The sequence below is a fragment of the Streptomyces sp. NPDC001393 genome (assembly GCF_053597455.1).
Map to the genome: position 1 here is coordinate 56,696 of NZ_JBSFIH010000020.1, position 56,709 is coordinate 113,404.

The window sequence follows — 56,709 nt, forward strand, 5'->3', positions numbered from 1 at the left end:
CGGCAACCACGGCATCACGCTGAGCGGGAACGCATGCCTGGACAAGTACCTGGCCGCGTATCTGACGGACGGCAGGGTGCCGCGCGGCGCGGGTCCGGGTGGCGCCGACGCGGTCTGCGCGAAGTCGCCCGACCCGAAACCGCTGGCGGCGAAGGCGGCGTCGACGTCGTCGCGCGGCTCGGCCCTGCACGGCCTGCTGGGCTTCCGCCGGTAGCCCCGGCGGGCGCCGACGGCTCCTGCGGGCGCCGGGGGCTCGTCACGCCGTCGCCGTCCGGGGCGTTGTCAGTGGGACGGTCCACCGTGACTCCTCCCCCTCGTGAACGAGGGGGCTTCTCGCTATGCCGGTGCGGCGTCGCGACGGACCAGCCCGGCCCGTAGAACGTTCAGGGCGCCCACCGTGTCCGCGTGCGCGTGGTGGCCGCACGCCTGACAGTGGAACTTGTCCTGTGTGGGCCGGTTCTCCTTGGCGGTGTGCCCGCATGCAGGGCACCGCCGGGAGGTGTTGCGGGGGTCCACGGCCATCACTTCCCGTCCGGCGCTTTCAGCCTTGGCGGTGAGGATCGCGAGGAACACCCCCCATCCGGCATCAGCGATCGAGCGATTGAGCCCGGCCTTCGCGCCGGCGCCGTTGGGCAGGAAGCTGCCTGGCTGGTCGGGGTCGGGCTTGGGGGCGGGGGACTTGCTCATGTTGCGGATCTTGAGGTCTTCGTGGGCGATGAAGTCGTGTTCGCGCACGAGGTCGAGCGCGGTCTTGTGAGCGTGGTCCAGGCGCTGACGGCGGACCTTACGGTGCAGCCGGGCCACGGTCTCCACGGCCTTGTGGCGGCGTTTGCTGCCGCGCTTGCACCGGCTGAGGGCCTGCTGTGCTTGTTCGAGCTTCGCGGCGGCCTTCTGGCCGTGGCGCGGATTGGGTACGAATTCGCCATCGGAGTCGGCGAGGAAGTTGGCTATGCCCATGTCGATGCCGATCACAGAGCCGGTCGACTCCAGCGGCACCGGCTTGGCCTGCTCGGCGGTCAGGACGACATACCAGCGCTTGCCCTCACGCTTGACCGAGATCGTCTTGACCTTGCCGACGACGACCCGGTGCTGGTGGACCCTGACGTGACCGACGCCTTGCAGGCGCACGCGGGTGACGGGGTCGTGCGGGGTGGAGTCCCAGCGGCAGCCGTCGCCGTCCTTGGGGAAGTCGACGGTGTCGAACCGGCCCACTCCACGAAAGCGTGGGTAGCCCGGCTTCTCCCCGGACTTGACACGGCGGAAGAACGCGGCGAATGCCTTGTCCAGTCGGCGCAACGTTGCCTGCTGACTGGAGAACGACCAGCGGCCCTGCCGCTCCGGGTCGAAGGCCCGGATGTCCTTGAGCTGTGCGGACTGCTGCCCGTACCGGACTGTCGTCTTGGAGATGTGCCGGTAGGCATCCCGGCGTTCCTGCAACGCCCCGTTGTACAGGGAGCAGTGATCCCGCAGCATCTCGGCGAGTGCGCCTTGCTGGCCCATGGTGGGTCGCATGAGGAATTTGTACGCACGGATCATCCAGCCCACCCCCCGTCCCGGTCCGCTTGCAAGATCCTACTACAGTTGGTGTATGTCACCACGCTGGGAACCAAAGCCCGATATTCGCACCGGACGGCACGTCGCCTACAACCTGCATGCCCACTTGGTGTTCATCACGAAGTACCGGCGCGGCGTCTTCGATGACGCCATGCTGACGCGGTGCGAGGAGATCATGCGGGAGGTGTGCGACAAGTTCGAAGTGGAACTGAGGGAGTTCAACGGCGAGGCCGACCATGTGCACCTGCTGGTGCACTACCCACCCAAGGTCGCCCTGTCCAAGCTGATCAACAGCCTCAAAGGCGTCAGCTCCCGCTACCTGCGCGCCGAATACACCGGACGGGTCAACCGGATCGGCATGGGGTCCGTGTTCTGGTCCCGCTCCTACTTCGCAGGTTCCTGCGGCGGTGCACCGCTGACCGTAATACGGCAGTACATCGAGGAACAGAAGCGGCCTGTCTGACCGCCAGAGCGCAGGCGTAGAGAACTCCGGCGCTTCGCGCCGCCGCGTCAAGGATGCGTTTCCCTCCCCGGCTGAAGCCGGGGATACCCACGCAAGATCAACGGATGGAGCCATGACCGAACCGACGCGCATCCCCGCCCCCGACGGTGTGGCCCCCGCGGCCCAGTACAGCCACGTCGTCTCGGCGACCGGCCGCTTCGTCGCCGTCTCCGGCCAGCTCCCCTTGGACGGGAACGGCAAGCTGGTCGGCGAGGGCGACCCCGCGGCCCAGGCCCGCCAGGTCTTCGAGAACCTGGAGCGCTGCCTGGCCGCGGCCGGCGCCGGCTTCGAACACGTGGTGAAACTGACGTACTTCGTCACCGACACGGCCCACCTCCCGGCCATCCGCGCGGCCCGCGCGACCCACATACCCGACGACCGCCTCCCGGCGTCCTCCGCGGTCCAGGTGGCCGCCCTGGTGGCCCCGGAGTTCCTGATGGAGATCGAGGCACTCGCGGTGGTGAGCGACTAGGCGGGCAGGGGTTTCACCGTCAGGTGGCGGTCCTCCGGGATCCGGCCGGACGACCGCCCTCGTGCCCTGCGACGTCCCGGTCCGGCGGGCGCCGCACTAGGGTGCGCCCATGGACGAACCGCCGACGTATGTCCGCCCGATGGACCTCGCCGACTGCGACCGGGTCTCCGAGATCCGCATCCGTGGCTGGCAGCACGCCTATCGGGGACTGATGCCGCAGGCGTACCTCGACGGACTCGGCGTCGCCGCGGACGCCGAGCGGCGCCGGGCCCGGTTCGCCCAGGGGGACGGCTCCGTCGTCCACCTGGTCGCCGAGCGGGCGGGAGAGGTCCTCGGGTGGGCGGCGTTCGGGCCGTACCGGGACGGTGAAGTGCGCACGGCGGACGCGGAGTTGTACGCGATCTACGTGGATCCGGCGCACCTCGGCCGTGGGTGCGGAGGGGCGTTGCTGTCGGCGTCGGTCGAGCAGTGCTCCTCGTACCCCCGCGTCCTCCTGTGGGTCCTGAAGGAGAACGCCGCCGCCCGTCGCTTCTACGAGCGCGCCGGATTCCGGCCCGACGGCGCGGAGGAGCCCTTCGACGTGGACGGGGTGCCCGTGCCGGAGGTGCGCTATGTGAAGGAACTGACCGGCTGACCCCGGTCAGGTCACCTCCCTGGGCTCCGGGATCCGCGCCAGCGCCCGCACCGCCGCCTCCGCCAGAGCGGGGTGGGCCAGGGCCTCCTTCAGGACGCGGCGGGCGCGGGGGTCGCCGAGGGTGCCGAGGCCCTCGACGCAGGCCAGGGCGACGCGGCGGTAGGGGTCGTGCGGGCGCAGCCGGCGTTCGAGGGTGATGATCAGGGCGGGCACGGACTCGGGAGCGCGCAGGTCGGTCAGGAGCCGTACCGGGTGCAGGGCGTAGGCGACGCGGAGTTCGTTGGTGGCCAGGGCCGCGGCCGCGCGGGCGGTGCGGGGGTCGCCCAGGCGGGCGAGGGCATGGGCGGCGGAGGCGCAGCGCGGGGGGTCGCGGTGGTTGAGCAGGAGCACCAGGGACTCGAACGCGCGCCGGTCGCCGGCGAGGCCGAGCCGGAACGCGGCCAGTTCCCTGGCCCACAGCGGCTGTCCGGGCGCGGTGAGCACCTCCGCGAGTTCGTCGTGGTCCTCGGTTGCCCGCAGCCGGTCGAACGCCACCGAGCCGCGCGACTCCTGCCGTAAGCGCTCCGTGAGCGATCGCAACTCTTCGTCCACGAAGTCCAGCGTAGGCGGGTGGCCGGGCCTGAGGGAGCTACATCACAAACTCCGGCCGGACTCAGGTCTGGCGCGCTCGTTACCCGCGGGTTAAGCTCAGACGAGCGAGTTACCCACTCGCGCTTTCCGCTGGCGACGGTTTGGTGACGCAGCCGTAGCAAGCGAAGTCGGTTCGGTACGTACGTGTACCGCAGTACGACCCGGCTCCGGGACAGGGCCGGTCGGATTCCCTGCCGATTGCCGACCGCGGGCGTGTGCAACGCCCGTGGCACCCGGCAGCACCGGGCGTGTGCGCTCGCAGCCCGGCAACACCCGCATCCCTTTCCGCTCCGCGGTGCGCCCCTCGGCGCACCCGGCGCGTTCCTCGTCGTCACCCTCATTCCTGGAGTCCCGCGATGGCCACTCCCCTTTCCGACTCAAGCCTGTCCCCGCTCAAGACGATCGCCGTCGTCGGCCTCGGCACCATGGGCACCGGCATCACCGAGGTCCTCGCCAAGGCGGGCCGCGAGGTGATCGGCATCGACATCAGCGAGGCCCAGGCGGCGAAGTGCGTCGCCGCCCTGGAGGCCCGCACCGCCGGCTGCGTGGAGCGCGGCCGGCTCACCGAGCAGGAGCGCGCCGACGCCCTGGCCCGGGTCCGCACCACCACCGACATCGCGGCGGCCGCCGACGCCGACCTCGTCATCGAGGTGGCCCCGGAGTCGTACGAGGTCAAGCACCAGATCTTCCGCGAGCTGGACGGCGTCGTCCGCCCGGAGACGATCCTCGCGACCGGCACCAACGCCCTGTCCGTCACCCGCCTCGCCGCCGACTCGGCCCGCCCCGAGCGCGTGCTCGGCCTGCACTTCTTCAACCCGGCGCCCGCCATGAAGCTGGTCGAGATCGTCTCCTCGGTGCTGACCGCGCCGGGCGCCGTCGCCGCGGTCACGGATCTCGCGATCGAGCTGGGCAAGGAGCCGGTCGCGGTCGGCGACCGCCCCGGTTTCGTCGCGGACGGCCTGCTCTTCGGCTACCTCAACCAGGCCGCCGCGATGTACGAGGCCCGCTACGCCTCCCGCGAGGACATCGACGCGGCGATGCGGCTCGGGTGCGGCCTGCCGATGGGCCCGCTCGCGCTGCTGGACCTGATCGGCATCGACACCGCACGCACGGTCCTGGAGGCCATGTACGCCGAGTCCCACGACCGGCTGCACGCCCCGGCCCCGATCCTGAAGCAGCTCAGCGAGGCGGGCCTGACCGGCCGCAAGTCCGGGCGCGGCTTCTACACCTACGAGGCGCCGGGCAGCGCCACGGTCGTGCCGGACGCCCTGACCCCGGCGGCGGACGCTGCGACCGCTCAGGGGCGGGAGGTCCGGTCCGTCGGCGTCGCGGGCTCCGGCACCATGGCCTCCGGTATCGCCGAGGTCTTCGCCAAGGCGGGCTACGACGTCGTGCTGGCCGCCCGCAGCGAGGAGAAGGCCCAGGCCGCCAAGGCCCGGATCGGCAAGTCGCTTTCGCGCTCTGTCGACAAGGGCCGGCTGACCGCCGAGGCCGCCGCGCAGATCCTGGACCGGATCACCCCGGCCGGGTCCTACGACTTCTTCGCCGAGGTCGACCTGGCCGTCGAGGCGATCGCCGAGGACCTGCAGATCAAGCAGCAGCTGTTCGCCACGCTGGACAAGGTCTGCAAGCCCGGCGCGGTCCTCGCCACCACCACCTCCTCGCTGCCCGTCGTGGCCTGTGCCCGCGCCACCTCGCGCCCGCAGGACGTCATCGGCATGCACTTCTTCAATCCGGCCCCGGCGATGAAGCTGGTCGAGGTCGTGCGGACCGTGCTGACGGCCGACGACGTCCACGCGACCGTCCGCGAGGTCTGCGCGAAGATCAAGAAGCATGCGGTGGACTGCGGCGACCGGGCCGGCTTCATCGTGAACGCGCTGCTGTTCCCGTACCTGAACAACGCGATCAAGATGGTCGAGGAGCACTACGCGTCCCTGGACGACATCGACGCGGCGATGAAGCTCGGCGGCGGCTACCCGATGGGCCCCTTCGAGCTGCTGGACGTGGTCGGCCTGGACGTCTCGCTGGCCATCGAGAAGGTCCTGCACCGCGAGTTCCGCGACCCCGGCCTGGCCCCGGCCCCGCTGCTGGAGCACCTGGTGGCCGCGGGCTGCCTCGGCCGCAAGACCGGCCGTGGCTTCCGCGAGTATGCCCGCCGCTGACGGCGCCGGCGGCTGGTCGCACGCGGAGACGGACTGGGGCGGACTGCTCGGCCCCGCGGACGTGCCCCCGCCCTCCTGGGGCGGGGGTGGCTCCCGGGACGGGACAACCCCCTCACCCGCGCACCGAACTGCGCACATGCAGTACGTTCGGGTCATGTCCCAGCCCGCCAAGTCCTCACGTACACCAGCTACGCCCGACGCGCCGGAAAGTGCCGCAGGCAGTCGCGCCGCCGCCCAGCGGCTCAAGATGCGCCGGGAACTGGCGGCCGCAGCCATGGAGCTCTTCGCGACCAAGGGGTACGAGGCGACCACCGTCGACGAGATCGCAGCAGCCGCCGGGGTCGCCCGCCGCACCTTCTTCCGCCACTTCCGCTCCAAGGAAGAGGCGATCTTCCCGGACCACGACGACACGCTGATCCGTGCCGAGGCGGTGCTCAACGCCGCCCCCGCGCACGAGCACCCGCTCGACACCGTGTGCCGCGGCATCAAGGAAGTCATGAGGATGTACGCGGCCGCGCCGGAGATCTCGGTCGCCCGGTACAAGCTGACCCGCGAGGTGCCGACCCTCAGGGAGGCCGAGATCGCCTCTGTGGCCCGCTACGAGCGGCTCTTCACCCGCTACCTCCTCGGCCACTTCGACGAGCACGCGCACGCGGACGACGCCAACGACGACCCGCTGCTGGCCGAGGTGGCGGCCTCCGCCGTCGTCACCGCCCACAACCACGTCCTCAGGCGCTGGCTGCGGGCGGGCGGCCAGGGGGACGTCGAGGCCCAGCTGGACCACGCCTTCGCGATCGTGCGGAAGACGTTCGGCACCGGGATCGGGGCGGGGCGCGGCACGGCCCCGCGGCCGGCGGCCGCCACGGCCTCCGTGCAGGGCGAGGTGCTCGTGACGGTCGCCCACACCGACGCGCCGCTGCACGAGGTCATGCGTACCATCGAGCAGGCCCTCAAGGAGCGCTGAACCCGCGTTTCCGAGTGTTTCCGACTGTGACAACGGCCACCCCCCGGGTGGCCGTTTTTGCACGTCAGCGCACCTTTTCACCCTCTCTCGGGGCCGCATTCGATCGATCATCGCTCATCTGTCAAGTAAAGATTTCATCTGAGGGCAACATCTGGCACTCAGTGCCTTGCCACCTGACACGCGGTGTCATACGTTGAAGGTGTCCGGGCGGCCGGCGAGCAGAGACCATTCGCTCGCCGGCTGTCCCCAAGGGCTCATGGCCCGAGCGCCCGGACGCCTGCGTCACAGGCAACCTCCCGCGCCACAAAGCGCTGCCGAAGCACCACCCAGCCGAACCGACGGCACCTTCCAAAACCCTCAGCAGCACTCCCAGCAGCACCGACGAACCCTCAGCGCCCCTCCCTCAGGGCGCTCACCGCCGGAGGCAACACCGTGACCGTGAAGGACATCCTGGACGCGATCCAGTCGAAGGACGCCACGTCCGCCGACTTCGCCGCCCTGCCGCTCCCCGAGTCGTACCGTGCGATCACCGTCCACAAGGACGAGACGGAGATGTTCGCGGGCCTCACGACCCGCGACAAGGACCCGCGCAAGTCGATCCACCTCGACGAGGTCCCCGTGCCCGAGCTCGGCCCGGGCGAAGCCCTGGTGGCCGTCATGGCCTCCTCGGTCAACTACAACTCGGTGTGGACCTCGATCTTCGAGCCGCTGCCGACCTTCGGCTTCCTGGAGCGCTACGGCAAGCTCAGCGAGCTGACCAAGCGGCACGACCTGCCGTACCACATCATCGGCTCCGACCTCGCGGGCGTGGTGCTGCGCACCGGGCCGGGCGTCAACGCCTGGAAGCCCGGTGACGAAGTCGTCGCGCACTGTCTCTCCGTCGAGCTGGAGTCCTCCGACGGCCACAACGACACGATGCTCGACCCGGAGCAGCGCATCTGGGGCTTCGAGACCAACTTCGGCGGTCTCGCCGAGATCGCGCTCGTCAAGTCCAACCAGCTGATGCCGAAGCCGGCCCACCTCAGCTGGGAGGAGGCCGCGGCCCCGGGTCTGGTGAACTCCACCGCCTACCGCCAGCTGGTCTCCCGCAACGGCGCCGGTATGAAGCAGGGCGACAACGTGCTCATCTGGGGCGCGAGCGGCGGCCTCGGCAGTTACGCCACCCAGTTCGCCCTCGCCGGCGGCGCCACCCCGATCTGCGTGGTCTCCTCGCCGCAGAAGGCCGAGATCTGCCGCAAGATGGGCGCCGAGCTGATCATCGACCGCAGCGCCGAGGGCTACAAGTTCTGGAAGGACGAGCACACCCAGGACCCGAAGGAGTGGAAGCGCTTCGGCAAGCGCATCCGTGAACTCACCGGCGGCGAGGACGTCGACATCGTCTTCGAGCACCCCGGCCGCGAGACCTTCGGCGCCTCGGTCTACGTCACCCGCAAGGGCGGCACCATCGTCACCTGCGCCTCGACCTCCGGGTACAACCACGAGTACGACAACCGCTACCTGTGGATGTCCCTGAAGCGGATCATCGGCTCCCACTTCGCCAACTACCGCGAGGCCTGGGAGGCCAACCGCCTGATCGCCAAGGGCAAGATCCACCCGACCCTGTCGAAGGTGTACTCCCTGGAGGAGACCGGCCAGGCAGCGTACGACGTCCACCGCAACCTGCACCAGGGCAAGGTCGGCGTGCTCTGCCTCGCGCCCGAGGAAGGCCTCGGTGTGCGCGACGAGGCGATGCGGGCCCAGCACATCGACGCCATCAACCGCTTCCGGAACGTCTGAGGGCCATAGATGACAGAGCGTCATCCTTCGGACACCCGGAGGGAAAAGGACCGTCCGTGGCTCATGCGGACGTACGCCGGCCACTCCACGGCCGAGGCGTCCAACGAGCTGTACCGGCGCAACCTCGCCAAGGGCCAGACCGGTCTGTCGGTGGCGTTCGACCTGCCGACGCAGACCGGCTACGACCCCGACCACATCCTCGCCCGCGGCGAGGTCGGCCGGGTCGGCGTGCCCGTCGCGCACCTCGGTGACATGCGCCGGCTGTTCCAGGACATCCCGCTGGAGCAGATGAACACCTCGATGACGATCAACGCCACCGCCATGTGGCTGCTGGCGCTCTACCAGGTCGTCGCCGAGGAGCAGGGCGCGGACATCACCAAGCTCCAGGGCACGACCCAGAACGACATCGTCAAGGAGTACCTGTCCCGCGGGACCCACGTCTTCCCGCCGGGGCCGAGCCTCCGCCTGACGACGGACATGATCGCGTACACGGTCTCCCACATCCCGAAGTGGAACCCGATCAACATCTGCAGCTACCACCTGCAGGAGGCCGGGGCCACGCCGGTGCAGGAGATCGCGTACGCGATGTCCACCGCCATCGCCGTCCTCGACGCCGTCCGCGACTCCGGCCAGGTGCCGCAGGAGCGCATGGGTGACGTGGTCGCCCGCATCTCCTTCTTCGTGAACGCGGGCGTCCGCTTCATCGAGGAGATGTGCAAGATGCGGGCCTTCGGCCGCATCTGGGACAAGGTCACCCGCGAGCGGTACGGCATCGAGGACCCCAAGCAGCGCCGCTTCCGGTACGGCGTCCAGGTCAACTCCCTCGGCCTGACCGAGGCGCAGCCGGAGAACAACGTCCAGCGGATCGTGCTGGAGATGCTGGCGGTCACCCTCTCCAAGGACGCACGCGCGCGTGCCGTGCAGCTGCCGGCCTGGAACGAGGCCCTCGGCCTGCCCAGGCCCTGGGACCAGCAGTGGAGCCTGCGCATCCAGCAGGTGCTGGCGTACGAGAGCGACCTGCTGGAGTACGACGACATCTTCGAGGGCTCGAAGGTGATCGAGGCGAAGGTGGACCAGCTGGTCGCCGACTCCCTCGCGGAGATCGACCGCATCCAGGAGATGGGCGGCGCCATGGCCGCCGTGGAGTCCGGCTACCTGAAGTCGCAGCTGGTCGCCTCGCACGCCGAGCGCCGGGCCCGGATCGAGTCCGGCGAGGAGAAGATCATCGGTGTCAACGCCTTCGAGGGCACCGAGCCGAACCCGCTGACGGCCGACCTGGACACCGCGATCATGACGGTCGACCCGGCGGTCGAGGCCCGGGTCATCGCCTCGCTGCAGAACTGGCGCGACACGCGCTACCAGCCGCCCTTCAACCACCCGCGCCCCTGCAAGGCGCTGGAGCGGCTGAAGGAGGCCGCCAAGGGCACGGACAACCTGATGGAGGCCACGCTGGAGTGCGCCCGCGCCGGGGTCACGACCGGCGAGTGGGCCGGGGCCCTGCGCGAGGTGTTCGGCGAGTTCCGGGCGCCCACCGGGGTCTCCTCCGCACCGGTGGCCGTCGCCGCCGAGCCGGGCTCGGCGCTCGCCGAGGTGCGGGCCAAGGTGGACGCCACCGCCCGCGAGCTGGGCGTCGGCAAACTGCGCTTCCTGGTCGGCAAGCCGGGCCTGGACGGGCACTCCAACGGCGCCGAGCAGATCGCCGTACGCGCGCGTGACGCCGGCTTCGAGGTGGTCTACCAGGGCATCCGGCTGACGCCCGAACAGATCGTGGACGCCGCCCTCGCCGAGGACGTGCACGCCGTCGGCCTGTCGATCCTGTCCGGCTCGCACGCCCAGCTGGTGCCGGACGTACTCCAGCGGCTGCGTGTGGCCGGTGCCACAGATATACCCGTGATCGCTGGTGGCATCATCCCGAATGGTGACGCCGAGCAGCTCAGGGCCGCCGGAGTGGCCGCCGTCTTCACCCCGAAGGACTTCGACATCACCGGAATCATCGGCCGCATCGTCGACGAGATCCGGAAAGCGAACAAGCTCGACCCCCTGGAGGTCCCCGCATGACGACCGTCAACCGCCTTCGCCCGCGGCGCTCCTGCCTGGCCGTGCCGGGCAGCAACCCGCGCTTCCTGGAGAAGGCGCAGGGCCTCCCGGCGGACCAGGTCTTCCTGGACCTGGAGGACGCCTGCGCGCCCCTCGCCAAGCCCGAGGCGCGGCACACCATCGTCAAGTTCCTCAACGAGGGCGACTGGACGGGCAAGACGCGCGTCGTGCGCGTCAACGACTGGACGACCGAGTGGACGTACCGCGACGTCGTCACGGTCGTCGAGGGCGCCGGCCAGAACCTCGACTGCATCATGCTGCCGAAGGTCCAGAACGCCGAGCAGATCGTCGCGCTCGACCTGCTGCTGACCCAGATCGAGAAGACCATGGGCTTCGAGGTCGGCAAGATCGGCATCGAGGCGCAGATCGAGAACGCCCAGGGCCTGAACAACGTCAACGCGATCGCGCAGGCCTCCCCGCGCGTCGAGACCATCATCTTCGGCCCGGCCGACTTCATGGCCTCCATCAACATGAAGTCTCTCGTCGTGGGCGAGCAGCCGCCCGGCTACCCGGCGGACGCCTACCACTACATCCTGATGAAGATCCTGATGGCCGCTCGCGCGAACAACCTCCAGGCGATCGACGGCCCCTACCTGCAGATCCGCAACGTCGAGGGCTACCGCGAGGTCGCCCAGCGCGCCGCCGCCCTCGGCTTCGACGGCAAGTGGGTGCTGCACCCGGGCCAGGTCGAGGCGTCCAACGAGATCTTCTCGCCCTCCCAGGAGGACTACGACCACGCCGAGCTGATCCTGGACGCGTACGACTACTACACGTCCGAGGCGGGCGGCAAGAAGGGCTCCGCGATGCTCGGCGACGAGATGATCGACGAGGCCAGCCGCAAGATGGCCCTGGTCATCGCGGGCAAGGGCCGGGCCGCCGGCATGCAGCGCACGTCGAAGTTCGAGATCCCCGCCAGCTAAGGAGCCCTGAGCACGATGCAGTTCGGACGCACCTACGAGGAGTTCGAGGTCGGGGCGACGTACAAGCACTGGCCGGGCAAGACGGTCACGGAGTACGACGACCACCTGTTCTGTCTCCTCACCATGAACCACCACCCGCTCCACATGGACACCAACTATGCGGAGAAGACGACGGACTTCGGCAAGAACGTCGTCGTCGGGAACTACATCTACTCCCTCCTGCTCGGCATGAGCGTGCCGGACATCTCCGGCAAGGCGATCGCCAACCTGGAGATCGAGTCGCTCAAGCACGTGGCGCCGACCTTCCACGGCGACACGATCTACGGCGAGACGACCGTGCTGGACAAGTGGCCGTCGAAGTCGAAGAACGACCGCGGCATCGTCTACGTCGAGACCAAGGGCTACAAGCAGGACGGCACGCTCGTCTGCGTCTTCCGCCGCAAGGTCATGGTGCCCACCGAGACGTACATCAAGGAGCGCGGCGGCGAGCAGCCCGGCCGCCCGGAGCTGAAGCAGCAGGAGAAGTAAGCCATGGCCCGTCTCGCCCAGACCGCCGGTCTGACCGACGTCCAGCAGGAGATCCTCTCCACCGTCCGGGACTTTGTCGACAAGGAGATCATTCCTGTCGCGACCGAGCTGGAGCACCGCGACGAGTACCCGCAGCAGATCGTGGACGGCCTGAAGGAACTCGGCCTGTTCGGTCTGATGATCCCCGAGGAGTACGGCGGCCTGGGCGAGTCGCTGCTCACCTACGCGCTGTGCGTGGAGGAGATCGCCCGCGGCTGGATGTCGGTGTCCGGCATCATCAACACGCACTTCATCGTCGCGTACATGCTCAAGCAGCACGGCACGCAGGAGCAGAAGGACCACTTCCTGCCGCGCATGGCGGCCGGTGACATCCGGGGCGCCTTCTCGATGTCGGAGCCGGGTCTGGGCTCCGACGTGTCGGCGATCACCTCCAAGGCGGTCAGGGACGGCGACGAGTACGTCCTGAACGGCCAGAAGATGTGGCTGACGAACGGCGGCACGTCGTCCCTGGTGGCCGTCCTGGTCCGGAGTGACGAGGGTCACCCCGAGGGCACGGCCCCGCACAAGTCGATGACCACCTTCCTGATCGAGAAGGAGCCGGGCTTCGGCGAGGTCCGACCGGGTCTGACCATCCCCGGCAAGATCGAGAAGATGGGCTACAAGGGCGTCGACACCACCGAGCTGATCATGGACGGCCTGCGGCTGCCCGCCGATCGGGTGCTCGGCGGCGTCACCGGCCGAGGTTTTTACCAAATGATGGACGGCGTCGAGGTCGGCCGGGTCAACGTGGCGGCGCGTGGCTGTGGCGTCGCCCAGCGCGCCTTCGAGCTCGGCGTCCAGTACGCCCAGCAGCGGCACACCTTCGGCAAGCCGATCGCCCAGCACCAGGCCATCCAGTTCAAGCTGGCGGAGATGGCGACCAAGGTCGAGGCCGCCCATGCGATGATGGTCAACGCCGCGCGCAAGAAGGACTCCGGCGAGCGAAACGACCTCGAGGCCGGCATGGCGAAGTACCTGGCCTCCGAGTACTGCAAGGAGGTCGTGGAGGACGCCTTCCGGATCCACGGCGGCTACGGCTTCTCCAAGGAGTACGAGATCGAGCGCCTCTACCGGGAGGCCCCGATGCTGCTCATCGGTGAAGGTACCGCCGAGATCCAGAAAATGATCATCGGCCGCAGGCTGCTCGAAGAGTATCGATTCCAGGGCTGATTGTCCTGATACGGGGTGTTTTCTTCGAGAAGAAGATCACACCCCGTAGATACTCTTCGGCCGTCGACTCGGCAGCCTGGCTTGCCCAGTTGCAGCCCGCGACCGGTACGATCCCCGGAAAGCCGCCGTCCCCCGTCTTGCGCGGCATCATCCGCTACGAAGGTCATCCATGCCCCACAGCCAAACCTCTGCACCTCGCGACAGCCGGGCCGGCGTACGCCTCGCGCGCGGAGCATCGCCGTGGCTTCTCCCGACCGTCGCCACCGCAGCCCTCAGCCTGGTCCGCGCCCGCCGCTCCGGCGCGGCCAGGGCCGTGGCCGTGCCCGCCACCGCGCTCGCCGCGGGCATGCTGTGGTTCTTCCGCGACCCCGAGCGCGAGATCGGCTCCGGCCGGGTGATTTCGCCCGCCGACGGTGTGGTGCAGAGCATCATGCCGTGGAAGGACGGGCGCACCCGCGTCGCGATCTTCATGAGCCCGCTGAACGTCCACGTCAACCGCGCACCCCTCGCGGGCACGGTGACGTCCGTCGAGCACATCCCCGGCGGCTTTGTTCCGGCTTTCAACAAGGAGAGCGAGAACAACGAGCGCGTAGTCTGGCATTTCGACACCGAACTCGGCGACATCGAGATGATCCAGATCGCCGGCGCGGTGGCCCGCCGCATCGTCCCCTACATCCCTCAGGGCACGAAGGTCGAGCAGGGCGACCGTATCGGTCTGATCCGCTTCGGCTCGCGTGTCGACCTCTACCTGCCCGAGGGCGTGGAGGTCGCGGTCGAGGTCGGACAGAAGACCGTGGCTGGGGTGACTCGCATTGACCGTGATTGATCCGGAGACCCAGGCGGGCTGGGTGCCCGAGGCCGACGAGGTGGACGAAGAGGAGGAGATGCCCCTCTCTCTCCGTCTGTCGATAGCGGACACCCTCACTCTGGGCAACGCCACGTGCGGGTTCATGGCGGTGTACTTCACCACCACCGGCATCCTGATCCCGCATCTGACCGGGAACGACGAGTCCGCGGGCATGGCGCGGCACAGCGCCGCCACGGCCGTCATCCTGATGCTCTGCGCGGCCGTCTTCGACCTGTTCGACGGGCTGGTGGCACGCAAGCTGCGCTCCTCGCCCATGGGCGCCGAGCTGGACAACCTCTCCGACCTGATCAGCTTCGGGCTCGCGCCCGCGTACTTCGTCCTCGTCTACGGCATGGTCGCGGACGACGCGCACCAGAGAATGGCGGCGCTGGGGGCGATCGTGGTGCTGCTGGCAGTGGTGCTGAGACTGGCCCGCTTCAGTTGCGTGACGATGAAGGACGGCATGTTCCAGGGCATGCCCAGCCCGTTCGGGGCGCTGACGGTGGTCTCCATCGTCCTGCTGGAGCTGCCCTTCGTGGCGACGCTACTGGCGATCCTGGGGACGGCGTGGCTGATGGTGAGCCGGGTGGAGTACCCGAAGCCCAGGGGGCGCCTGGCCGGGGCCATGCTCACCTGGATCGTCCTGTCGATGGGCCTGCTGGCGGCCTGGGCCTTCGACGCCCCGAGCGGTCAGCTGCTCCTCCAGACGGGCTGTGCGCTGCAGCTGGTCATGGGAGCGGTGATTCCGTTGTTCGCCACGGCTCGGCGGGTGAACAACTTCCGCGACAACCGGCGTGAGGCGCGGGCGGCGCAGTTGCCGTAGCCCGGCGTTCAGCGGAGGGCCCCGGACCGTTGGCTGGTCCGGGGCCCTCCGCTTGTGCGGGCGACCTGGGGGCTCCGCCCCCAGACCCCCGGCTTGCCCACCACACCCACCCGACTCGGTTGGCTGAGAGGTGAAGCGACAAGACCACGTCCGCCCGGGACAGTGGCTCTCCAGCCGACCGAGACGGGTGGGTGGGTGGGTGGGAAACGGGTCCCTGGGGGCGGAGCCCCCAGGGACCTCAGCCCAGGTGGTCCTCAGCGATCTGCACGGCGACCCGCTCGAGAATCGGCCCCGCGTCCGCGATGCACTTGGCCACGTCCGGCTCGACGGAGGTCAACGGGTACGCCTGGGAGATCCCCGCCCCCCGCAGCGCCTCCGGCGACAGAGCCAGCCGCCCGCACACCGCGACCACCGGCTTCCCCGCCGCCCGCGCCGCCGCAGCGACACCCGCCGGCGCCTTCCCGTGCAGCGTCTGCTCGTCCAGTGACCCCTCACCGGTGATCACCAGCGAGGCCCGCTCCAGGGCGGGTGCGAAGCCCAGGACGTCCAGCATGACCTCGATACCGGGGCGGAAGCGGGCGCCCACCAGCAGGGCGCCGTAGCCGATGCCGCCCGCCGCGCCCGCGCCCGGCGACGCCGCGTACTGCGCCGCCCGCGGCCCGACCTCGGCCTCCAGCACCTTGGCGAAGTGGGCGAGGGACGCGTCCAGGGTGTCCACGTCGTCCGGCGAGGCGCCCTTCTGCGGGCCGTACACCGCGGGCGCGCCCTTCGGCCCGGTCAGCGGGTTGTCGACGTCGCTGGCGAGCACCAGCTCCACGGACGACAGCCGCGCGTCCAGGCCGGACAGATCCGCACGCGCCAGGTCGGCCAGTCCCCCGCCGCCCGGCGTCACCGGCTCGCCGTCCTCGTTCAGGAACCGGGCACCCAGCGCGGCCAGCATGCCCGCGCCGCCGTCCGTCGTGGCGCTGCCGCCGACGCCGAACACGATCGTGCGGGCCCCCGCGTCCAGCGCGGCCCGCAGCAGCTCTCCGGAGCCGTACGTGGAGGCCGTCAGGGGCGCGAAGACGCCGGCCGGGAGGCGCTGGAGGCCGCTCGCCTCGGCCATCTCCACGACCGCGGTCTCACCGCGCAGCGCGAACGCGGCGGTCACCTCCTGGCCCAGCGGCCCGGCGACCCGTACCTCACGGCGCTCGAAACCGGCCGCGACTGCCGCGTCCACGGTCCCGTCGCCGCCGTCGGCCACGGGCAGCGCCTCGACGTGAAGGTCCGGCACCACCCGGTGCAGCCCGGCCGTCACCCGCTCGGCGACCTGCACGGCCGTCAGCGAGCCCTTGAACTTGTCCGCGGCGATGAGCACCCGACGGGTCTCGTTCACTGCAGCGTCCGCCACCTTGCTTTCCCCTTGCTCTCCGGGCCCCGCGCACGTCAGGGCCAGTCGCGCCGCTGCGACCTTAACCGGAGGAGACCCCCGTCGTCATGCCCCGACCGAAGGCTGGGAAGCCGCTGAGAGGCGGCTGGGGAAAACGGGTACACCGCAGCCATGAGCACCACAGGACCGGACCTCGCCGACCGCGTCCACGGCGGCTGGCTCGGCCGGATCGCGGGCAACATGCTCGGCAAGCCGGTGGAGCAGGGCGAGGTGTGGACCCGCGAGCGCATCGACCGCTATCTGCGCCAGGCCGAGGCGCTGCCGCTCACCGACTACCTGCCCGAGCCCGCCGACCCGGCCGACACCGCCGTACTGCGCCCGGAGTGGCGGCAGTGCGTGCGCGGCCGGATCCACGGCAGCGTGCGCGACGACGACGTGGACTACGCGATCCTCGGCCTGCACCTGCTGGAGACCTGCGGCTTCGGCTTCAGCACCGAGCAGGTGGGCGAGCTGTGGCTGCTGCGGCTGCCGTATCTGCAGACCTTCACCGCGGAACGGGCGGCGTACCGCAATCTCGCGAACGGGCTGAAGCCGCCCCTGACGGCGACGTACGACAACCCGTACCAGGAGTGGATCGGCGCGCTGATCCGCGCCGACGTCCACGGCTGGACCCGCCCCGGCGACCCGGTGGCCGCCGCCGGTCTCGCCCGCCGGGACGCGGTGCTGTCGCACACCGGCAACGGCGTCTACGGCGCCATGTGGGCGGCCGCGCTGATCGCGGCGGCGTTCACCGCGCCGACCGTGCGGGACGCCCTGGAGAGCGCGCTCGGCGTGATCCCGGCGAGCAGCAGGCTCGCCCGTACCGTACGACGGGTCATGACGCTGCACGAGACGCGGCTGCCGTGGGAGGAGACCCTGGCCACGCTGGCCGCGGAGACCGCCGGGCTCGGCTGGATCCACACCGTCCCGAACGCCGCCGTCCTCACCGCCGGGCTGCTGTACGGCGACGGCGACTTCACCCGGACCGTCGCCCTGACCGTGCGCGGCGGTCTGGACACCGACTCCAACGGGGCGACGGCCGGCTCGGTGGCCGGGGTGCGCACGGGCGCGGACGCGATCCCCGCCCGGTGGAAGGACCCGCTTGAGGACACGACCCGGAGCGCGGTGTTCGGCTTCGACGGCGTACGGATCAGTGCGCTGGCCGAACGCACCCTGCGCCTGGCGACGGCCGCCCCGTAGCCGTACGGCGGCTGGTTACCCTTCCTGAATGACCACGACTGGTGACTTCGCCGCGTACATCGCGAGCCTGCCCCGGGTCCTCGCCGGTGCCGCCGCGCTCTTCCGGGACGCCGAGGGGCGGGTGCTGCTGGTCGAGCCCAACTACCGCGAGGGCTGGGCGCTTCCGGGCGGCACGATCGAGTCGGACGACGGCGAGACCCCGCGCCAGGGCGCGCGCCGCGAGACGCTGGAGGAGATCGGGCTCGACCGGGAGCCGGGCCGGCTGCTGGCGGTGGACTGGGTGCACGGCGCGGGCAGGCCGCCGCTGGTGGCGTACCTGTACGACGGCGGTGTGCTGACGGACGCCGACCTCAAGGCCATCCGCCTTCAGGAGGAGGAGCTGCTGTCCTGGCGCCTGGTCGCCCGGGAGGAGATCACCGGCCTTCTCCCGGGCGCCCTCGGCCGCCGCGTCCTCGCCGCCCTCGACGTCCTCACCGCCGGCTCCGGCACGGCGGAACTGGAGAACGGCCACCCGGTCGCCTGACGTGGCCCGGCCGTCCCCTCAGGGCACCATCGAGGCGCTCCCGGCGCTCTCCGCACCCCGGTGATCGGACCGCAGCTCGAACCAGATGGTCTTGCCGGTGGCCGTCCGCGTGCTGCCCCAGGCGTCCGCGAGCAGGTCGAGGAGTTCCGTCCCGCGCCCGCCCTCCGCGTCCGTGTCGGCGGCTCTGCGCAGCGGGCCCGCGCTCTCGGTGTCCTCGACCTCGCACGCCAGCCGGGAGCCGCGCACCCGCAGGTTGAGCCTGAGCGGCCCGCGGGTGTGCCGCAGGGCATTGGTGACCACCTCGCTGACCAGGAGCTCGGCGGTGTCGGCCAGGTCGGCCAGGGCCCAGTCGCTCAGCTGGGCGGTCACCAGCCGCCGGGCTCGGCCCGCCGAGGTCAGGTCCCGCGGCAGGGGCCAGGAGGCGTCCCAGACCGTGGCGCGGCCACGGGGGGCGTCCAGCGGCCGTAGGGGGGCGAGCGCACGGGACCACAGGGCCCACTGCCGGGTGCCCCAGGAGAGGGTGGCGTGGGGGGCCACAGGAATCAGTCCCTTCTGAGCCGGCCATGCATGTAGCAGTCGCTACACCTCAAATATAGACGTAGCGGGTGCTACGGTAAAGGCCCGACCAAAAGTTCTTAACGGACATAAAACCCTGAGCCTGCTGCCCTACCGCCTCCAGGAGCCTTCATGCCCAGGCCGCCCGACCCGGCCAAGCGACGCAAGTTGCTCGGCCAGGTCCGCGCATATGTCATCCGCCACGGGCTGACGGACCTCTCCCTGCGGCCCCTGGCCCGTGCGCTCGGCACCAGCGACCGCATGCTCCTGTACTACTTCGGCTCCAAGGAACGGCTGGTCGCCGAGGCCCTCGCCGGTTACGAGCGCCGCCCCCTGCTGCGCGTCCGCGAGCTGCTTCAGACCTTCGGGGCACCGAGGGACGCGGCGGGGCTGCGCCGTTTCATGGAAGCGGTGTGGCACCAGTTCGGCGAACCCGACGTCCGCGCCACCCTCCCCCTCTATCTGGAGATCATGAGCGCCAGCGTGCTTCACCCGGACCGGTACGGGCCCGTCCTGTACGACATCGTCACCGAGTGGACGGACCTGTTCACCTCCGTCTTCCGTGATCTCGGCATGGACCAGGACCGGGCCCGCACGCAGGCCGCCCTGCTGACCGACGCCTCCTTCGGCCTCGTCATCGCCCCGCTGGCGAACGGCCACTGGGACCGGGCGGACAAGGCCTTCCACGCCCTCCTCGACATCCTGGAACCCGGGTGGCGGGCCGCAGCGCGACGGTGACCGGGGGCCGCCCCCGATATCCGCTCGCTCCGATCCGGACGGGCGTCCTACTCTCGGCCCATGGACGGCCTCTCCTTGCCCTCCTCAGTGGCGCAGGTGTCTGTAAGCACTTGTTTTGGCTCCAGTGATCCGGGGCAGCGCCGTCGCTTTTGCAGGAAACACCGGTGGAGTCCGCCGATCTTGCTGGTCAGGGTCGGGGGATGAGTACTCGCACCTTCCGTATCACCGTCCGCGGTGTCTTCGACGGGCTCAGCACCGACCAGCGTGCCGAACTCCTGGCCCGCGCCGCAGAGCACGATGTCCTGCGCGCGGCCTTCACACCCGAGGGGCACCTCAGTTACGACCTGACGGCGCGATCCGCCTTCACCTTCCGTTTCCTGGATTCCGGAGAGGAAGAGGAGGACATCCTGGAGGCGTCCGAACGCGCCGAAGAGGCGGCGAACGCGTGGCTGACCGAGCGCGGCTACGGCTACAAGAACCTCAGGTCGCAGGCCGAGGACCTCTCTCAGGCGCCACTGAGCAAACGGCAGCGCCGCGCCGCAGCCCAGAAGAACCCCTGAATCCTCCAGCCGCACGGTCTTGCCCAGCCGTCGAGCGTTCCTCGCCACGCGATCCTGGCCGGGCAGTGCTCGTCCCGGTGAGCATCACAGCGGGGAGACGGCGCTCAGGCCTACGCCTCGGTCGCGGGACCCCGGTACTTCAAGCTCCTTTCAAGGACTCCGTCCGGCCATCAACTAAACAAATCCTTGACTGCTCAAGCCCCTGATATGCTTGAGCAGTCAAGGAGGTAGCAATGAGTGATGCACTGGACGCGTCGCTGCGTCTCGTGAGGGCCCAGACGGCCCTGGTGAAGCGGTTCGACGCGAGTCTGGGAGGGCTGCACGGGGTGAGCCTGGCCGACTTCACGACGCTGCTGCGTCTGGGGCAGGCACCCGGCGGCCGGATGCGCCGGGTGGACCTGGCCGAGGCGCTGGGTCTGACTGCCTCCGGGGTGACCCGGGGGCTGGCGCCACTGGAGCGGATCGGGCTGGTGACGCGCGAGACGGACGCCCGTGACGGCCGGGTGGCCTACGCAGCACTGACCGACACCGGCCGGGCACGCCTGACGGACATGCTCGCCACGGCCGAGCAGATCGCCGCCGAGATCTTCGCCACGCCCCCGTGGACCAAGGAGGACATCGGCCAGATGTCCGCGCTGCTGACGCGCCTGGGCGGCACCGGCCTGCCCGGCCACACCCCCACCCCATGACTCCCGGCACGCCTCCCGACGGATACCTCATCCGCACCTTGGAGCACCCACATGAAACCAACCCCCGCCCCTGCACCGCCCCTCGCCCCGACCTCCGACACGGCCCACGCCCCAGCGGCCATCCGCACGGAGGGCCTGCGCAAGACATATCCGCGCGCGCAGGGCGACCTTGTCGCCGTGGACGGCCTGGACCTGACGATCCACCAGGGCGAGTTCTTCGGCCTGCTCGGCACCAACGGCGCCGGCAAGTCCACCACCATCGGCATGCTCACCACCCTGGTCGCGCCCAGCGCCGGAAAGGCGTGGGTCGCCGGGCGCGAGGTGAGTGCCGACCCGGTCGGCGTCAAGTCCCGCATCGGTGTGGTCTCCCAGGCCAACACCCTGGACCGCGCGCTCACCGTCGCGGACAATCTCGCCTTCCGCGGCCGCTACTTCGGCATGCCTGCCCCAGCCGCCCGCCGCCGCGCTCTCGAACTGCTGGAACAGTTCGGCCTCGCCGACAAGGCCGGCGCCAAAGCCCACCAGCTCTCCGGCGGCCAGGCCCGCCGCGTCATGATCGGCCGGGCTCTGATGCACCTGCCGGAGGTGCTCTTCCTCGACGAACCCACCGCGGGCGTCGACCCGCAGGCACGCGACGACCTCTGGCAGATCATCGCAAGCCTGCACGAGACCGGCCAGACCGTGGTGTTGACCACCCACTACCTCGACGAGGCCGAGGCCCTGTGCCAACGCCTGGCCGTCATCGACCACGGGCACCTGCTCGCCTGCGACTCCCCCGAGGCGATCAAGGCGTCCAGCGGAGCGCAGACAGTCATCACCGTCCACTACGACACCAATGCCACCCCGGCCACCGACGCCCTCCACAGCATCCCCGGCGGCCCCCACGACATGGCCGTCGACGGCCCCACCGTACGGGTCCGCACCACGCATCCCGACGGCGTCCTGGGCCACCTGCTGCGAATCGGCAGCGCGGCCGGGCTCACCGTCCGCGACGCCACCACCACACCCCCCAGCCTGCAGACCGCCTTCCTCGCCCTGACCGGACGTGACTACACGCCATGACCACCGCGTACCCCATCGCAGCCACCCCCCGCCCGCTGTCGTCCCGCCGGGCCGCCCGGCACGCCTACCTTGCGCTGACCATGCGCGACCTGCACGTCCTGGGCCGCAACCTGCCCGCACTGCTCATCCAGGTCGGCCTTCAGCCGCTGCTGTTCACGTTCGCCTTCGCCTACGTCATGCCCAGCATCGGCAGCGGACTGGGCGGCGCGACCTCGTTCTCCACGATCCTGCTGCCCGGCCTGATCGCCAGCACCCTCACGCTGCAGAGCATCATGTCCGTCACCGGGCCTCTGGCCGCCGAACTCGGCCCCGGCCGCGAGATCACCGACCGCGCCCTGGCGCCCCTGCCCGTCTGGGCCCTGGGCCTGCAGAAGATCACCTCCTCCGCGATCTTCGGCCTCGTCTCCACCCTCGTCGTCGTCCCGATCGTCTGGCTCGTCCACGCCCCCGGCAACGCGCCCCGGGCCCACATCGACAACTGGCCCCTGCTGCTGACCACACTGGTCCTCAGCGCGCTGCTCGCCTCCGCCCTCGGGCTGCTGCTCGGAACCGCGGTCGACGCCTCCGCATTCGGGCCGCTGCTCGGCCTGCTCCTGGCCGCCGCCACCATGCTGGGCTGCGTCTACTACCCGTGGACCGCTCTGCACCCCATCCGCTGGGTCCAGGTCCTGACCCTGGCCAACCCGCTCGTCTACATGAGCGAGGGCCTACGCGCCAACCTCACGCCCTCCACCGGCCACATGCCCACCTGGGCCTACCTCACCGCCCTCACCCTCGGCACCGCCGCTCTGGGCTACCTCGCCCTGCGCCGCTTCGCCCGGCGGGTGCAGACCTGACTACTGCTGTGACCGGGATGGTCCAGCGTGATCGGAAGGCGGCTCGCGGGACGAGCGCACGCGCAACGGCTGGTATTACTGGGGCATGCAGGAAGAGATTGCACGCTCCGCGATCGACACGTTCATCTCCGCGTTCAACGCCTCGGACGACAGCTATGTGACTGCCCTGCTCTCCCAGGCTCTGACCTCAGACGTGGTCTTCTGGGGGCCGTTGGGTCGCAGCGAAGGAATCGCGGCGGTCGAGCGGTTCGTGCTGGACATCCGGCGCCACCCGGCGGGGACCGGCACGATGGTGCGCTGCTCGGCGGTGGACATGCCTGACGAGTGGGCCCGGTACCAGTGGGTCTTCACCACGCCGGATGGAGGCCCCCGCCTGGCGGGAACGGACGTCGTCCATCTGCGGCGGAGCCTCATCGACCAGGTCATCGTCTTTGCGGGGGAGATCGAGCCGTCCGCCTCCCGCGCGGGCGGCCGCCACTGAAGAGGAACGTCTGGGATGCCGACCTCAGACCCCTCCACCTCGGAAACGGTGTACGGGGTACTTCCAGGTCCCGGCAACGGCGTCCGAGAGGACGCCAGGGGCGCCGACGGACGAGGGACCGATGCGCAGGCCGCAGCGACAGCAGCCGCCACCTCCTCCTTGCTCACCCCGCCAGCGCCTCCAGCACCCGATCGAGTGCCTCGCGCACGTCAGTGCGCGTGACCACTCGAAGCGGGCCCCTGACCTGCGTTCTTGACCGTCAGAGGAAGCAATTTCTTGCCGGTCGGGCCTACTTGTACCCAAGTATCCATCTGCGGGTGGACAGCGCAGTAGATCTCGTCGACCAGCACCACCGACGGCCAAGGGGCTCACCCGATACCCGTTCGCCCCGGCGATGCAGGCGTCCTACTCTCGGTCCATGAACAGCCCTCTCGTGGCCATACTCAGTGGCGCAGGCATCTCCACCGATTCAGGGATCCCGGATTATCGGGGTCCGAACGGGCTGTGGCGGCGGGATCCTGAGGCCGAGAAGCTCGTGACGTACGAGTACTACATGGCGGACCCGGAGATCCGGCGGCGGTCCTGGCAGATGCGACGCAAGAACCGCACGCTCCAGGCCGAGCCGAACGCCGCGCACCGGGCCGTCGCCGAGCTGGAGAAGTCCGGCATCCCGGTGCGGGTCATCACGCAGAACGTGGACGGGCTGCACCAGCTCGCCGGGATGCCCGCCCGCAAGGTGCTCGAACTGCACGGCAGCGCACGGAGTGTCGTCTGCACGCGGTGCCATGCGCGCGGCCCGATGGATGACACTCTCGCCCGCGTCGAGGCCGGCGAGGAGGACCCGGCGTGCCTGGAGTGCGGCGGCATCCTGAAGTCGGCGACCGTGATGTTCGGCGAACGGCTGGACCCGATGGTCCTCGGCCAGGCCATGGCCATCAGCAAGGCGTGCACCCTGTTCATCGCCGTCGGCAGCAGCCTCCAGGTCCAGCCCGCCGCCGGCCTGGTCGGCGTCGCCGCGGACCACGGCGCCCGTCTGATCATCGTCAACGCCGAGCCCACACCGTACGACGAGCTCGCCGACGAGGTCGTACGCGAGCCGATCGGCACGGCGTTGCCCGAACTGCTGGACCGCATCCGCACCGAGAGCGGCACCTAGGCTCCCGCCCGCCTCCGGCCCCCGCCGCACGGCCAGGTCACGACGAGAACGGCGCCGATCCCCGTTCGAAGTCCAGCAGCCGGCGTTTGCGGTCCAGGCCGCCGCCGTATCCGGTGAGATCACCGTTGGCGCCGACGACGCGGTGGCAGGGCACGATGATGCCGATCGGGTTCCTGCCGTTGGCCAGGCCGACCGCACGGGACGCCTTGGGGTTGCCGAGGGCGTCGGCGAGTTCGCCGTAGGAGCGGGTCTCGCCGTACGGGATCCGCGTCAGCCGGTCCCAGACGCTGCGCTGGAACGGCGTGCCGTTCAGGCGGAGTTCGAGGGTGAAGTGGGTCAACTCGCCCGCGAAGTAGGCCGACAGCTGTTCCTCGGCCTCGGCGAAGGGGGCGTCGTCGCGGCTGCCGAAGGTCTCCTCCGGCGGCCGGTGGCGCTGGTCGGTCATGTACAGGCCGCACAGGACGCCGTCGTCGGCGACGAGGGTCAGGGGGCCGCAGGGGCTGTCGATGACGGTGTGCTGTTTCATCGATGAGTCCTTGATCGGTAAGTCCTTACACGGGAAGGAAGTTGATCGGGTGGCCGTCGGTCGCCCACAGGTACTGCACGGCGTACGCCCGCCAGGGCCGCCAGGCGTCGGCGCGGGCGGTGAGCGCGGCCGGCGTGGAGGGAAGCCCCAGCTCCTGTGCCGCGCGCCGGATGCCGAGGTCGGTGGGGAGGAAGGCGTCGGGGTCGCCGAGGGCGCGCATGGCGACGACGTCGACCGTCCATGGTCCGAAGCCGGGCAGGGAGCGGAGCCGGGCACGGGCCTCGGCCCAGTCGGACTCGACGCCCAGGTGGAGGGAACCGTCGGCGAGTTCGCGGACCAGGGTGGTCAGGGTGGTGCGCCGGGTCCGGGGCATCGCCAGGGTGTCGGGATCGACGGCGGCCAGGGCCTCGGGGGACGGGAAGAGGTGGGTGAGGCCGCCCTCGGGGTCGTCGAGGGGCTTGCCGTGCGCCGTGACCAGGCGGGCCGCGTGGGTGCGGGCGGCGGCCGTGGAGACCTGCTGTCCGAGTACGGCGCGGACGGCGAACTCGGCCTCGTCGACCGTGCGCGGCACCCGGCGGCCGGGCGCCTTGTCGACCAGCGGGGCGAGCAGCGGGTCGGTGCGCAGCCGGTCGTCGACGGCGACGGGGTCGGCGTCCAGATCGAGCATGCGGCGGCAGCGGCTGATCGCCACGGGCAGGTCGCGCAGATCGCTCAGGGTGAGGCGGCAGGCGATGTGGTCGGGGCGGGGCGTGAGGGCGACGATCCCGTGGCCGTACGGCAGGCGCAGCGTGCGCCGGTACGCGCCGTCGCGCCATTCCTCGACGCCGGGTACGGCGGTGGCGGCGAGGTGGCCGAAGAGGTTGGAGGGGTTGAGCGGGGCGCGGAACGGCAGCCGCAGGCTGAGCCCGCCCGGCGTGCCGGCCCCGCACTCCGGCGCGCGGGCGCGCAGCTCGCTCGGGGTCAGGGCGAAGACCTCGCGGACGGTGTCGTTGAAGGTGCGGATGGAGGAGAAACCGGCCGCGAAGGCGATCTCCGTCATGGGCAGCGCAGTGGTCTCGATGAGGAGCCGCGCGGTCTGGGCGCGCTGGGCGCGGGCGAGTGCGAGGGGGCCCGCGCCGAGTTCGGCGAGCAGGTGCCGCTCCACCTGGCGGGTGCTGTACCCGAGCCGGTCGGCGAGTCCGGGCACGCCCTCGCGGTCCACGACGCCGTCGGCGATGAGCCGCATGGCACGGGCCACCAGGTCGGCGCGCTGGTTCCACTCCGGGGAGCCGGGGCTGGTGTCCGGGCGGCAGCGCTTGCAGGCCCGGAAACCGGCCTGCTGGCAGGCGGCCGCACTCGGGTAGAAGGTCATGTTCTCCGGCTTGGGCGGGACGACGGGACAGCTGGGCCGGCAGTAGATCCGGGTGGTCAGGACGGCCGTGAAGAACCACCCGTCGAACCGCGCGTCCTTGGACTGCACGGCGCGCACGCAGTGCTCCCGGTCGAGATGCGTCGCTGTCTGCATGCGTCCAGCATCCGCCAACCGGGGCCGCGACCGCTGGCGGAAATCCGACACCAGCGTCCGCGGGCCTGGCGGGGTTCCGATCCGGCCGGACTCACGGCATGGGTGTCCTGGGCGCGGCGGTCTGCCGGAATCCGGCGATCCACTCGGCGGTGTGGCGCAGCCCGCCGAACGTGTAGAAGTGGACCTTCACGGCGCCGTGCCGCTCGGGGTCGTAGCGGTGGGCGAGCGCGTGCAGGAAGCGGTCCGGGCCGGTCGTACCCATGAGGTTGGTCAGCGAGAAGCCGTACTTGCGGGCGACGGAGGCGCTGGTGGCGACGCCGAACCGGGTGGCGTAGCCGAGCAGCCGCCGTACGCCCGCCGGTCCGGGCACACCGATGCGGACGGGCAGCCGCACGCCCCGGGAACGGGCGGCCTCCAGCCAGCCGAGGACGGGCTCGACGTCGAAGCCGAACTGGGTGATGACGTCGCCGCCGAACCGGTGGGTCCCGAGGGCCGCCGCCTTGTCGGTGAGCGCGGACCACAGGATGCCGTCGGCTATCGCGGGGTGGCCCTCCGGGTAGCCGCTGATGCCGACGTGCCGGACGCCGTGGCGCTGGAGCAGACCGGTGCGCAGGACGGCGAGGGCGTCCGGGTAGGGGCCCTCGGGGCGGGCGGGGTCGCCGCCGACGACGAAGACGTTCTCGGCGGTGCCGTCCTCGGCCAGCCCGGACAGGAACTCCTCCAGGGCGGCGCGGGAGGGCAGGCGGCGGGCCGAGATGTGGGGCACGGGGACGAAACCGAGCCGCTTGACCGCGCGGGCGGCCGCCAGCCGCATGCCGAGGTCCTCCCCGGCGAGGAAGGTGATGTTGATCCGGGTGCCCGGCGGGATGCTGCCCTGCGCCTCCTCCAGCCGGGGCACGTCCTTGCCGGTCATCTCCAGCGAGAAGTCGTCCAGCAGCGCGGCACCGACCGCCGGGGGGACGGTGAGAGCGGGGTTCATCGTGCTCCTCGTACGACGGCGATCGGGACCCCGGCCGATGATGTCACGCGCGCCGCGAGGGCCTCCGCGCGGGGCCGGGCCGGGTCGGGCCGGCCCCGCGGTGGGCTGCCGTTCGCACGGGCGAGGGCCCGGTGTCAGTGGCGTCTCCTGTACGAGCCGCGGCGCCTCCACCTACGTCGTCCATCGCTCCCGGGCCGGCTCGGGTGCCGGTGCCCGCGGCGCGCTTATGGACCGGTGACCGGGACCGGCTTTGGCCCTGGTGAGCGGACCATGGCGGCGGCAGAGTGGTGCTCCCGAACCCGAGGAGGTCCCTGACCATGCGTTTCCGGCACGCGGACACCATCTGGGCCACGTTTCCCGAACTGGCCTCCGGCGCGCTGTACGCCGACGGCGTCGGCGCCGCCGTGGACACCGGTCCGCGCGCCGCCGAGCACACGGCCCGCGCCCTGGCCCGGCTGGCCGGTGCCACCGAGGGTGAGTTCCCCGAAGTGCTGGCCTGGCGGCGGACGTTCAGCCGGACGGGGCTCAAGCCGACGCAGTACCGGTGCGCCTCGGAGTCGCTGCTGCGCCGGCTGCGGAAGCAGGGGACGCTGCCGCGCATCCGTCCGCTGGTCGACCTGTGCAACGCGCTGTCGGCGGCGTACGCGATTCCGGTGGCGGTCCTCGACCTGGACCGGATCACCGGGCCGCTGCTGGAGGTGCGGCCGGCCGGCGGCGACGAGACGTACACGGCCTTCGGCGGGGACGTCGAGCGGCCCGCGCCCGGCGAGGTGATCTTCGTCGACTCCGCCGGTCGCGCACACGCGCGGCGCTGGACCCACCGGCAGAGCGGCCACTCGGCGGTCGGCGGGGACACCCGCCGGGTGCTGGTGGTGGCCGAGGCCATGCACGACGGCGGCGCGGAGACCGTACCCGAGCTGCTGAAGACGCTGGAGGCGGAGGTGGCGGCGCACTGGGGGGCCGCCACGGAGACGGCCGTACTCACTCGGGCCACGCCGGACTTCGTCTTCGGCGGCTGAACCCGGCGCGTGACAGCATGAGCACGGTGGACGAAGAGCGGGGGGTACCGGCCGGCGCGGGCGAACTCCCGGGCCGCGGCTCGGACTTCCTGCAGCTGGCGGCCGGTGACGTGCCCGTCGGCGGCAAGGCCGAGTGGCTGGCCGGACGGCTGCGGCAGGCGATAGCGGACGGCCGTCTGGCGGTGGGCAGCAGACTCCCGCCCACCCGGGTGCTGGCCACCGAACTCCATGTCTCCCGCGGCGTGATCACCGAGGCCTACCGCCGCCTCGCCGAGGACGGCCACCTGGAGGGCCGCCGCCGCGGGGGCACAGTGGTGGTGGCGGCACCGTTCGCTCCGGCACGGGGCGCCCATGGCGGCGGGGCTCCGGCACGAGGCGCCCGCGGCAGCGGGGCTGCGGCGCAGGGCGCCACCCGGTCCGAGCCGTCGGGGACCGGCATGTCCGGCACCCTACGGCGAGGTGCGTCCGGCGGATTCCCTCGCAGGCCGTCCGGGAACGTTCCTGCCCCCGCAACCGCAACCGCACCCGACGCACCGTCCTCGCGCGCCCCCGGTGCGGCGCCCCCCGGTACGCAGACGCCGTTCCTCCGGGCGCCCGGTGCCGATGTCTTCGACGCGTTGCGGGAGGCACCGGCCGGCGTCGACCTCACTCCCGGGCGGCCCGACCTCGCCGCCTTTCCGCGTACCGCCTGGCTGCGGGCCGAACGTGCCGTGCTCGCGGAGCTGTCCGCCGAGCACCTCGGGTACGGCGACCCCCGTGGCGCTCCCGCGCTGCGGCGGGCCGTCGCCGACTGGCTCGCGCGGATGCGGGGCGTTCGGGTGGAGCCGGACGAGGTGCTGGTCGTGGCGGGCACCGCCCAGGCGCTCACGCTGCTGCACCAGGTGCTGCGGGCGGACGGCATCGACGCCGTCGCGGTCGAGGACCCCGGCTCGCTCGGCGGGCGCCAGCATCTGCGCAACGGGGGGCTCGACACCCCGCCGGTGCCGGTCGACGGGGACGGGGTGCGGGTGGACGCCTTGCGCGCGTCCGGCGCCGGCGCGGTGCTGCTCACGCCGGCCCACCAGTTCCCCACCGGCGTGGTGACCAGCGGCGAGCGCCGGCGTGAGCTGCTGGGCTGGGCACGCGACGGCGGGCTGATCCTGGAGGACGACTACGACGCGGAGCACCGCTACGACCGGCCGCCGGTCCCCGCGCTGCGGGCCCTGCTGGCCGACCGGGTGTGCTACATGGGCAGCGTGTCGAAGCTGCTCGCTCCGGCGCTGCGCATCGGCTGGCTGGTGGCCCCGCCCCGCTACCGCGCGGACCTGGTCGATGCCAAGCGGTTCAACGACCTGGGCAACGCGATGCTGCCCCAGCTGGTGCTCGCGGGGCTGATGGAGTCCGGTGGGCTGGAGCGGCATCTGCGGCTGTTGCGGCGGCGGCACCGCGAGCGCCGCGACGCGATGATCGCCGCGCTCGCCGAGCATCTGCCCGGCGGGACCGTGCACGGCGCCGCGGCGGGCCTGCATCTGACGGTCACGTACACCGCCGACGTACCCGACACCGAGCTCGCCGCCGCCGCGCTGGCCCGCGGCGTGAAGTGCCAACCGCTGTCCTGGCACCGGCAGTTGCCGGGTCCGCCGGGCCTCGTCCTCGGCTACGCGGCCACCGCACCGGGAGTCATCGCCGAGGGCGTGGCCCTGCTCGGCCGGACCCTGCGCGAGCTGTCCGGCCACGCTGCTGCGCCCGGCCGGAGTGGTGGGTTCACTGGCCCATCGCCGTGCGGGTCGCGGTGAGCAGTTCCGGGAGGCCGGGGGGTTGGAGGACGCTGTAGTGGTCGCCCTTGAGGTGGACGACTGTGGGCGGCCGGGTCGAGTACGCGGCGTGGGACTCGACGAAGGAATAGTCGTCTCCCTGGGCCTTGAACAGGGTGACCGGTGCCTCCACCGTGCGTTCGGTCAGCTCGTGGAAGGTGTAGTCGAACTCGTAGGTGAGGCCGACGATGCGGGTGATGCGACGGATCGTGTCCTCGTCCAGGGACGGCAGCAGACCGTGGACGTGGGCGACGAAGGTGTCCTCGTCCTGGGTCCGGGCCAGGCAGGCGTCCACGGCGGGGCCGTGGATCGTGCCGGCGAAGACGGAGAAGAGGATCGTGACGTACGCCGGGTCGTCGTACGACGCCTGCCGGCCATCGGCGCCTCCGTCCCCCTGGTGGACCTTGGGATTGCCGGGGCAGATCAGGAACAGGTGCTCGACCTTCTCACCGGTCTGCTCCAGCTGCCAGGCCGTCTCGAAGGCGGTCCGGGCGCCGAAGGAGTAGCCCCACAGAGTGTAGGGGCCGCTCGGCTGGATGCGGCGGATCTCCGCGAGGTCCGCGGCGGCCATCTCACGGATGGTGCGGTACGGGGTCTCGCCGGCGTTGATGCCGTGCGCCTGGATGCCGTAGAACGGGCGGTCCAAGCCGGCCTCCTGGCCCAGCGGGCGCAGGTTCATCGGGTAGCCGCCGAGGCCGGGCCAGCAGAAGACCGGAGCGAAGCCGCCCTCCTTGGCCAGGGGAATCATCCGGGAGACCCGGGTCGTCGCGTGGTCGTCCATGCGCGCGGCCAGCTCCCGCAGCCTGGGTGTCTCGAAGAGGACCTGGAGCGGCAGACGGGTGCCGCGGAGCTTGTTGATCCGGTTGACCAGGGCCACGGCGCTCAGCGAGTTGCCGCCGCAGGCGAAGAAGTCGTCCTCGCGCGACACGTTCCGGTACGTGAGCGTCGCGCCCCAGACGTCCGCCAGCCACTGCTCGGTCGGCGTGGCGGGTGCCACGTACACCCCGGTCCGCCCGGCGGCGACCACCTCGGCGGATTCGGCCAGGGCCTTGCGGTCGACCTTGCCGTTGGCCGTCAGCGGCAGCGCGTCGAGGACGACGACGCGGCTGGGGAGCATGAAGTCGGGCAGGGAGCGGGCCAGTTCGTCGCGGATCATCTCGGCGGGCCCCTTGGTGTGCACGGCGTCCTCGCGCATGCCCTCGTCGGCCACCTGCGCGTCGCTGACCCGGCCGCCGAGGAAGAAGTACGACGGGCCGCCGGGGATTCCGGCCGAGCCGAGGATGTCGTCCAGGCGGCGGGCGGCGGGCAGCGGATGCCCGGATCTGGAGGAGTAGCCCGAGGACATGAAGCCGAAGCCCGGGGTGCGCTGGAAGTGGTGCAGGCGGGTGCCGAGGGCGATGTACCGCAGCCAGGGCTCGGCGGCCCGGCTGACCGCGCTGATGCCGAAGCTCGCACGGGCGTACACACCCTGGTTGATGGCGATGACGTGCCGGGCCTCGATCAGCTCGTCGCCGATGCGTTCCAGCGTCCCGTCACGGTAGCGGTACTGACCTGCGGGCAGGCCCTGGACGCGGGCGGGGTGCGCCTGGACGTACAGCTCGGTGGGGTCGTGGCGGGGGCGGCCGTGGTTCGCGGTGATCTCGAAGGTGCCGAGGTAGTGGTCTTCCCCGGCGACGTCCAGGTGGTCCTTGACCGGTGTGAAGTGGCCGAGCGGGGCGATGGTCAGGCCGTGGGCGGCCAGTACCGCCTCGAACACGCCGACCATGTGCCCGGTCTCGAGTTCCAGCACTTCCTGGATGTTGGTCGTGTAGACGGGTTCGATCGCCCGCCGCTTGCCGAGGAAGTGCACCAGCAGCCCGCCGTCCGGGCAGTGGCCGGTGCCGTCGCCGACGCGGACCAGAGTGTGGTCGACCGGGTGGTAGTAGTGCACACCGGGCGCCAGGCCCGCGACGCCGCCGGACTCCACGTACAACTGAGTGGCGTACAGGGCGCCCGGCGAGGCGTAGGAGTACTTCGGCAGCAGCCGTTCCTCGCTGCGGAACTGGCCGAACCAGCGCAGGATCCCACCCAGTTCGGCCGGTGCCAGTTCGCTCAGCGGCCGGGAGTGTGCCGGGACCGGCCGGGGTGCGAGCAGGTCGAGGAGGTCCTCGCGGGTGACCGGGCCGCCGTCGTAGAAGCGGTAGGTCTTGCGGGCGAAGGTCTCCCGGCGCTGCTCGGGGGTCTCCGTGTGGCCCGGCAGGGCGATGGCGGGGCGGCCCTCGAGTTCTGCCGGCTCGCGCAGGCCCGGGTTGGACAGCTGCGCCCTGACCTGGAGTTTGGACGCCTTGGACTGGTGGTGGGCGCCGTGTGAACCCTGGTCCATGACGGCCGCCGTACGGGGGTCCAGCTCGACGCACGCGACCAGGGCAGGGTGGCCGGTGCGGGGGTCGTCGGTGACGACCGCGGCGGCACGGCGCACCCAGATGTGCTCCTCGATGCGCGAGGCCACCTCCTCCGGCTCCACCCGACAGCCGCGCAGCTTGACCTGGTTGTCGGTGCGGCCCGTGAACTGCAGGGTGCCGTCCGGGTTCCGCAGGCACACGTCACCGGTGCGGTACAGGCGCTCGCCCGGCTCGAACGGCGAGGCGACGAAGCGTTCCAGGGTCTGCTCGGGGCAGCCCAGATAGCCGCGGGCCAGTTGGGCGCCGCCCAGATACAGTTCGCCGGCCACGCCGGTGCCGACCGGCGTCAGGTTCTCGTCCAGGACGTACGCCGAGACGCCGGTCACGGGCACGCCGATGGGCACGGTGCAGGACGTGCCGCCGTCGAGGGCGGCGGGGTCGACCTCGTGGGAGGTGGCGTTGATGGTGGTCTCGGTCGGCCCGTAGAGGTTGACCAGGGACACGCCCGGCAGCCCCTGGAAGAAGTCGCGGGCCAGCTTGTGGGTGAGCACCTCGCCGCCGGAGAAGACGCGCCGCAGCGAGGTGCAGGAGGAGAACTCCTCGGTGTCCAGCAGCGCCTGGAGCAGCGTGGGCACGCACTGCAGGTGGGTGACGCCGTGGCGGCGCACGGCCTCGACGACGGCCTGCGGATCCCGGTGGATGCCCGGGGCGCCCATGACGACGTGGGCGCCCGCGGCCGGGGCGAGGATCTCCCACTGGGCGGCGTCGAAGCTCATGGGCGTCTTCTGCAGGATGGTGACCTGCGGTCCGAGATGGCCACGGGAGCAAAGCCAGCGGAGCTGGCTGACGATGGCCCGGTTCTCGATGCCCACGCCCTTGGGCCGGCCGGTGCTGCCCGAGGTGTAGATGACGTAGGCGAGATGGCCGGGCTGCCGGTCGCAGGCGGCGCGGTCGCCCGGGCCCGGCGCCGCCTCGGCCGGTGTGAGCACCACAACACCGCGCGGGGCGACGGCCGTCAGCCGCTCGCCCAGGTGTTCCTGCGTCACGATGACGGGGGCCCCGGAGTCCTCGATCATGTGGCGCAGCCGCTCCTCGGGGTAGTCGGGGGACAGCGGCAGATAGGCGGCGCCCGCGCCGAGGATGCCCCACACCCCGGTCATCAGGTCCAGGGACGGCTCGGTGAACAGCCCGACGCAGGTGTCGGGGCCGACGCCGAGCCCGGCGAGACGGGCCCAGAGGTCCCGGCTGCGCCGGTCGAGTTCGCGGTAACTGAGCCGCCTGTCGCGGAAGGTGACCGCCGTGGCCTCCGGGCGCAGTGCAGCCTGACGGGCCAGCAGATCGGGCAGGCACCGGCCCGTGAGGGGCGTGCCGGACATCAGTGCGCTCGCAGTCTTCATCGCATCGTCCCCGCGTCGTTGTGCTCGTTGACTGGCCACGGCCGGCCTGGGGCGGGGGCTCCTGAAGATCTCCCGAGCCCGTAGGGGCCCGGGACGGCACATGTGCGGGAGGTGTTCGGGAACGGCGACCGACGGCATCGGGGTCGGTCGCGACCACCCGCTCGGCCACGCATCCCAGGAGCGGGAACCGCGCAACCCGTGACACCTGTGCAGGACCGGCCACCGTGACGAGGATTGCTCTCGTCCCCGGAGGGGTCCGTCGGAACTCGCTCAACGCCTCCGTTCTGGCCACCGTGCGCCGGCTGCCGGCCGTGCGGCGGACGGGGCGAGTACGACTTCGACACCCTGTCGGTAGAGCGACTCCCACTGTACGGCCGGGGCGTCGAACAGGCATGTGGAACCGACGGGGCCAGGGGACTCGCGCGGAACGCGGACGTGCTCCGCGTCGGCACACCCTCCTCGTACGAAGGCGAGTTGCCGGGCGTCGTCATGCCGCCCGGTGGACGAAGCCGCGGTCAGCCAAGTTGCGCGGCGAACGCCTCGTACGCCCGGTCGTCGAAGAGGACGAAGCGGACCTCCTCGACCGCCGTGTCCGTGGCCCGTACCGTCTCCACCGCGATCCGGGCGGCATCCTCCATCGGCCAGCCGTAGATACCGGCGGAGACGGCGGGAAACGCGACCGTACGGGCACCGAGTTCGTCCGCGACCCGCAGTGACTCCCGGTAGCAGGAGGCCAGCAGCTCCGACCGGTCCTCCTGTCGGGTGAACCGGGGACCCACGGTGTGGATGACCCAGCGGGCGTCGAGTTCGCCCGCCGTCGTGGCGACCGCCTGGCCGGTGGGCAGGCCCTTGCCGTAGTGGGAGGCGCGCAGGGCGCGGCACTCCTGGAGGATGGCGGGGCCGCCGCGCCGGTGGATCGCGCCGTCGACTCCTCCGCCGCCGAGGAGGGAGGAGTTGGCCGCGTTGACGATCGCGTCGGCGCTCTGCCGGGTGATGTCGCCCCGGACGAGGGTGATGGTGGTCATGTCTGCCTCAGTCTTCGCCATACGGCCTTGGCCGCGTTGTGCCCCGACATGCCGTGCACGCCGGGGCCCGGCGGGGTGGCCGAGGAGCAGATGAAGACGGCCGGATGAGGGGTGTGGTACGGGAACAGGGACAGTCTGGGGCGCAGCAGCAACTGGAGTCCGGACGCCGCGCCGCAGGCGATGTCGCCGCCGACGTAGTTGGCGTTGTGGGCGGCCAGCTCGGCGGGGCCGGCGACGGCGCGGGCGAGGACGCGGTCACGGAAACCGGGGGCGAAGCGCTCCAGTTGGCGTTCCATGGCGTCGGTGAGGTCGCCGGACCAGCCGTTGGGCACATGGCCGTACGCCCAGAAGACCTGCTTGCCCTCGGGGGCGCGGGTCGGGTCGACGATGCTGGGCTGCACCGTGATCAGGAACGGCCGGCCGGGGGCACGGCCCTCGCGGGAGGCGGCGCGCAGGGCGGTGGAGATCTCGTCCTTGTTCGCGCCGATCTGCACGGTCGTGGCGGCGCGGGCCTCGGGCGCGGTCCAGGGCACGGGGCCGTCCAGGGCGTAGTCGATCTTGAAGACGCTCGGGCCGTAGCGGTAGTGCGCGTAGGTGTCGCCGAAGCCGGCGATGCGGGCCAGCGCGGTGGGCGAGGTGTCGAAGACGTACGCCCGCGCGGGCGGCAGGTCGTCCAGCCGCTTGACCTCGTAGTCGGTGTGCACGGCGCCGCCGAGGTCCTTCAGGTGGGCGGCGAGGGCGTCGGAGATGGCCTGGGAGCCGCCGCGGGGCACCGGCCAGCCGCGGGCGTGGGCGGACAGGGCGAAGACCAGGCCGATGGCGCCGGTGGCCAGACCGCTGAGCGGCGCGATCACATGGGCGACCAGGCCGGCGAACAGGGCCTTGGCCCGCTCGTCCTTGAAGCGGCGCAGCAGCCAGGTGGAGGGCGGCAGCCCGGCCAGGCCGAAGCGGGCCAGGGTGACGGGGTCGCGCGGGAGCGCGGTCAGCGGCAGGGACATGAAGTCCCGCACGAGGGTGTCCCAGTGGCTGAGGAACGGCTCGACCAGTCGTCGGTACGCGCCCGCGTCCCGTGGGCCGAAGGAGGCGGCGGTCTCGGCCACCGAGCGGGACAACACGGCCGCGGTGCCATCGAGGAACGGGTGCGCCATCGGCAGTTCGGAGTGCAGCCACTGCAGGCCGTAACGGTCCAGCGGCAGCGCGCGGAACGCCGGTGAGTTGATGCCCAAGGGGTGAGCGGCCGAGCACGGGTCGTGCCGGAAGCCGGGCAGGGTCAGCTCCTCGGTGCGGGCGCCGCCGCCCACGGTGGACTTCGCCTCGAACAGCGCGACGGAGAAGCCACGGCGGGCCAGCTCCACGGCAGCGGTCAGTCCGTTCGGTCCCGCACCCACCACGACCGCATCGAGCATCGACGGCACCTTCGGACCCCTTCGTCAGCCGATGGCCACTCGGGGTCAGGATATGCCGCAGGACCGACATTCCCTCGGGCCGGGTGGCCTGGGGCCGGGAGAGCGGGCCGGTGCCGGGGGGCCGGGGCGACCGGTGCCGGGTGGACTGGTGGCCGGGTGGGTCGGTGCCGGGCGGTCGGGGGGCCGGCGGGGTCGGCGCCCGGTGGCCGGGAGGCCGGGTGGGCCGCCGCCGGGTGACCAGGAGGCCGGGTGGGCCGGCGCGGGGCGGTCGGGGGCCGGGAGGGTCGGCGCCCGGTGGCCGGGAGGCCGGGTGGGCCGCCGCCGGGTGACCAGGAGGCCGGGTGGGCCGGCGCGGGGCGGTCGGGGGGCCGGGAGGGTCGCCGCCCGGTGGCCGGGAGGCCGGGACGGTCGCCGACGGGTGGCTCGGTGCCTGTTGGCCGGGGGATCCTTTGCCGGGGGCGGGTCCGTCGTGGCTCGTCGCTGGCCCGGGGTCTCAGCTTCACTCGAACGGCGGTGGCCCCGTCACGGCGGGGCCGCACCGCGAGACAGCCCCGCGCCGGGCGCGCCTCGCGGCGTCACGCCCCCGCGCGCAGCAGCCCTGCCACCCGGCGCGCGGTCGCGGCGTCCCGGGCCGCGGTGAACGGCAGTGCGTTGCCGCCGGTGATGCGGAACGGCTCGCCGTCGCGGGTGAGATGGGTGCCGCCCGCCTCCTCGACCAGGAGCAGCCCGGCCGCGTGGTCCCAAGCCGCCTCCCAGGAGAACCCGACGGCATCCAACTCGCCCCGGGCGATGGCGAGATACTCCAGGCCCGCCGAACCGCAGGGGCGCGGGGCGAGGCCGTCGGTCCACAGGACGCTCAGGGCGCGCTTCTCCTCGTCGGTGGTGTAGTCCGGGTGGGAGGTGGCGACGACGAGGTCCCGGCCGGGCGCGGCCGGGCCCGCGAACAGCCGCTCGCCGTCGAGGAAGGCACCCTGACCGCGGACCGCGGTGGCGAGCTGGTCGCGCGCCGCGGCGTAGGTCCAGGAGGCGAGGACGACGCCCCGGTGGGCGAGGGCGACCAGGGTGCAGAACCCGTCGTCTCCGTGTACGAACTGTCGGGTGCCGTCGACCGGGTCGACGATCCAGACCGGTGCGTCACCCTGGAGCGCCGCGTAGGTCGCCGGGTCGGCGTGCACCGCCTCCTCGCCGACCACGGCCGAGCCGGGCAGCAGCGCGCCCAGGTCCGCGGTCAGCCGCAGCTCGGCGAGCCGGTCGGCGTCCGTCACCAGGTCGTGCGGGCCGTTCTTCTGGTCCACCTCGTGCTCGGCGAGGCGGCGGAAGCGCGGCAGGATCTCGGCCGCGGCGGCCTTGCGGACCGCCTCCTCCACGTCGGCCGAGCAGCGGGCGAGAAACTCTTCGATGGTTTCCGTCATTGCTTCGATCATGCCTCCATGAGAGCACGTCCCTCTGACAATCCCCGCCCGCCCGGTGCACAGCGGGTGGAATCGGGATGAAGAACGGGTTCCGGATGATCAGTCAGCGGCCGACGGCGTACCCCTGCATCCCGCGCGGGTTCGCCGCCGCGGAGAGCACGCCGCTCTCCGGATCCCGGGCCACCGCGCACAGGCGCCCCTCGGACCAGGCGGGCCCGACCGTGACGTCGTGGCCGCGCCGCCGCAGTTCCTCGATCACGTCCTCGTCCATGCGGGACTCCACGGTCACGCTGCCGGGACGGCGGCCGCGCGGGTAGAAGGAGCTGGGGAAGCTGTCGTTGTGCCAGTTCGGGGCGTCGATGGCGCCCTGGAGGTCGAGGCCGCCGCGGACCGGGGTGCGCAGGGCGACGGCGAGGAAGAAGTGCAGCTGCCACTGGTCCTGCTGGTCGCCGCCGGGGGTGCCGAACGCCAGGACCGGCACGCCGTCGCGCAGGGCGAGGGACGGGGTGAGGGTGGTGCGCGGGCGGCGGCCCGGGGTGAGGGAGTTCGGCAGCCCCTCCTCCAGCCAGGTCATCTGCAGGCGCGTGCCGAGCGGGAAGCCCAGCTCGGGCACGACCGGGTTGGACTGCAGCCAGCCCCCGCTGGGCGTGGCCGCGATCATGTTGCCCCAGCGGTCGACGACGTCCAGGTGGCAGGTGTCGCCGCGGGTCGTGCCGTCGGCGGCCACCTGCGGCTCGCCGGGGAGCTGGGCGGCCGTCGGCTCTCCGGCGCCCATCGGGTCGAAGCCGCGGTCGGCGCCGGTCTCCACGCGCGCGTACGCCTGCGCCGGCAGCCGCGGGACGCGTCCGCCGGGGCTGCCGGGCCGCAGCTCCCAGGAGGCCTTGGCGCCGACCAGGGCCCGCCGCCCGGCGTTGTAGCCGTCCGACAGCAAATCGGCGACCGGCACCTTTGCCGCGTCCCCGTACCAGGCCTCGCGGTCGGCCATGGCGAGCTTGCAGCCCTCGATCAGCAGGTGGACGTACTCGGCGGAGCCGTGGGGGGGCAGCTCGGGCGGGAGCAGGGCGAGCTGCTGGAGCAGGGCGGGGCCCTGGCTCCAGGGGCCCGCCTTGCACACGGTCCAGCCGTTCCAGTCGTAGGTCACCGGTGTCTCGTAGGTGGCCGACCAGCCGGCGAGGTCGGCCTCGGTGAGCGTGCCGGTGTGCCGTGCGCCGCTGGTGTCCGTCGTGGGCCGCCGGGACTGCCGTACCAGGGCCTCGGCGATGAACCCGGTGCGCCACACCTCGCGCGCGGCGTCGATCCGGGTCTCCCGGTCGCCGCTGCCCGCGGTCTCGGCGAGCAGCCGCCTCCAGGTGGCGGCGAGGGCGGGATTGCGGAAACGCTCGCCGGGCCGGGGCGTCCGCCCGCCGGGCAGGTAGATCTCCGCCGAGGAGGTCCACTCGGTCTCGAACAGCTCCCGTACGGTCTCCACGGTCGCGCCGAGCTTCTCCACCGGCGCGTGCCCGTGCTCGGCGTATCCGATGGCGTACTTGAGCACGTCGTCCAGGGATTTCGTGCCGTGGTCGCGCAGGAGCAGCAGCCAGGCGTCGAAGGCGCCGGGTACGGCGGCGGCGAGCGGCCCGGTGCCGGGTACGAGGTCCAGTCCGAGCCCCCGGTAGTGGGCGACGGACGCTCCGGCCGGGGCCACGCCCTGCCCGCACAGCACGCGCACCTCGCCGCCGGCCGGCGCGAGCAGGATCGGCACCTCGCCGGCCGGCCCGTTGAGGTGGGGCTCCACGACGTGCAGCACGAACGCCCCGGCCACGGCGGCGTCGAAGGCGTTGCCGCCGTCCTCCAGGACCGCCATCGCCGACTGGGAGGCCAGCCAGTGGGTGGAGGCCACCATGCCGTATGTCCCTTGAAGCGTGGGGCGAGTCGTGAACTGCATGTCTCCTCCGTCGGCCGCCCGGACCCCAAGCCTCCCCCACGGCCTCCACCCGGAAACGGCCGTCACGTGTGGAAGAGTCGGACGCCACTGCCCACGCCGGCCCTACGCTTCAGGAGACGTTCGATGTCCGATGAGATCACGCTGCGCCCGGTGACCGCCGACGATCTCGACCTGTTCGAGCGCGAGTTCAACGGGCCGGAGGGGACCGGCCCGTACCAGTGGTTCGGCTACGGTTCACCGGCCGGCCTGCGCCGGCAGTTCGCGGAGACCGGCCTGCTCGGACCCGACGGCGGCGTGCTCTCCGTGGCGGAGGCGGGCCGGACGGTGGGCCGGGTCGAGTGGTTCCCCGGCACCTGGGGGCGGCCTGCCACCTCCACCTGCTGGACCCTGGCGATCGGCCTGGTACCGGCCGCGCGCGGCCGCGGCATAGGCACCCGGGCCCAGCGGCTGCTGGCCGAGTACCTCTTCGACCACACCAGGGCCGAACGGCTCCAGGCCTGGACGGACTGCGCCAACCTCGCCGAGCAGCGCGCGCTGGAGAAGGCGGGCTTCGTCAGGGAGGGCGTGCTGCGCTCGGCACAGTGGCGCGGCGGCCGGTGGCACGATCAGGTGATCTTCTCCATGCTCCGCGCGGAGCGGCCCGGCGGCGAACCGCGGTGAGCGCGGGTCGCCGAGGTGAGCGCGGGTCGCCGACCGGACACACGGTGTCGTGCCGGGCGCAGGCGGCCGGGTAGGTCGTGGCCTTCGGCCGGCTCGTCGCGTACGCCACCGTCCGCGCCTGACCGGGCGACGTCGGCGCCCGCCGTCGGCTCGCGGTGCAAAACGGGCGGAACGGGACGTCGTGAGCGGACTGTCGTAACCGGCCGTGCACGCTGCGAGTTTCCGCTTCCGCCCCACAGGGAGTCGTGTGACACTGGCGTCCCACATCCACCCTGCGGACCCCTGCCGTACCCCCTCCCCCACACGAGAAGTGCGCCGTGCGTTCTCTTCCTCTGCCGCTCGCCCTCACCGCGCGGATCTCGCCGGTCGCGGTCCTCGCCTGTGCCGGCTGGGCACTGACCTCCGGTCCGGCCGCGTCCTCGGCCGCCGCGGGGCACGACGCGGCCCAGAAGACGTCCAGCCAGTCCGCCTCCTCTTCGTCCTCCGACCCGTCCTCCACCGCGGGGGCGAAGGCGTACAGCACCGCACCCTCGCCCTGCACCGGCGTGCCCGCGGCGACCGTGAAGTCCCTGGTGCCGGGCGCGAACACGTCCGGCAAGGAGATCCCCTCGACCGACGCCAAGCTGCGCCGCACCTGCTCCTGGAACGCGCTGCAGGGCTACGACTACCGCTGGCTCGACGTGTCGTTCGAGATCAGCGGGTCGGACCAGGAGGCGACACAGGAGTACCAGCAGCGGGTGCAGGAGAAGAGCGGCGGCGGGGCCGTGCCGGGGCTCGGGAACAGCGCGTACTCCGTCGTGAACCTCACCACGCAGGACAAGCAGCAGACGCGCGAGGGCGTGGTGCTGGTCCGGGTGTCCAACGCCCTGGTGATCGTCACCTACAACGGCAGCAACTTCGACACGAAGAAGGCGCCCGGCACGGACGAGATCAACAAGGGGGCCATCCAGGCGGCGCGGGCGGCGGTGGGCGCGCTCGGGGGCGGGCAGTCGCAGTCGACGTCCGGCTGACCGCCCCCGGCTCCGCTACGCCGTCGCCTCCCTGCGGCCGGTCAGCAGCGTGAGGGCCAGGTAGAGCACCAGGGAGGTGCCGAGGCCCACCGCCCAGCCGTAGTCGGCGAGGGAGGACAGCGCGGGGATGGGGCGGCCGTCGATCAGGGGCTTGAAGCTGGCGCCTCCGACCGCGAGGACGCCGCCCGCGAGGAACGCCACGACCGCCCGCCAGTTCCAGCCGGCCGCGTACCAGTAACGGCCGCCGGTGCGGTACAGGTCCGCGAGGTCGAGGCGGGTGCGGCGCAGCAGCCAGTAGTCGGCGACGAGGATGCCCGCGACGGTGCCGAGCAGGCCGCCGACCAGACCGAGCCAGGTGAAGATGTAGCCCTGCGGATCGGAGTACAGCTTCCACGGGAAGATCACGACGGCGAGGACGGCGGTGATCAGGGCCCCGGTGCGGAAACTCACCTTCCGCGGCGCCACGTTGGAGAAGTCGAACGCCGGGGAGACCAGGTTGGCCGCGATGTTCACGGAGAGGGTGGCCACCAGGACCGTCACGAGGGCGTAGAGCAGGCCGACCACGTTGTCCGTCTTCGCCGCCAGCTGGACCGGGTCCCAGACCGGCTTGCCGTACACCGCCTGCGAGCCGGAGGTGACCAGGACGGACAGGAACGCGAAGAGGGTCATCGTCGTCGGCAGGCCGAGGGCCTGGCCCCAGGTCTGGGCCCGCTGGCTCCTGCCGTAGCGGGTGAAGTCCGGGATGTTCAGCGACAGGGTCGACCAGAAGCCGATCATGCCCATCAGGGACGGCCAGAACAGCTTCCAGAAGTCCCCGCCCCAACCGAGCTTCGAGGGCTGGTCGAACAGCGGGCCGACGCCGCCCGCCTTGCTGCTCATCCACCACAGCATCACGAACGCGCCGACGAGCACGAACGGCGCGGCCCAGTTCTCGAACCGGCGGATGGTCTCCATGCCCCGATGGATGATCGCGACCTGGAGCACCCAGAAGATCGCGAACGACAGCCACATGGTCCAGGCGTAGCCACCGACGTGCGCCGCGTTCGACCAGCTGGCGCCGATCAGCTTCCCGGCGAGGAAGTAGATCGCCTCGCCGCCGATCCAGGTCTGGATGCCGAACCAGCCGCAGGCCACCAACGCCCGTACGACGGCCGGGAGGTTGGCCCCGCGCACCCCGAAGGAGGCACGGGCGAAGACCGGGAAGGGGATGCCGTACTTGGGGCCGGCGTGTCCGGTCAGCAGCATCGGCACCAGCACGATCAGGTTGGCGAGGGCGATGGTCAACACCGCCTGCTTCCAGTCCATGCCGACGGCGATCAGACCGGAGGCCAGCGTCCAGGAGGCCGTGTTGTGGGCCATGCCGACCCACAGGGCGGAGAAGTTGTACGTGGTCCAGGTGCGCTTCTCGGCCGGGACCGGGAGCAGGTCCGCGTTGGCGTACGGACCGCTGGGCGGCGGAGTGCCAGGAGCGAGTTCCACGCGCCCGTCGGGGAGGGTGACTTGACCGGACAGGGGTATGGCCGTGGGAGCGGTGTCGGTCATGGGCTGGCCAATCGGGGTGAGGTGGGTCGGGAGACGCCGTGCGGGCACCAGCCCCCTCCCCGGGGAGGTGGGGAGGGGAGACCAAGGGGGGCGGTGGGGGGCTCTAACTGCAGGGTGTGGATCAGGCGTTGACGGCCGGGATCACCTTCGTGCCGTAGGCGTCGATGGTGGCCTCCTGCGCGTCGTGCATGTCGTACACCGCGAACTGGTCGACGCCCAGCGCGCGGAGCGCGGTCAGCTTCTCGATGTGCTTCTCGGCCGGTCCGACGACGCAGAACCGGTCGACGATCTCGTCGGGCACGAACGCGGTGTCGGGATTGTCGGCCCGCCCGTGGTGGGAGTAGTCGTACCCTTCGCGGGCCTTGATGTAGTCGGTAAGTTCCTCGGGAACCTGGGCGGAGTGCTCGCCGTACTTGGCAACCAGGTCGGCGACGTGGTTGCCGACCATGCCGCCGAACCAGCGGCACTGTTCGCGGGCATGCGCGAGGGCCTCGGGCGAGTCGTCGGCGGTGACGTACGCGGGGGCCGCCACGCAGATGGTGACCTCGGACGGGTCGCGCCCGGCGGCTGCGGCGGCGTCCTTCACCGCCTTCACCATGTACTCGGTCAGATACAGGTCGGACAGCTGGAGGATGAACCCGTCGGCCTCCTCGCCGGTCATCTTCAGCGCCTTCGGGCCGTACGCGGCCATCCAGACGGGGAGCCGGGCGCCCTCCCTGATCCACGGGAAGCGGATCTTCGTGCCGCCGAGGTCGGCCTCCTCGCCGCTGCCCAGCGCCCGGATGACCTTCATCGCCTCGCTGATGCGCGCGAGGGTGTTGGGTTTGCGGCCCGCGACCCGCATCGCGGAGTCGCCGCGGCCGATGCCGCAGACGGTGCGGTTGCCGAACATGTCGTTGAGGGTGGCGAAGGTGGAGGCGGTGACCTCCCAGGTGCGGGTGCCCGGGTTGGTGACCATCGGGCCGACCTTCAGCTTCGAGGTGTTGGCCAGGATCTGGCTGTAGATCACGAACGGCTCCTGCCAGAGCACGGCGGAGTCGAAGGTCCAGCCGTACGTGAAACCGTTGCGCTCGGCCCGTTTCATCAGGCTGACGACACGGGAGGCCGGCGGGTCGGTCTGCAGGACGAGTCCGAAGTCCATGGCGCCACTCCTCGTTCGATTAGTTGAGGTACTGACAGGTGGAGCGCGGGGTGAAGGCGCCGTGCCCGGCGTGCCCGGTGTACTCCCGCTCGCTGATGACGACTTCGCCGCGCGAGAGCACGGTCTCGACCCGGCCGGTGGTGCGCCAGCCCTCGTAGGCCGAGTAGTCGACGTTCATGTGGTGGGTCTCGGCCGACATGACCTGCTCGGCGTGCGGGTCGTAGATCACGATGTCGGCGTCGGCGCCCGGGGCGATGGTGCCCTTCTTCGGGTACAGCCCGAACATCCGGGCCGGGGTCGCGCAGGCGATCTCGATCCAGCGGCGGCGGGAGATGTGCCCGTCGACGACGGCCTGGTGGAGCAGGTCCATACGGTTCTCCACGCCCGGCAGGCCGTTGGGGATCTTGGAGAAGTCGCCGCGGCCCAGTTCCTTCTGGCCGGTGAAGCAGAAGGGGCAGTGGTCGGTGGAGACGACCTGGAGGTCGTTCGTCCTGAGGCCCCGCCACAGTTTGGCCTGGTGTTCGCGCGGCCGCAGGGGCGTCGAGCACACGTACTTCGCGCCCTCGAAGTCCGGCTCGGCGAGGTTGTCGGTGGACAGGAACAGGTACTGGGGGCAGGTCTCGCCGAAGACGTTCAGCCCCTCGTCGCGGGCCCGGGCCAGCTCGGCCACCGCCTCCATCGCCGAGACGTGCACGACGTACAGCGGGGCGCCGGCGACCTGGGCGAGCCGGATGGCGCGGTGGGTGGCCTCGGCCTCCAGCAACGCCTTGCGGACCTCGCCGTGGTAGCGCGGGTCGGTCTCGCCCCGGGCGAGGGCCTGCCCGACCAGGACGTCGATGGCGATGCCGTTCTCGGCGTGCATCATGATCAGCCCGCCGTTCTCGGCGGAGCGCTGCATGGCGCGCAGGATCTGGCCGTCGTCGGAGTAGAAGACCCCCGGGTAGGCCATGAACTGCTTGAAGCTCGTCACTCCCTCCTCGATCAGGAGATCCATCTCCTTGAGCGTCTCGTCGTTCACGTCGGAGACGATCATGTGGAAGGCGTAGTCGATCGCGCAGTTGCCCTCGGCCTTGGCGTGCCAGGTGTCCAGGCCCTCGCGCAGGGTGTGGCCGACGCTCTGCACCGCGAAGTCGACGATCGTCGTCGTACCGCCCCAGGCGGCGGCCCTGGTGCCGGTCTCGAAGGTGTCGGAGGCGAAGGTGCCGCCGAACGGCAGCTCCATGTGGGTGTGCGCGTCGACGCCGCCCGGGATGACGTACTTGCCGGCCGCGTCGATGACCTTCTCGGCGGTGAACGCCTCGGCGGCGGGGGTGCCGGAGGCGGCGAGGGCGGCGATGCGGCCGTCTTCGATGAGGACGTCGGCGTGGATCTCGTCGGACGCGGTGATGACGAGACCACCGCGGATGACGGTACGGCGGGTCATGGGGCCCTCTCCTTCGTGGTCGCGTGCGGGTACGTTGTGGCTGGTCGCGCCCGCGCGGCGGCAGCCGCAGATCGAGCACAGACCCGCGCCCCTTTGGGGCGCCTTACGGCGCCGTCAGCGGTGTGTACGCCCCCGGCGCCCGGTCCCGGTAGAACTGCCAGCGGTCGCGGACCTCGCGGAGTTTGGCCAGGTCCAGGTCGCGGACGACCAGTTCGGTCTCCTTGTCGCTCGCGACCTCGCCGACGAACTGGGCCTCGGGGTCCACGAAGTAGGTCGTGCCGTAGAAGTCGTTGTCGCCCAGGTCCTCCACCCCGACCCGGTTGATCGCGCCGACGAAGTACTCGTTGGCGACGGCCGCCGCCGGCTGCTCCAGCTGCCAGAGGTAGCGGGACAGGCCGCGCGAGGTGGCGGAGGGGTTGAAGACGATCTCGGCCCCGGCGAGGCCCAACGCCCGCCAGCCCTCCGGGAAGTGGCGGTCGTAGCAGATGTAGACGCCGATCCGGCCGGCGGCCGTGTCGAAGACGGGCCAGCCGCTGTTGCCCGGGCGGAAGTAGAACTTCTCCCAGAACCCCTGCACTTGGGGGATGTGGGTCTTGCGGTACTTGCCGAGGTAGGAGCCGTCCGCGTCGATCACGGCGGCGGTGTTGTACAGCACGCCCGGCTGCTCCTCCTCGTACATCGGCAGCACGAGGACGATGCCCAGCTCGCGGGCGAGGGACGAAAAGCGCTGGACGGTGGGGCCCTCGGGGATCCGTTCGGCGTACTCGTAGAAGGCCTTGTCCTGGACCTGGCAGAAGTAGGGGCCGTAGAACAGCTCCTGGAAGCAGAGGACCTGGGCGCCCTGCGCGGCCGCGTCGCGCGCCGCCTGTTCGTGGACCTGGATCATGGATTCCTTGTCGCCGGTCCACGCGGTCTGGAACAGGGCGGCACGGATCACTCGGCTCATCGGGACCTCCGGTAGCTCGGTGTGCCGTGAGCGTAGAAAGCGAGCGAGGTCCGTTCGACGGGCAGCGTGTCACGTCTGCGGGCCGTGCGCGTGCCACCGTGTCACGCCTGCCAAGTCCCATGTTTCACCGCCGTTTTCCCAGGTCGTCGCATGTTTCACCCCTGTTGCGCGTCGTGCGCGAGGAGCGCGATGTGCACGGAGGCCGCCTGTTCGAAGTCGTCCAGGTCGACGCCGAGGCGGGTCTGTATGGCCTCCAGGCGGCGGTAGAGGGCGGGCCGGGAGACATGGTGGAGCTGGGCGGTGCGGGACTTGTTGCGGCCGGTGGCGAGATAGGTCCGCAGGACGTTCAGCAGCTCCGGTTCGGACGCGCACAGCAGCCCGTCCAGTTCCCGCTCGGCGAAGGACTGCACCTGCGGGTCGTCGCGCAGCAGCCGGATCAGTCCGCGCAGGTGGACGTCCTTGAGGCGGACCACGGCCGGCAGGTCGAGGACGGCCGAGGAGTCGGCGACGGCGTCGGCGACATGCCGGGCCTCGCGCAGTCCGGCGGGCACCTCGTCCCAGCCGGTACGGGGTGCGCTGGCCGCGACCAGGGCCCCTGGCCCGGCGCGCAGCCGGGCCGCGAAGTGCGCGGTGAGGGCCTCGGCGTCCTGGTCGCGGGCGAGGCTGAGCAGCACGGCGGCCCGCCCGTCGGCGAGTTCGGCGACCAGCCCGGACATCCCCAACAGGCGCAGTACCCGGTCGAGTTCGTCCGGGGCGCGGCCGAGCACGACGAGCGGCACGAAGGTGCGCCGGTTGACCGGCAGCCCCGCCGCACGCGCCCTGGGCAGCAGCCGGCCCGCCGGTACGACACCGGAGAGCAGGTCGGTGAGCAGACTCTGGGCGGACTCCTCCTCCCAGGAGTGCGCGGAGCCGCCGCCGAGCATGCGGTGCAGGACCAGCGCCTCGGCGGCCCGGTCGGCGAGCAGCCGCCCGGTGGCCGTATCACCCCGGTAGCCGCACAGCAGCAGCCGGCCCCAGCGCTCCCCGCGGCCGCCGAGCTCGGCGCTGATCCAGCCGCCGTCCGCGCCGGCGGAGGCCTGCCGGGCGACCCGTTCCCAGTCGCGCAGCACGTCGTCCACCGCGGACCGCTCGCCCGCCGTGGCGAGGACGCGGTGGGCGAGGTTGGTGACCACGACCGGGCAGCCGCTGTGCCGGGCGACCTCGTCGAGCAGGCGCTGCAGCGGGGCACCGGCCGTGATCAGGGCGGTGAGTTCGGTCCGTACGGTCTCCGAGAGGCTGACGGCGGCGAACTTCCGCCGTACCAGCCGGGACTGGACCTCCTCGGTGAGTTCGGCGAACGGGAAGGGCCGGTGCAGGACGACCATCGGCAGTCCGCACCGCTCGGCGGCCCGGCGCATCACCTCCGGCGGCGTGGGGAAGGCCCGCCCGAGGCCGAGTACGACCGCGGCGGCCTCCGCCCGGTGCAGCGACTGGATGTACTCGGCCTGCCTGGCCTCGTCGCCGGCCAGGAGCACCCCGGTGGTGAGCACCATCTCGCCGCCGCTGAGCATCACCCCGACGTCGGCGGCCTCGGCGACATGCACCCAGCGCACGGGCCGGTCGAGCTGCCCGGCACCGGCCACCACCTCGGGCTCTCCGGCGAGCACCCGCTCCAGGGTGAGCACCTGGCGGACGGAGAGCGCGGGTTCCCAGCCGTACCGGGATTCCAGGGTGGTGGTCATGGCCGTACACCGTTCTCTAGTACGTACTCCTGAGCGAGCGTTCCAGGATGGCCGCGCCCTCCTCGGCCTCCGCGACGGTGAGCGACAGCGGTGGGGCGATGCGCAGGGCGCTGGTGTCGTGGCCGCCGCCCTTGCCGATGAGCAGCCCGCCCTCGCGGGCCGCCTCCAGCACGGCGGCGGCCGCCTGCGGATCGGCCTCGTCGGTGCCGGGCTTCACCAGCTCGATGCCGATCATCAGCCCGCGGCCGCGCACTTCCCGGACGCGCGGCAGCTGGGCGGCGACGGCCCGCAGCCGCTCGATGAGCAGGCCCCCGACCCGGCGGGCGTTGCCCTGGAGGTCGTGTTCCAGCAGATACGTCAGATTCGCCAGCCCGGCGGCCATGGTGAGCTGGGTGCCGCCGAACGTCGAAATGCTGTTGGCGTCCAGGCAGTTCATGATCTCGGCGCGGGCGATCACCCCGCCGATCGAGGAGCCGTTGCCGATGCCCTTGGCGAAGGTGACGATGTCCGGCGGGCCGCTGCGCGCATGCGCCTGCCAGCCCCAGAAGTGCTCGCCGGTGCGGCCCCAGCCGGTCTGCACCTCGTCGGCGATCCACAGGATGCCGTGCTCCTTGAGGACCTCGCGGAAGGCGGCATAGAGCCCGTCGGGCGGGGAGGTGAAGCCGCCGACGCCCTGGATCGGCTCGGCGATCAGCGCGGCGGGCGGGCGGGTGTGCCCCAGGATGTCCTTCAGGTCGGCGACACAGGCATCGATGAACGCGCGGTCGTCCAGCTCGGCGAAGGGACCCCGGGTGCGCACGCCGCCGTGCACGTACAGGGTCTGCAGCGGGGACAGCGAGGTCGGCGACCAACTGCGGTTGCCGGTGATGCCGACGGTGCTGAAGGACCGGCCGTGGTAGCTGTTGCGCATCGCCAGGATCGTGTTGCTGCGCCGGTGGGCGGTGGCGAGCAGCAGGGCGGTGTCGTTGGCCTCGGTGCCGGAGGTGGTGAAGAAGACCCGGGCGTCCGGGATGCCGCTCACCTGGGCGATGCGCTCGGCGAGTTCGACCATCGGCCGGTTGAGGTAGAGGGTCGAGGAGTGGATGATCCGCCCGGCCTGCTCGGCGACCGCCTTGGTCACCTCGGGCAGCGCGTGCGCGGTCATGGTCGTCAGGATGCCGCCGAAGAAGTCCAGGTACCTGTTGCCGGCGGAGTCCCAGACGTGGCGGCCCTCGCCGTGCGTGATCTCGATCGGCTCGTCGTAGTAGAGGGCGAGCCAGTCGGGCATGACCTGGCGGTGGCGGGAGTAGAGGTCGTTCACGGCTGCACCAGTCCTTCGTAGGCGTCGGGGCGGCGGTCGCGGTAGAAGGCCCACTGCTGCCGCACTTCCTCGATCAGGTCGAAATCGAGGTCACGGACGAGGAGTTCCTCGGACTTGTCGCTCGCGACCTCGCCGACGAACTGCCCGCGGGGATCGACGAAGTAACTGGTCCCGTAGAAGTCGTTGTCGCCGTACTCCTCCTGCCCCACCCGGTTGATGGCGGCGACGAAGTACTCGTTGGCGACGGCGGCCGCGGGCTGCTCCAGCTGCCACAGGTGGGCGGAGAGCCCGCGGTGCGTGGCCGACGGATTGTAGACCAACTGGGCGCCGTTGAGGCCGAGTTGCCGCCAGCCCTCCGGGAAGTGCCGGTCATAGCAGATGTAGACGCCGACCTTGCCCACCGCGGTGTCGAAGACCGGCCATCCGAGATTGCCGGGCTTGAAGTAGTACTTCTCCCAGAAGCCCTTGACCTGCGGGATGTGGTGCTTGCGGTACTTGCCGAGGCAGGTCCCGTCGGCGTCGATCACGGCGGCGGTGTTGTAGTAGAAACCGGACTGCTCGACCTCGAAGACCGGGACCACGACGACCATGCCGGTCTCGCGCGCGAGCTCCTGCATCCGCCGCACGGTCGGCCCGTCGGGCACCGGCTCGGCCCAGCGGTAGTGCTCCGGCTCCTGGACCTGGCAGAAGTAGGGCGAGTTGAAGACCTCCTGGAACCCGATGATCCCGGCACCCTGCCGGGCCGCCGCACGGGCGTGCTCCTCGTGTTTCGCCACCATGGACTCGGTGTCGCCGGTCCAGGTGGCCTGGACCAGGGCGGCTCGTACGACGTTGGCCATGAGCTGCTCCTTCGACGGGACCGTCAGAGCCTCTACGCCCGTAGAGCAGGCGGTAGAGGGACGAAAGTAGGCCTCCGGGAGGCCCTTGCCAAGACCATCGTCGTCAAACCACGGAGTCGATCGCGTTTCCTGACTCCTGTGGGTGAGCGAGAGGGTCGCTCGAAGTGATGAAACGGAGCATACCCGGGCGAAGTGCCGGATTGCCGGTCACGTCGTGTGCCCGGCCACCCGCAGCGCGTGCACGAGGTCCCAGTGCCGCTCGTCGGAGACGGACTGGGCGGCGTGCAGCAGCAGCGGCACGAGCCGGTGCGGATCGGGTACGACACTCCGGGCGGCCTCCTCCGCCGTACGCACCCGCACACAGGCGTCCAGCAGAGCCCCCGCCTCCCGCCGGCGCCCCGCCTCCGCCAGCCGCAGCACGGCCGCGCCGATCTGCTCCGCCGGGCGGTCCACGCCCTGCCGCAGCAGCTGGCGTCCGTCGGCCTCCCGTCCGGCGGCGGTGAGCGCGTCGGCGGCGGCCACCAGCCGCTCCGCGGGCAGCGAGGCGGTCTCCCACAGCAGCGTCGCCCAGTCGGCGCCGAGCCCGGCGCGGTGCAGCGCCTCGGCGAGTGCCGGGAACCGCCCGGGAGGCCACTGCACGACCTCGACGAGCAGCACATGCGCCTCACCGCTGCGGCCCTCGGCCCGCAACCGCGCCAGCCGCTCCACGACCCCGGCCACCGCGGCCACCGCCTCGGCGTCCACCACCTCGGCGGGCGCCGCCGCGGGCTCGGCCGCCTGCCCGGCCCCGGCGAACCGCGCCCCGCGCGGCGTACGACGCGCGGGCGCCTCCGGCACGACCGGCGGCGGCGCCGCCTGCGGCAGCACGACACCAGCGGCCGCCCCCTCCTCCACCATCCCGGCGAACCGCGCACTGCCCCGCCGACGCTTGCGCGGCTTGGCGGGCGACGCGGGCTCGGTTGCCGGGGTGCCGACGGCACGGCGCTCGACCGGAACGGCAGGAGAAGCGGGCGGGGCGGCTTCTGGGGCCTGACCGGCGTGAGGGGATGGCGGTGGAGGGGCAGGGTGCGCGGCCCGAGCGGCCTCCGGAGAGGGGGACATGGTTTGCGCAGCCTGATCGACGCGGAGGGAGCGCGGGGTGGGGTGCACGGGCTGACCGGCGCGCGGAGAGGTGGAGGCACCTCGGGCTGCCTGTCCGGCGCGGAAGGAAGGCGGGGCGGCGTGCACGACCCGAGCGGCCTCCGCAGAAGGCGAGACGGCTTGCGCGGCCTGATCGGGGTGGGGAGCCGGAGAGGTGGCTTGCGGCGCCCGGACGGCGCCGGAAGGGGGCGCGGCAGCAGGGGCGGGCGAGACCGGGGCTGGAGCGGACGCCACAGCGTACGGAGTTCGAGTCGAGCCCCCAGCGTGCGGGCTCGGATCGGGGACTACGTCACGCGGGGCCAGGGGCGGTCCATCAGCATGCCCGGACGGGACGGGCACGACGGCGTGCGGAGCTCGAGCGGAGCCGTCCGCAGGCGGGGGCGGAGAGGGCGGGGCCGGCCCGTCCCCTCCGTCGCGCCACGGCGGCCCGGGCTCGCCCCCTTGCCGTACCCCGCCCGAGCCCCGCGCTCCCCACCGCTCCTCCTCCGCCGCCCGGCCATCGCGCCCGGCCCCCGGAAAACGCCGCGCCACGGGGGACCCGTCCGCTTCCCCGCCGGCCCCGGCCCAGAGCGGCACGCTCGTACCGCCCCCGTGCTCCCGCGCCGGCGCCCGTCGGTCGAGTTCGGCCAAGCGGTCCCGGAGTTCGGCGCAGCGGGCGGTGGCGCGTTCGTGGTCGTCTCGGGCCCAGGCGAGGTCGAGGCGGAGGGAGCCGGGGTCCTCGGTGGTGGACGGGGTGGACAGCAGGCGGGTCAGTTCGGCCTGGCGTTCGGCGGCGTAGCGCTGTTCGCGGAGCATCACGTCAAGGCGGTCGAGCAGGGCGTCGCGCGCCCTGGGAAGGGCGTCGTACGCCGTGAGCGCCGACCGGTACAGGACGCGGGCCCGCTCCCGCTCGGCGGCAGCGGCGGCGGTGCCGTACGCCGTGGCGAGGTCCTCCAGCAGCGCCTCCACCACGTCCCACGGCAGCACCTCGCGCCCGTCCAGGCAGGCTCGCATGCCGTCGGGGTCACGCCGCCAGAAGACCCCGCTCCACCCGTCGCCCGGGTCCAGCCGCGCCAGCAGACCGTCCAGGTAGCTCGCGAACTCCCGTACTCCGCTGGGAAGTCGATCCACGACCATCGCTCAGCTCCCGCCCGACCGCCGGCACTTTCGGTGGGTAGGCAACACGAGTCGTGTTACGGCACTGCTACACAGAGTTTTCCGGCAGAGCGCGGGCGCCTCATCGCGGGCCCCCGGCCACTGCGCGGACCCGGCGCCTCACGCGACCACGAGGGCGCACCGCGCGACCAGCTCGTCCATGGACAGCCCCAGGACCCCGGCCAGCGCGGCCACGGTGAAGAACGCGGGTGTCGGAGCCCGGCCCGTCTCGATCTTGCGGAGCGTCTCGGCGGAGACACCCGCCTGCGCGGCGACCTCGGTCATGCTCCGGTCGCCGCGCGCCTCGCGCAGCAACCGCCCGAGCCGCTCGCCGCGTTCGCGCTCTTCGGGCGTGAGAGGGGTACGCACCATGGACCCATTCTAATACCGGCTCGCACGACCCTCCCCATTAAAATACCGGTATAGTAATTGGCATGGTGGAACTGAAGACGGACACATCGATCGACGCGATGCACGCGGCGGGACAGGTCGTCGGGCGGGCCCTGACGGCCGTACGACGGGCCGCGGACGTGGGCGTCTCACTGCTGGAGCTGGACGAGGTGGCACGGGAGGTACTGCGCGAGGCCGGGGCTTCGTCGCCGTTCCTCGGCTACCGCCCCTCGTTCGCGCCGACCCCCTTCCCCGCCGTGATCTGCGCCTCCGTGAACGACGCGATCGTGCACGGCGTCCCCACCCGCTACCGGCTCCGCGACGGCGACCTGGTCTCGATCGACTGCGGCGCCACCCTGGACGGCTGGGTCGGCGACTCCGCGATCAGCTTCACCGTGGGCCGCCCGCGTCCGGCGGACATCCGTCTGGTCGAGACCGCCGAGCGGGCTCTGACCGCGGGCATCGAGGCGGCCGTCACCGGCAACCGCATCGGCGACATCGCGCACGCCGTCGGCCGGGTCTGCCGTACGGCCGGCTACGGCATCCCGCACGGCTTCGGCGGCCACGGCGTGGGCCGCCGTATGCACGAGGACCCCGACGTCCCGAACGAGGGCCGCCCGGGGCGGGGACTGCCGCTGCGCCCCGGCATGGTCCTGGCCATCGAGCCCATGCTCATCGCCGGCGGCCAGGACGACTATGCCGCGGCGAGCGACGGCTGGACCCTGCGGACGACCGACGGCTCCCGCGCGGCCCACGTGGAACACACGGTGGCGATCACGGAGTCCGGTCCCAGGATTCTCACGGCACGGGAAGCGCCCTGAAAGCCCCTCTCCGCAGGCGAACATGCCCACCCCACCAGTTCGTGTCATCGTGGGCATGAACAGCCCCCACCCGGTTACCCGGCGGAGCCAGTCGTCAGCGAAGGAAGCGCATCGCCATGACCAACGGCTACCCTCCTGACCCCTTCGGCGAATTCCTGGCCCGCTTTTTCGGCGGCCCGCCCAGCGGAGCGAAACGCCACATCGACATCGGGCGCCTGCTCAGCCAGCCGGCCCGCGAGCTGGTCAGAGGGGCCGCGCTGTATGCCGCCGAGCACGGCAGCCGGGACCTGGACACCCAGCACCTGCTGCGCGCCGCCGTGGCGGCCGAGCCCACCCGGAGCCTGCTGAGCCGCGCCGGCGCGGACCCGGACTCGCTGGCGTCGGAGATCGACGACCGGGCCGGTCCGACCCAGCACCCGCCGGGCGAGGTGCCGCCCCCGACCTCGCTCTCGCTCACCCCGGCCGTCAAACGCGCCCTGCTGGACGCGCACGACATGGCGCGGGCGAGCGGCGCCGGGTACATCGGCCCGGAGCACGTCCTGAGCGCGCTGGCCGCCAACCCGGACTCGGCGGCCGGCCACATCCTGCACGCGGCCCGGTTCTCGGCCGACTCCCTGCCGCCCGAGGCCCCCGAGTCCGTCCCGGTCCGCGTGGTGGAGCGGCAGCGCGCCACCGGGACGCCCACCCTGGACAAGTACGGCCGAGACCTGACCGACATGGCCCGGCAGGGCCGGATCGACCCGGTCATCGGCCGGGACACCGAGATCGAGCAGACCATCGAGGTGCTGTCCCGGCGCGGCAAGAACAACCCCGTCCTCATCGGGGACGCGGGGGTCGGCAAGACGGCCATCGTCGAAGGCCTCGCCCAGCGGATCGCCGACTCGGACGTCCCGGACATCCTGGCGGGCCGCCGGGTCGTCGCCCTGGACCTGACCGGTGTCGTCGCCGGCACCCGCTACCGGGGCGACTTCGAGGAGCGCCTGAACACCATCGTGGAGGAGATCCGCGCCCACTCGGACCGGCTGATCGTGTTCATCGACGAGCTGCACACCGTCGTGGGCGCGGGTACCGGCGGCGAGGGCGGCGCGATGGACGCCGGCAACATCCTCAAGCCCGCCCTGGCCCGCGGCGAGCTGCACATCGTGGGCGCGACCACGCTGGAGGAGTTCCGCAGGATCGAGAAGGACGCGGCGCTGGCCCGCCGGTTCCAGCCGGTTCTGGTGCCCGAGCCGACGGCCGAGGACACCATCGAGATCCTGCGCGGGCTGCGCGACCGGTACGAGGCCCACCACCAGGTCCGCTACACCGACCAGGCGCTGGCCGCCGCGGTCGAGCTGTCCGACCGGTATCTCACCGACCGGCGGCTGCCGGACAAGGCCATCGACCTGATCGACCAGGCGGGCGCCCGGGTGCGGCTCGGCGCGCGCACCAAGGGCACGGACGTACGGGCGATGGAGCGCGAGGTCGACCAGCTGGTGCTGGACAAGGACCAGGCGGTCGCCGGCGAGGACTACGACAAGGCCAAGGAGCTGCGCGACCGGATCGGCGAGCTGAAGCAGCGGATCGCCGAGGCGAGCGGCGACGACAGGGTCGACGAGGGCCTGGACCTGGAGGTGACGGCGGAGGCCGTCGCCGAGGTGGTGTCCCGGCAGACCGGCATCCCGGTCAGCCGGCTCACCCAGGAGGAGAAGGAACGGCTGCTCGGCCTGGAGGAACACCTGCACGAGCGGGTCGTCGGCCAGGAGGAGGCCGTCGCCGTGGTCTCGGAGGCCGTACTGCGCTCCCGTGCGGGGCTCGCGAGCCCGCACCGGCCCATCGGCAGCTTCCTGTTCCTCGGCCCGACCGGCGTCGGCAAGACCGAGCTGGCCCGGGCGCTCGCCGAGGCGCTGTTCGGCAGCGAGGACCGCATGGTGCGGCTCGACATGAGCGAGTACCAGGAGCGGCACACCGTCTCCCGGCTGGTCGGTGCGCCGCCCGGGTACGTCGGCCACGAGGAGGCCGGGCAGCTCACCGAGGTGGTGCGCCGGCACCCGTACTCGCTGCTCCTGCTGGACGAGGTGGAGAAGGCCCACCCGGACGTCTTCAACATCCTGCTGCAGGTCCTGGACGACGGACGGCTGACCGACTCCCAGGGCCGGACGGTGGACTTCACCAACACGGTGATCGTGATGACCAGCAACCTCGGCTCCGAGGCGATCACCCGGCGCGGTGCCGGGATCGGGTTCGGGCCGGGCGGGGCGGACGCGGACGAGGAGGCGCGGCGCGAGCGGATCCTGCGGCCGCTGCGCGAGCACTTCCGGCCGGAGTTCCTCAACCGCATCGACGAGATCGTGGTCTTCCGGCAGCTCACCGGCGAGCAACTGCGGCGGATCACAGACCTGTTGCTGGAGGGCACCCGTCGGCTGCTGGACGGGCAGGGCGTCACGGTCGCGTTCACGGACGCGGCCGTCGACTGGATCGCCGAGCGCGGCTACCAGCCGGAGTACGGCGCCCGGCCGCTGCGCCGCACCATTCAGCGGGAGGTGGACAACCAGCTGTCCCGGCTGCTGCTCAACGGCACGATCACCGAGGGCAGCCGGGTGACGGTGGACACGCGGGACGGACGGCTGGACTTCCGCACGGAGGAATCCCAGCCGCCCGCACCGGAGTTGTGAGGCCTACGGCGCCGGGTCCACCACCATCGCCGAGCCGCCGCCGCGCCGTACCTTCTCGGCGGCGGCCAGCCACTTGCCGCCCGGCAGCCGTTGCACGCCGGTCGCCGCGCCGATCTCGGGGTTGAGCGAGAAGGAGTGCCCGATGGTCTCCAGCTGTTTCCTCAGGTCACTGTTGTAGAGGGCCGGTTCGAGCTCCGTCTTCGCAGCGTTGCGCTGGCTGGCGCGGGGTGCGGCGATCGCGTCGACCAGCGGCAGATGCCGGTCGAGGAACTCGGTGAGGGTCTGCAGGACAGTGG

At 71.8% G+C, this 56,709-nt stretch carries 50 protein-coding genes (2 of these 50 only partly in view); 28 read left to right on the forward strand and 22 right to left on the reverse strand.

Annotated elements, in window-relative coordinates; translation table 11 throughout:
• On the forward strand, positions 1–214 hold the 3' portion of the coding sequence (locus ACWC2T_RS22100; RefSeq protein ID WP_450672045.1) for an alpha/beta hydrolase. Its footprint begins 1,346 nt before the window's first position; the window shows 214 of its 1,560 coding nt (coding positions 1,347–1,560); the start codon falls outside the window, past its left edge; the stop codon is at positions 212–214.
• Between the two features lie 122 nt (positions 215–336).
• Here ACWC2T_RS22100 and ACWC2T_RS22105 read toward each other — a convergent pair whose 3' ends face one another.
• Positions 337–1,536: an RNA-guided endonuclease InsQ/TnpB family protein gene (locus tag ACWC2T_RS22105; RefSeq protein WP_450672046.1), complete on the reverse strand. Its 1,200-nt coding sequence runs from the start codon at positions 1,534–1,536 to the stop codon at positions 337–339.
• Between the two features lie 52 nt (positions 1,537–1,588).
• Between ACWC2T_RS22105 and tnpA the strand changes: the two genes are divergently transcribed.
• From tnpA to ACWC2T_RS22120, 3 genes are all read left to right on the forward strand, one after another.
• Positions 1,589–2,017, forward strand: coding sequence for an IS200/IS605 family transposase (gene tnpA / locus ACWC2T_RS22110; RefSeq protein WP_450672047.1), 429 nt, complete (start codon positions 1,589–1,591; stop codon positions 2,015–2,017).
• A gap of 112 nt (positions 2,018–2,129) precedes the next feature.
• Positions 2,130–2,528 (forward strand): RidA family protein, encoded by a 399-nt coding sequence (locus ACWC2T_RS22115; RefSeq protein WP_351214829.1) that lies wholly within the window; start codon positions 2,130–2,132, stop codon positions 2,526–2,528.
• Positions 2,529–2,637: 109 nt separating this feature from the next.
• Positions 2,638–3,162, forward strand: coding sequence for an N-acetyltransferase family protein (locus tag ACWC2T_RS22120; RefSeq protein WP_450672048.1), 525 nt, complete (start codon positions 2,638–2,640; stop codon positions 3,160–3,162).
• 6 nt (positions 3,163–3,168) lie between these two features.
• On the opposite strand, the gene ACWC2T_RS22125 is transcribed toward ACWC2T_RS22120, so the two are convergent.
• A complete protein-coding gene (locus ACWC2T_RS22125) occupies positions 3,169–3,753 on the reverse strand; it encodes an adenylosuccinate lyase (RefSeq protein WP_450672049.1) in 585 nt (194 codons plus the stop codon).
• 395 nt (positions 3,754–4,148) lie between these two features.
• Between ACWC2T_RS22125 and ACWC2T_RS22130 the strand changes: the two genes are divergently transcribed.
• From ACWC2T_RS22130 to pssA, 9 genes are all read left to right on the forward strand, one after another.
• On the forward strand, positions 4,149–5,954 hold the full coding sequence (locus ACWC2T_RS22130; protein ID WP_450672050.1) for a 3-hydroxyacyl-CoA dehydrogenase family protein: 1,806 nt from the start codon (positions 4,149–4,151) through the stop codon (positions 5,952–5,954).
• A 154-nt stretch (positions 5,955–6,108) separates the two neighbouring features.
• Positions 6,109–6,918, forward strand: a complete 810-nt coding sequence (locus ACWC2T_RS22135) for a TetR family transcriptional regulator (RefSeq protein ID WP_351214837.1) — start codon at positions 6,109–6,111, stop codon at positions 6,916–6,918.
• Positions 6,919–7,356: 438 nt separating this feature from the next.
• Complete coding sequence (gene ccrA / locus ACWC2T_RS22140) at positions 7,357–8,694, forward strand: crotonyl-CoA carboxylase/reductase (protein WP_450672113.1); 1,338 nt, start codon at positions 7,357–7,359, stop codon at positions 8,692–8,694.
• 9 nt (positions 8,695–8,703) lie between these two features.
• Entirely contained in the window at positions 8,704–10,752 is a 2,049-nt protein-coding gene (locus ACWC2T_RS22145) for a protein meaA (RefSeq protein ID WP_450672051.1), read from the forward strand.
• Positions 10,749–11,711, forward strand: a complete 963-nt coding sequence (locus ACWC2T_RS22150) for an HpcH/HpaI aldolase/citrate lyase family protein (RefSeq protein ID WP_450672052.1) — start codon at positions 10,749–10,751, stop codon at positions 11,709–11,711. The genes ACWC2T_RS22145 and ACWC2T_RS22150 overlap by 4 nt, the downstream gene beginning before the upstream one ends.
• A 15-nt stretch (positions 11,712–11,726) precedes the next feature.
• The gene (locus tag ACWC2T_RS22155) at positions 11,727–12,239 is read left to right on the forward strand and encodes a MaoC family dehydratase (RefSeq protein ID WP_019757884.1); all 513 of its coding nucleotides are present in this window, start codon (positions 11,727–11,729) and stop codon (positions 12,237–12,239) included.
• A 3-nt stretch (positions 12,240–12,242) separates the two neighbouring features.
• A complete protein-coding gene (locus ACWC2T_RS22160; protein WP_208897819.1) occupies positions 12,243–13,448 on the forward strand; it encodes an acyl-CoA dehydrogenase family protein in 1,206 nt (401 codons plus the stop codon).
• 169 nt (positions 13,449–13,617) lie between these two features.
• Positions 13,618–14,274, forward strand: a complete 657-nt coding sequence (locus tag ACWC2T_RS22165; protein ID WP_450672053.1) for a phosphatidylserine decarboxylase — start codon at positions 13,618–13,620, stop codon at positions 14,272–14,274.
• Positions 14,275–14,296: 22 nt separating this feature from the next.
• Entirely contained in the window at positions 14,297–15,118 is an 822-nt protein-coding gene (pssA, locus tag ACWC2T_RS22170; RefSeq protein WP_450672114.1) for a CDP-diacylglycerol--serine O-phosphatidyltransferase, read from the forward strand.
• A 238-nt stretch (positions 15,119–15,356) separates the two neighbouring features.
• Here the strand turns inward: pssA and ACWC2T_RS22175 are convergent, their stop codons facing one another.
• Positions 15,357–16,493 (reverse strand): glycerate kinase, encoded by a 1,137-nt coding sequence (locus ACWC2T_RS22175; protein WP_450672054.1) that lies wholly within the window; start codon positions 16,491–16,493, stop codon positions 15,357–15,359.
• A 165-nt stretch (positions 16,494–16,658) separates the two neighbouring features.
• Here ACWC2T_RS22175 and ACWC2T_RS22180 point away from each other — a divergent pair, with 165 nt between their 5' ends.
• Positions 16,659–17,726, forward strand: a complete 1,068-nt coding sequence (locus ACWC2T_RS22180) for an ADP-ribosylglycohydrolase family protein (protein ID WP_450672055.1) — start codon at positions 16,659–16,661, stop codon at positions 17,724–17,726.
• A 28-nt stretch (positions 17,727–17,754) separates the two neighbouring features.
• Positions 17,755–18,249, forward strand: a complete 495-nt coding sequence (locus ACWC2T_RS22185) for an NUDIX domain-containing protein (protein WP_450672056.1) — start codon at positions 17,755–17,757, stop codon at positions 18,247–18,249.
• Positions 18,250–18,267: 18 nt separating this feature from the next.
• Here the strand turns inward: ACWC2T_RS22185 and ACWC2T_RS22190 are convergent, their stop codons facing one another.
• Positions 18,268–18,795 (reverse strand): ATP-binding protein, encoded by a 528-nt coding sequence (locus ACWC2T_RS22190; RefSeq protein ID WP_450672115.1) that lies wholly within the window; start codon positions 18,793–18,795, stop codon positions 18,268–18,270.
• Positions 18,796–18,936: 141 nt separating this feature from the next.
• On the opposite strand from ACWC2T_RS22190, the gene ACWC2T_RS22195 reads away from it, so the two are divergent.
• From ACWC2T_RS22195 to ACWC2T_RS22225, 7 genes are all read left to right on the forward strand, one after another.
• Entirely contained in the window at positions 18,937–19,542 is a 606-nt protein-coding gene (locus tag ACWC2T_RS22195) for a TetR/AcrR family transcriptional regulator (protein ID WP_450672057.1), read from the forward strand.
• A 200-nt stretch (positions 19,543–19,742) separates the two neighbouring features.
• Positions 19,743–20,102 (forward strand): DUF6204 family protein, encoded by a 360-nt coding sequence (locus ACWC2T_RS22200; RefSeq protein ID WP_450672058.1) that lies wholly within the window; start codon positions 19,743–19,745, stop codon positions 20,100–20,102.
• 233 nt (positions 20,103–20,335) lie between these two features.
• Entirely contained in the window at positions 20,336–20,791 is a 456-nt protein-coding gene (locus ACWC2T_RS22205) for a MarR family winged helix-turn-helix transcriptional regulator (protein ID WP_450672059.1), read from the forward strand.
• Between the two features lie 51 nt (positions 20,792–20,842).
• On the forward strand, positions 20,843–21,853 hold the full coding sequence (locus ACWC2T_RS22210; protein ID WP_450672060.1) for an ABC transporter ATP-binding protein: 1,011 nt from the start codon (positions 20,843–20,845) through the stop codon (positions 21,851–21,853).
• A complete protein-coding gene (locus tag ACWC2T_RS22215) occupies positions 21,850–22,689 on the forward strand; it encodes an ABC transporter permease (RefSeq protein ID WP_450672061.1) in 840 nt (279 codons plus the stop codon). Before ACWC2T_RS22210 ends, ACWC2T_RS22215 begins: the two co-directional genes overlap by 4 nt.
• A gap of 85 nt (positions 22,690–22,774) precedes the next feature.
• On the forward strand, positions 22,775–23,170 hold the full coding sequence (locus tag ACWC2T_RS22220; protein WP_450672062.1) for a nuclear transport factor 2 family protein: 396 nt from the start codon (positions 22,775–22,777) through the stop codon (positions 23,168–23,170).
• Positions 23,171–23,588: 418 nt separating this feature from the next.
• Positions 23,589–24,326 (forward strand): SIR2 family NAD-dependent protein deacylase, encoded by a 738-nt coding sequence (locus ACWC2T_RS22225; RefSeq protein WP_450672063.1) that lies wholly within the window; start codon positions 23,589–23,591, stop codon positions 24,324–24,326.
• Between the two features lie 37 nt (positions 24,327–24,363).
• Here ACWC2T_RS22225 and ACWC2T_RS22230 read toward each other — a convergent pair whose 3' ends face one another.
• The 3 genes from ACWC2T_RS22230 to ACWC2T_RS22240 form a co-directional block, all read right to left on the reverse strand.
• Positions 24,364–24,852 carry a methylated-DNA--[protein]-cysteine S-methyltransferase gene (locus tag ACWC2T_RS22230; RefSeq protein WP_450672064.1) on the reverse strand — a complete coding sequence of 163 codons (489 nt, stop codon included), beginning with the start codon at positions 24,850–24,852 and terminating at the stop codon, positions 24,364–24,366.
• 25 nt (positions 24,853–24,877) lie between these two features.
• Positions 24,878–26,356: an AlkA N-terminal domain-containing protein gene (locus tag ACWC2T_RS22235; protein ID WP_450672065.1), complete on the reverse strand. Its 1,479-nt coding sequence runs from the start codon at positions 26,354–26,356 to the stop codon at positions 24,878–24,880.
• Between the two features lie 91 nt (positions 26,357–26,447).
• Positions 26,448–27,335, reverse strand: a complete 888-nt coding sequence (locus ACWC2T_RS22240; RefSeq protein WP_450672066.1) for a methylenetetrahydrofolate reductase — start codon at positions 27,333–27,335, stop codon at positions 26,448–26,450.
• 317 nt (positions 27,336–27,652) lie between these two features.
• Here ACWC2T_RS22240 and ACWC2T_RS22245 point away from each other — a divergent pair, with 317 nt between their 5' ends.
• Both ACWC2T_RS22245 and ACWC2T_RS22250 read left to right on the forward strand, forming a co-directional pair.
• Positions 27,653–28,354 (forward strand): B3/B4 domain-containing protein, encoded by a 702-nt coding sequence (locus ACWC2T_RS22245; protein ID WP_450672067.1) that lies wholly within the window; start codon positions 27,653–27,655, stop codon positions 28,352–28,354.
• A gap of 17 nt (positions 28,355–28,371) precedes the next feature.
• Positions 28,372–30,129, forward strand: coding sequence for an aminotransferase-like domain-containing protein (locus ACWC2T_RS22250; protein WP_450672068.1), 1,758 nt, complete (start codon positions 28,372–28,374; stop codon positions 30,127–30,129).
• Here the strand turns inward: ACWC2T_RS22250 and ACWC2T_RS22255 are convergent.
• The 5 genes from ACWC2T_RS22255 to ACWC2T_RS22275 all read right to left on the reverse strand — a co-directional run bounded on the left by ACWC2T_RS22255 (position 30,098) and on the right by ACWC2T_RS22275 (position 39,692).
• Complete coding sequence (locus ACWC2T_RS22255; RefSeq protein WP_450672069.1) at positions 30,098–33,925, reverse strand: amino acid adenylation domain-containing protein; 3,828 nt, start codon at positions 33,923–33,925, stop codon at positions 30,098–30,100. The genes ACWC2T_RS22250 and ACWC2T_RS22255 overlap by 32 nt on opposite strands.
• 515 nt (positions 33,926–34,440) lie before the next feature.
• The gene (locus ACWC2T_RS22260) at positions 34,441–34,950 is read right to left on the reverse strand and encodes an O-acetyl-ADP-ribose deacetylase (RefSeq protein ID WP_450672070.1); all 510 of its coding nucleotides are present in this window, start codon (positions 34,948–34,950) and stop codon (positions 34,441–34,443) included.
• Positions 34,947–36,365 (reverse strand): phytoene desaturase family protein, encoded by a 1,419-nt coding sequence (locus ACWC2T_RS22265; RefSeq protein ID WP_450672071.1) that lies wholly within the window; start codon positions 36,363–36,365, stop codon positions 34,947–34,949. The genes ACWC2T_RS22260 and ACWC2T_RS22265 overlap by 4 nt, the downstream gene beginning before the upstream one ends.
• Positions 36,366–36,931: 566 nt before the next feature.
• Positions 36,932–37,780, reverse strand: coding sequence for an inositol monophosphatase family protein (locus tag ACWC2T_RS22270; RefSeq protein WP_450672072.1), 849 nt, complete (start codon positions 37,778–37,780; stop codon positions 36,932–36,934).
• Positions 37,781–37,871: 91 nt separating this feature from the next.
• The gene (locus ACWC2T_RS22275) at positions 37,872–39,692 is read right to left on the reverse strand and encodes a gamma-glutamyltransferase family protein (protein WP_450672073.1); all 1,821 of its coding nucleotides are present in this window, start codon (positions 39,690–39,692) and stop codon (positions 37,872–37,874) included.
• 123 nt (positions 39,693–39,815) lie between these two features.
• Here ACWC2T_RS22275 and ACWC2T_RS22280 point away from each other — a divergent pair, with 123 nt between their 5' ends.
• Entirely contained in the window at positions 39,816–40,352 is a 537-nt protein-coding gene (locus ACWC2T_RS22280; RefSeq protein ID WP_450672074.1) for a GNAT family N-acetyltransferase, read from the forward strand.
• Positions 40,353–40,669: 317 nt separating this feature from the next.
• On the forward strand, positions 40,670–41,362 hold the full coding sequence (locus ACWC2T_RS22285; RefSeq protein ID WP_450672075.1) for a hypothetical protein: 693 nt from the start codon (positions 40,670–40,672) through the stop codon (positions 41,360–41,362).
• A 15-nt stretch (positions 41,363–41,377) separates the two neighbouring features.
• Here ACWC2T_RS22285 and ACWC2T_RS22290 read toward each other — a convergent pair whose 3' ends face one another.
• The 9 genes from ACWC2T_RS22290 to ACWC2T_RS22330 form a co-directional block, all read right to left on the reverse strand.
• On the reverse strand, positions 41,378–42,904 hold the full coding sequence (locus tag ACWC2T_RS22290) for an NCS1 family nucleobase:cation symporter-1 (protein WP_450672076.1): 1,527 nt from the start codon (positions 42,902–42,904) through the stop codon (positions 41,378–41,380).
• Positions 42,905–43,025: 121 nt separating this feature from the next.
• Positions 43,026–44,045: a TIGR03842 family LLM class F420-dependent oxidoreductase gene (locus ACWC2T_RS22295; protein ID WP_450672077.1), complete on the reverse strand. Its 1,020-nt coding sequence runs from the start codon at positions 44,043–44,045 to the stop codon at positions 43,026–43,028.
• A gap of 19 nt (positions 44,046–44,064) precedes the next feature.
• Positions 44,065–45,468, reverse strand: a complete 1,404-nt coding sequence (hydA, locus tag ACWC2T_RS22300; RefSeq protein WP_450672078.1) for a dihydropyrimidinase — start codon at positions 45,466–45,468, stop codon at positions 44,065–44,067.
• 103 nt (positions 45,469–45,571) lie between these two features.
• Positions 45,572–46,414 (reverse strand): nitrilase-related carbon-nitrogen hydrolase, encoded by an 843-nt coding sequence (locus tag ACWC2T_RS22305; RefSeq protein WP_450672079.1) that lies wholly within the window; start codon positions 46,412–46,414, stop codon positions 45,572–45,574.
• Positions 46,415–46,569: 155 nt separating this feature from the next.
• Positions 46,570–48,135, reverse strand: coding sequence for a PucR family transcriptional regulator (locus ACWC2T_RS22310; RefSeq protein ID WP_450672080.1), 1,566 nt, complete (start codon positions 48,133–48,135; stop codon positions 46,570–46,572).
• Positions 48,136–48,151: 16 nt separating this feature from the next.
• Complete coding sequence (locus ACWC2T_RS22315; RefSeq protein ID WP_450672116.1) at positions 48,152–49,402, reverse strand: aspartate aminotransferase family protein; 1,251 nt, start codon at positions 49,400–49,402, stop codon at positions 48,152–48,154.
• A gap of 29 nt (positions 49,403–49,431) precedes the next feature.
• A complete protein-coding gene (locus ACWC2T_RS22320) occupies positions 49,432–50,274 on the reverse strand; it encodes a nitrilase-related carbon-nitrogen hydrolase (RefSeq protein WP_450672081.1) in 843 nt (280 codons plus the stop codon).
• Between the two features lie 207 nt (positions 50,275–50,481).
• On the reverse strand, positions 50,482–52,530 hold the full coding sequence (locus ACWC2T_RS22325; RefSeq protein WP_450672082.1) for a hypothetical protein: 2,049 nt from the start codon (positions 52,528–52,530) through the stop codon (positions 50,482–50,484).
• A gap of 138 nt (positions 52,531–52,668) precedes the next feature.
• Complete coding sequence (locus ACWC2T_RS22330) at positions 52,669–52,920, reverse strand: helix-turn-helix domain-containing protein (RefSeq protein WP_450672083.1); 252 nt, start codon at positions 52,918–52,920, stop codon at positions 52,669–52,671.
• Positions 52,921–52,982: 62 nt separating this feature from the next.
• On the opposite strand from ACWC2T_RS22330, the gene map reads away from it, so the two are divergent.
• Both map and ACWC2T_RS22340 read left to right on the forward strand, forming a co-directional pair.
• A complete protein-coding gene (gene map, locus ACWC2T_RS22335) occupies positions 52,983–53,759 on the forward strand; it encodes a type I methionyl aminopeptidase (RefSeq protein ID WP_450672084.1) in 777 nt (258 codons plus the stop codon).
• 116 nt (positions 53,760–53,875) lie between these two features.
• Positions 53,876–56,413 (forward strand): ATP-dependent Clp protease ATP-binding subunit, encoded by a 2,538-nt coding sequence (locus ACWC2T_RS22340; protein ID WP_450672085.1) that lies wholly within the window; start codon positions 53,876–53,878, stop codon positions 56,411–56,413.
• A gap of 3 nt (positions 56,414–56,416) precedes the next feature.
• Here the strand turns inward: ACWC2T_RS22340 and ggt are convergent, their stop codons facing one another.
• Positions 56,417–56,709, reverse strand: partial view of a gamma-glutamyltransferase gene (gene ggt / locus ACWC2T_RS22345; protein WP_450672086.1) — the 3' end only. Its footprint extends 1,510 nt past the window's final position; 293 of the gene's 1,803 nt are visible here — the last part of the coding sequence; its start codon lies beyond the right edge, outside the window — the gene reads right to left on this strand; it ends in the stop codon at positions 56,417–56,419.

Coding starts and splice junctions, on each gene's coding strand:
- ACWC2T_RS22105 (WP_450672046.1), bottom strand. CDS start 1,536: ATGATCCGTGCGTACAAATTCCTCATGCGACCCACCATGGGCCAGCAA.
- tnpA (WP_450672047.1), top strand. CDS start 1,589: ATGTCACCACGCTGGGAACCAAAGCCCGATATTCGCACCGGACGGCAC.
- ACWC2T_RS22115 (WP_351214829.1), top strand. CDS start 2,130: ATGACCGAACCGACGCGCATCCCCGCCCCCGACGGTGTGGCCCCCGCG.
- ACWC2T_RS22120 (WP_450672048.1), top strand. CDS start 2,638: ATGGACGAACCGCCGACGTATGTCCGCCCGATGGACCTCGCCGACTGC.
- ACWC2T_RS22130 (WP_450672050.1), top strand. CDS start 4,149: ATGGCCACTCCCCTTTCCGACTCAAGCCTGTCCCCGCTCAAGACGATC.
- ACWC2T_RS22135 (WP_351214837.1), top strand. CDS start 6,109: ATGTCCCAGCCCGCCAAGTCCTCACGTACACCAGCTACGCCCGACGCG.
- ACWC2T_RS22145 (WP_450672051.1), top strand. CDS start 8,704: ATGACAGAGCGTCATCCTTCGGACACCCGGAGGGAAAAGGACCGTCCG.
- ACWC2T_RS22150 (WP_450672052.1), top strand. CDS start 10,749: ATGACGACCGTCAACCGCCTTCGCCCGCGGCGCTCCTGCCTGGCCGTG.
- ACWC2T_RS22155 (WP_019757884.1), top strand. CDS start 11,727: ATGCAGTTCGGACGCACCTACGAGGAGTTCGAGGTCGGGGCGACGTAC.
- ACWC2T_RS22160 (WP_208897819.1), top strand. CDS start 12,243: ATGGCCCGTCTCGCCCAGACCGCCGGTCTGACCGACGTCCAGCAGGAG.
- ACWC2T_RS22165 (WP_450672053.1), top strand. CDS start 13,618: ATGCCCCACAGCCAAACCTCTGCACCTCGCGACAGCCGGGCCGGCGTA.
- ACWC2T_RS22180 (WP_450672055.1), top strand. CDS start 16,659: ATGAGCACCACAGGACCGGACCTCGCCGACCGCGTCCACGGCGGCTGG.
- ACWC2T_RS22185 (WP_450672056.1), top strand. CDS start 17,755: ATGACCACGACTGGTGACTTCGCCGCGTACATCGCGAGCCTGCCCCGG.
- ACWC2T_RS22195 (WP_450672057.1), top strand. CDS start 18,937: ATGCCCAGGCCGCCCGACCCGGCCAAGCGACGCAAGTTGCTCGGCCAG.
- ACWC2T_RS22200 (WP_450672058.1), top strand. CDS start 19,743: ATGAGTACTCGCACCTTCCGTATCACCGTCCGCGGTGTCTTCGACGGG.
- ACWC2T_RS22205 (WP_450672059.1), top strand. CDS start 20,336: ATGAGTGATGCACTGGACGCGTCGCTGCGTCTCGTGAGGGCCCAGACG.
- ACWC2T_RS22210 (WP_450672060.1), top strand. CDS start 20,843: ATGAAACCAACCCCCGCCCCTGCACCGCCCCTCGCCCCGACCTCCGAC.
- ACWC2T_RS22215 (WP_450672061.1), top strand. CDS start 21,850: ATGACCACCGCGTACCCCATCGCAGCCACCCCCCGCCCGCTGTCGTCC.
- ACWC2T_RS22220 (WP_450672062.1), top strand. CDS start 22,775: ATGCAGGAAGAGATTGCACGCTCCGCGATCGACACGTTCATCTCCGCG.
- ACWC2T_RS22225 (WP_450672063.1), top strand. CDS start 23,589: ATGAACAGCCCTCTCGTGGCCATACTCAGTGGCGCAGGCATCTCCACC.
- ACWC2T_RS22230 (WP_450672064.1), bottom strand. CDS start 24,852: ATGAAACAGCACACCGTCATCGACAGCCCCTGCGGCCCCCTGACCCTC.
- ACWC2T_RS22235 (WP_450672065.1), bottom strand. CDS start 26,356: ATGCAGACAGCGACGCATCTCGACCGGGAGCACTGCGTGCGCGCCGTG.
- ACWC2T_RS22240 (WP_450672066.1), bottom strand. CDS start 27,335: ATGAACCCCGCTCTCACCGTCCCCCCGGCGGTCGGTGCCGCGCTGCTG.
- ACWC2T_RS22245 (WP_450672067.1), top strand. CDS start 27,653: ATGCGTTTCCGGCACGCGGACACCATCTGGGCCACGTTTCCCGAACTG.
- ACWC2T_RS22250 (WP_450672068.1), top strand. CDS start 28,372: ATGAGCACGGTGGACGAAGAGCGGGGGGTACCGGCCGGCGCGGGCGAA.
- ACWC2T_RS22255 (WP_450672069.1), bottom strand. CDS start 33,925: ATGAAGACTGCGAGCGCACTGATGTCCGGCACGCCCCTCACGGGCCGG.
- ACWC2T_RS22260 (WP_450672070.1), bottom strand. CDS start 34,950: ATGACCACCATCACCCTCGTCCGGGGCGACATCACCCGGCAGAGCGCC.
- ACWC2T_RS22270 (WP_450672072.1), bottom strand. CDS start 37,780: ATGATCGAAGCAATGACGGAAACCATCGAAGAGTTTCTCGCCCGCTGC.
- ACWC2T_RS22275 (WP_450672073.1), bottom strand. CDS start 39,692: ATGCAGTTCACGACTCGCCCCACGCTTCAAGGGACATACGGCATGGTG.
- ACWC2T_RS22280 (WP_450672074.1), top strand. CDS start 39,816: ATGTCCGATGAGATCACGCTGCGCCCGGTGACCGCCGACGATCTCGAC.
- ACWC2T_RS22290 (WP_450672076.1), bottom strand. CDS start 42,904: ATGACCGACACCGCTCCCACGGCCATACCCCTGTCCGGTCAAGTCACC.
- ACWC2T_RS22295 (WP_450672077.1), bottom strand. CDS start 44,045: ATGGACTTCGGACTCGTCCTGCAGACCGACCCGCCGGCCTCCCGTGTC.
- hydA (WP_450672078.1), bottom strand. CDS start 45,468: ATGACCCGCCGTACCGTCATCCGCGGTGGTCTCGTCATCACCGCGTCC.
- ACWC2T_RS22305 (WP_450672079.1), bottom strand. CDS start 46,414: ATGAGCCGAGTGATCCGTGCCGCCCTGTTCCAGACCGCGTGGACCGGC.
- ACWC2T_RS22310 (WP_450672080.1), bottom strand. CDS start 48,135: ATGACCACCACCCTGGAATCCCGGTACGGCTGGGAACCCGCGCTCTCC.
- ACWC2T_RS22315 (WP_450672116.1), bottom strand. CDS start 49,402: ATGCCCGACTGGCTCGCCCTCTACTACGACGAGCCGATCGAGATCACG.
- ACWC2T_RS22320 (WP_450672081.1), bottom strand. CDS start 50,274: ATGGCCAACGTCGTACGAGCCGCCCTGGTCCAGGCCACCTGGACCGGC.
- ACWC2T_RS22325 (WP_450672082.1), bottom strand. CDS start 52,530: ATGGTCGTGGATCGACTTCCCAGCGGAGTACGGGAGTTCGCGAGCTAC.
- ACWC2T_RS22330 (WP_450672083.1), bottom strand. CDS start 52,920: ATGGTGCGTACCCCTCTCACGCCCGAAGAGCGCGAACGCGGCGAGCGG.
- map (WP_450672084.1), top strand. CDS start 52,983: ATGGTGGAACTGAAGACGGACACATCGATCGACGCGATGCACGCGGCG.
- ACWC2T_RS22340 (WP_450672085.1), top strand. CDS start 53,876: ATGACCAACGGCTACCCTCCTGACCCCTTCGGCGAATTCCTGGCCCGC.